The 56,470-nt window shown below is 71.9% G+C and carries 52 protein-coding genes (1 of these 52 cut by a window edge); 18 read left to right on the top strand and 34 right to left on the bottom strand.

Going from position 1 to position 56,470, the window contains the following annotated elements; genetic code table 11:
• On the top strand, window positions 1-636 hold the 3' end of the coding sequence (locus ACIPKM_RS11315) for an acyltransferase family protein (protein ID WP_175496051.1). Its footprint begins 1,494 nt before the window's first position; 636 of the gene's 2,130 nt are visible here — the last part of the coding sequence; its start codon lies beyond the left edge, outside the window; the stop codon is at window positions 634-636.
• Window positions 637-761: 125 nt separating this feature from the next.
• Here ACIPKM_RS11315 and ACIPKM_RS11310 read toward each other — a convergent pair whose 3' ends face one another.
• Complete coding sequence (locus ACIPKM_RS11310) at window positions 762-1,940, bottom strand: glycosyltransferase family 4 protein (RefSeq protein ID WP_070418468.1); 1,179 nt, start codon at window positions 1,938-1,940, stop codon at window positions 762-764.
• Window positions 1,941-1,969: 29 nt separating this feature from the next.
• Between ACIPKM_RS11310 and ACIPKM_RS11305 the strand changes: the two genes are divergently transcribed.
• Complete coding sequence (locus tag ACIPKM_RS11305) at window positions 1,970-3,025, top strand: YbhN family protein (protein ID WP_083295289.1); 1,056 nt, start codon at window positions 1,970-1,972, stop codon at window positions 3,023-3,025.
• Window positions 3,026-3,082: 57 nt separating this feature from the next.
• Window positions 3,083-4,225: a glycosyltransferase family 4 protein gene (locus tag ACIPKM_RS11300; RefSeq protein WP_402736745.1), complete on the top strand. Its 1,143-nt coding sequence runs from the start codon at window positions 3,083-3,085 to the stop codon at window positions 4,223-4,225.
• Window positions 4,226-4,256: 31 nt separating this feature from the next.
• On the opposite strand, the gene purE is transcribed toward ACIPKM_RS11300, so the two are convergent.
• The 4 genes from purE to ACIPKM_RS11280 all read right to left on the bottom strand — a co-directional run bounded on the left by purE (window position 4,257) and on the right by ACIPKM_RS11280 (window position 8,568).
• Entirely contained in the window at window positions 4,257-4,769 is a 513-nt protein-coding gene (purE, locus tag ACIPKM_RS11295) for a 5-(carboxyamino)imidazole ribonucleotide mutase (protein ID WP_071295772.1), read from the bottom strand.
• 9 nt (window positions 4,770-4,778) lie between these two features.
• Window positions 4,779-5,891: a hypothetical protein gene (locus tag ACIPKM_RS11290; RefSeq protein WP_402736744.1), complete on the bottom strand. Its 1,113-nt coding sequence runs from the start codon at window positions 5,889-5,891 to the stop codon at window positions 4,779-4,781.
• Window positions 5,892-5,919: 28 nt separating this feature from the next.
• Entirely contained in the window at window positions 5,920-7,284 is a 1,365-nt protein-coding gene (locus ACIPKM_RS11285; protein ID WP_402736743.1) for a glycoside hydrolase family 6 protein, read from the bottom strand.
• Window positions 7,285-7,431: 147 nt separating this feature from the next.
• Window positions 7,432-8,568: a 5-(carboxyamino)imidazole ribonucleotide synthase gene (locus ACIPKM_RS11280; protein ID WP_402736742.1), complete on the bottom strand. Its 1,137-nt coding sequence runs from the start codon at window positions 8,566-8,568 to the stop codon at window positions 7,432-7,434.
• Window positions 8,569-8,721: 153 nt separating this feature from the next.
• On the opposite strand from ACIPKM_RS11280, the gene ACIPKM_RS11275 reads away from it, so the two are divergent.
• Both ACIPKM_RS11275 and ACIPKM_RS11270 read left to right on the top strand, forming a co-directional pair.
• Entirely contained in the window at window positions 8,722-9,204 is a 483-nt protein-coding gene (locus ACIPKM_RS11275; protein WP_254789528.1) for a GtrA family protein, read from the top strand.
• Between the two features lie 52 nt (window positions 9,205-9,256).
• A complete protein-coding gene (locus ACIPKM_RS11270; protein WP_402736741.1) occupies window positions 9,257-10,804 on the top strand; it encodes a DUF2142 domain-containing protein in 1,548 nt (515 codons plus the stop codon).
• Here ACIPKM_RS11270 and ACIPKM_RS11265 read toward each other — a convergent pair.
• The 4 genes from ACIPKM_RS11265 to ACIPKM_RS11250 all read right to left on the bottom strand — a co-directional run bounded on the left by ACIPKM_RS11265 (window position 10,785) and on the right by ACIPKM_RS11250 (window position 15,406).
• The gene (locus ACIPKM_RS11265; protein ID WP_070418459.1) at window positions 10,785-12,662 is read right to left on the bottom strand and encodes a hypothetical protein; all 1,878 of its coding nucleotides are present in this window, start codon (window positions 12,660-12,662) and stop codon (window positions 10,785-10,787) included. The two genes, ACIPKM_RS11270 and ACIPKM_RS11265, sit on opposite strands and share 20 nt — an antisense overlap.
• Window positions 12,663-12,682: 20 nt before the next feature.
• On the bottom strand, window positions 12,683-13,990 hold the full coding sequence (locus ACIPKM_RS11260; protein WP_402736740.1) for a UDP-glucose dehydrogenase family protein: 1,308 nt from the start codon (window positions 13,988-13,990) through the stop codon (window positions 12,683-12,685).
• A 62-nt stretch (window positions 13,991-14,052) separates the two neighbouring features.
• A complete protein-coding gene (locus ACIPKM_RS11255; protein ID WP_402736739.1) occupies window positions 14,053-14,601 on the bottom strand; it encodes a PH domain-containing protein in 549 nt (182 codons plus the stop codon).
• 4 nt (window positions 14,602-14,605) lie between these two features.
• Complete coding sequence (locus tag ACIPKM_RS11250; RefSeq protein ID WP_402736738.1) at window positions 14,606-15,406, bottom strand: biotin--[acetyl-CoA-carboxylase] ligase; 801 nt, start codon at window positions 15,404-15,406, stop codon at window positions 14,606-14,608.
• A 73-nt stretch (window positions 15,407-15,479) separates the two neighbouring features.
• On the opposite strand from ACIPKM_RS11250, the gene ACIPKM_RS11245 reads away from it, so the two are divergent.
• Together ACIPKM_RS11245 and ACIPKM_RS11240 are read left to right on the top strand one after the other, a co-directional pair.
• Complete coding sequence (locus tag ACIPKM_RS11245; RefSeq protein ID WP_070418456.1) at window positions 15,480-17,075, top strand: acyl-CoA carboxylase subunit beta; 1,596 nt, start codon at window positions 15,480-15,482, stop codon at window positions 17,073-17,075.
• A gap of 13 nt (window positions 17,076-17,088) precedes the next feature.
• Window positions 17,089-17,355: an acyl-CoA carboxylase subunit epsilon gene (locus tag ACIPKM_RS11240; RefSeq protein WP_083403379.1), complete on the top strand. Its 267-nt coding sequence runs from the start codon at window positions 17,089-17,091 to the stop codon at window positions 17,353-17,355.
• A 392-nt stretch (window positions 17,356-17,747) separates the two neighbouring features.
• Here the strand turns inward: ACIPKM_RS11240 and ACIPKM_RS11235 are convergent, their stop codons facing one another.
• The 4 genes from ACIPKM_RS11235 to ACIPKM_RS11220 form a co-directional block, all read right to left on the bottom strand.
• Complete coding sequence (locus tag ACIPKM_RS11235) at window positions 17,748-18,797, bottom strand: hypothetical protein (RefSeq protein WP_070418455.1); 1,050 nt, start codon at window positions 18,795-18,797, stop codon at window positions 17,748-17,750.
• Window positions 18,794-20,098, bottom strand: coding sequence for a sensor histidine kinase (locus ACIPKM_RS11230; RefSeq protein ID WP_402736737.1), 1,305 nt, complete (start codon window positions 20,096-20,098; stop codon window positions 18,794-18,796). The genes ACIPKM_RS11235 and ACIPKM_RS11230 overlap by 4 nt, the downstream gene beginning before the upstream one ends.
• Window positions 20,099-20,103: 5 nt before the next feature.
• A complete protein-coding gene (locus ACIPKM_RS11225) occupies window positions 20,104-20,868 on the bottom strand; it encodes a response regulator (protein ID WP_374115184.1) in 765 nt (254 codons plus the stop codon).
• 172 nt (window positions 20,869-21,040) lie between these two features.
• Window positions 21,041-22,300, bottom strand: coding sequence for a class I SAM-dependent RNA methyltransferase (locus ACIPKM_RS11220; protein WP_402736736.1), 1,260 nt, complete (start codon window positions 22,298-22,300; stop codon window positions 21,041-21,043).
• 14 nt (window positions 22,301-22,314) lie between these two features.
• On the opposite strand from ACIPKM_RS11220, the gene ACIPKM_RS11215 reads away from it, so the two are divergent.
• Window positions 22,315-23,142: a Maf family protein gene (locus ACIPKM_RS11215; RefSeq protein WP_402736735.1), complete on the top strand. Its 828-nt coding sequence runs from the start codon at window positions 22,315-22,317 to the stop codon at window positions 23,140-23,142.
• Window positions 23,143-23,221: 79 nt separating this feature from the next.
• Window positions 23,222-25,000: an acetyl/propionyl/methylcrotonyl-CoA carboxylase subunit alpha gene (locus ACIPKM_RS11210; protein ID WP_402736734.1), complete on the top strand. Its 1,779-nt coding sequence runs from the start codon at window positions 23,222-23,224 to the stop codon at window positions 24,998-25,000.
• A gap of 101 nt (window positions 25,001-25,101) precedes the next feature.
• Here the strand turns inward: ACIPKM_RS11210 and ACIPKM_RS11205 are convergent, their stop codons facing one another.
• From ACIPKM_RS11205 to ACIPKM_RS11145, 13 genes are all read right to left on the bottom strand, one after another.
• A complete protein-coding gene (locus ACIPKM_RS11205; RefSeq protein WP_402736733.1) occupies window positions 25,102-26,037 on the bottom strand; it encodes a hypothetical protein in 936 nt (311 codons plus the stop codon).
• Window positions 26,038-26,249: 212 nt separating this feature from the next.
• Complete coding sequence (locus ACIPKM_RS11200; protein WP_402736732.1) at window positions 26,250-27,914, bottom strand: phospho-sugar mutase; 1,665 nt, start codon at window positions 27,912-27,914, stop codon at window positions 26,250-26,252.
• Window positions 27,911-28,750 carry a purine-nucleoside phosphorylase gene (locus ACIPKM_RS11195; RefSeq protein WP_070418448.1) on the bottom strand — a complete coding sequence of 280 codons (840 nt, stop codon included), beginning with the start codon at window positions 28,748-28,750 and terminating at the stop codon, window positions 27,911-27,913. The genes ACIPKM_RS11200 and ACIPKM_RS11195 overlap by 4 nt, the downstream gene beginning before the upstream one ends.
• A 30-nt stretch (window positions 28,751-28,780) precedes the next feature.
• Window positions 28,781-29,059 (bottom strand): PTS sugar transporter subunit IIB, encoded by a 279-nt coding sequence (locus tag ACIPKM_RS11190; RefSeq protein WP_070418447.1) that lies wholly within the window; start codon window positions 29,057-29,059, stop codon window positions 28,781-28,783.
• Window positions 29,056-29,502, bottom strand: a complete 447-nt coding sequence (locus ACIPKM_RS11185; protein WP_070418446.1) for a PTS sugar transporter subunit IIA — start codon at window positions 29,500-29,502, stop codon at window positions 29,056-29,058. Before ACIPKM_RS11185 ends, ACIPKM_RS11190 begins: the two co-directional genes overlap by 4 nt.
• 3 nt (window positions 29,503-29,505) lie before the next feature.
• Window positions 29,506-30,621, bottom strand: coding sequence for an adenosine deaminase (locus tag ACIPKM_RS11180; RefSeq protein WP_071295787.1), 1,116 nt, complete (start codon window positions 30,619-30,621; stop codon window positions 29,506-29,508).
• 132 nt (window positions 30,622-30,753) lie between these two features.
• A complete protein-coding gene (locus ACIPKM_RS11175) occupies window positions 30,754-32,043 on the bottom strand; it encodes a thymidine phosphorylase (protein ID WP_071295788.1) in 1,290 nt (429 codons plus the stop codon).
• Window positions 32,044-32,048: 5 nt separating this feature from the next.
• Complete coding sequence (locus ACIPKM_RS11170; protein WP_070419511.1) at window positions 32,049-32,447, bottom strand: cytidine deaminase; 399 nt, start codon at window positions 32,445-32,447, stop codon at window positions 32,049-32,051.
• 163 nt (window positions 32,448-32,610) lie between these two features.
• Window positions 32,611-33,894, bottom strand: a complete 1,284-nt coding sequence (locus ACIPKM_RS11165) for an ABC transporter permease (protein ID WP_071295798.1) — start codon at window positions 33,892-33,894, stop codon at window positions 32,611-32,613.
• 5 nt (window positions 33,895-33,899) lie between these two features.
• Entirely contained in the window at window positions 33,900-35,258 is a 1,359-nt protein-coding gene (locus tag ACIPKM_RS11160) for an ABC transporter permease (RefSeq protein ID WP_374115163.1), read from the bottom strand.
• A gap of 49 nt (window positions 35,259-35,307) precedes the next feature.
• Window positions 35,308-36,828 carry an ABC transporter ATP-binding protein gene (locus tag ACIPKM_RS11155; RefSeq protein WP_402736731.1) on the bottom strand — a complete coding sequence of 507 codons (1,521 nt, stop codon included), beginning with the start codon at window positions 36,826-36,828 and terminating at the stop codon, window positions 35,308-35,310.
• A gap of 75 nt (window positions 36,829-36,903) precedes the next feature.
• Window positions 36,904-37,980 (bottom strand): BMP family protein, encoded by a 1,077-nt coding sequence (locus tag ACIPKM_RS11150; RefSeq protein WP_070418441.1) that lies wholly within the window; start codon window positions 37,978-37,980, stop codon window positions 36,904-36,906.
• 209 nt (window positions 37,981-38,189) lie between these two features.
• Complete coding sequence (locus tag ACIPKM_RS11145) at window positions 38,190-39,305, bottom strand: mannose-1-phosphate guanylyltransferase (protein WP_070418440.1); 1,116 nt, start codon at window positions 39,303-39,305, stop codon at window positions 38,190-38,192.
• A 256-nt stretch (window positions 39,306-39,561) separates the two neighbouring features.
• On the opposite strand from ACIPKM_RS11145, the gene ACIPKM_RS11140 reads away from it, so the two are divergent.
• The 6 genes from ACIPKM_RS11140 (at window position 39,562) to ACIPKM_RS11115 (ending at window position 45,145) form a co-directional block, all read left to right on the top strand.
• Window positions 39,562-40,800: a glycosyltransferase family 1 protein gene (locus tag ACIPKM_RS11140; RefSeq protein ID WP_229086419.1), complete on the top strand. Its 1,239-nt coding sequence runs from the start codon at window positions 39,562-39,564 to the stop codon at window positions 40,798-40,800.
• A 78-nt stretch (window positions 40,801-40,878) separates the two neighbouring features.
• A complete protein-coding gene (gene sdhC, locus ACIPKM_RS11135; RefSeq protein ID WP_402736730.1) occupies window positions 40,879-41,328 on the top strand; it encodes a succinate dehydrogenase, cytochrome b556 subunit in 450 nt (149 codons plus the stop codon).
• 11 nt (window positions 41,329-41,339) lie between these two features.
• Window positions 41,340-41,786 (top strand): succinate dehydrogenase, hydrophobic membrane anchor protein, encoded by a 447-nt coding sequence (gene sdhD, locus ACIPKM_RS11130; protein ID WP_070418438.1) that lies wholly within the window; start codon window positions 41,340-41,342, stop codon window positions 41,784-41,786.
• 70 nt (window positions 41,787-41,856) lie between these two features.
• On the top strand, window positions 41,857-43,650 hold the full coding sequence (gene sdhA, locus ACIPKM_RS11125) for a succinate dehydrogenase flavoprotein subunit (protein ID WP_070418437.1): 1,794 nt from the start codon (window positions 41,857-41,859) through the stop codon (window positions 43,648-43,650).
• A gap of 1 nt (window position 43,651) precedes the next feature.
• Entirely contained in the window at window positions 43,652-44,425 is a 774-nt protein-coding gene (locus ACIPKM_RS11120; protein ID WP_402736729.1) for a succinate dehydrogenase iron-sulfur subunit, read from the top strand.
• A gap of 75 nt (window positions 44,426-44,500) precedes the next feature.
• Window positions 44,501-45,145 (top strand): TNT domain-containing protein, encoded by a 645-nt coding sequence (locus ACIPKM_RS11115; protein WP_070418435.1) that lies wholly within the window; start codon window positions 44,501-44,503, stop codon window positions 45,143-45,145.
• 74 nt (window positions 45,146-45,219) lie between these two features.
• Here the strand turns inward: ACIPKM_RS11115 and ACIPKM_RS11110 are convergent, their stop codons facing one another.
• The 4 genes from ACIPKM_RS11110 to ACIPKM_RS11095 form a co-directional block, all read right to left on the bottom strand.
• Window positions 45,220-45,885, bottom strand: coding sequence for a DUF805 domain-containing protein (locus ACIPKM_RS11110; protein ID WP_306577305.1), 666 nt, complete (start codon window positions 45,883-45,885; stop codon window positions 45,220-45,222).
• Window positions 45,882-46,406 (bottom strand): DUF805 domain-containing protein, encoded by a 525-nt coding sequence (locus ACIPKM_RS11105; protein ID WP_070418434.1) that lies wholly within the window; start codon window positions 46,404-46,406, stop codon window positions 45,882-45,884. The genes ACIPKM_RS11110 and ACIPKM_RS11105 overlap by 4 nt, the downstream gene beginning before the upstream one ends.
• Before the next feature lie 72 nt (window positions 46,407-46,478).
• A complete protein-coding gene (locus ACIPKM_RS11100; protein WP_402736728.1) occupies window positions 46,479-47,423 on the bottom strand; it encodes a zinc-binding alcohol dehydrogenase family protein in 945 nt (314 codons plus the stop codon).
• Window positions 47,424-47,433: 10 nt separating this feature from the next.
• On the bottom strand, window positions 47,434-48,696 hold the full coding sequence (locus ACIPKM_RS11095) for an ice-binding family protein (protein WP_402736727.1): 1,263 nt from the start codon (window positions 48,694-48,696) through the stop codon (window positions 47,434-47,436).
• Window positions 48,697-48,882: 186 nt separating this feature from the next.
• On the opposite strand from ACIPKM_RS11095, the gene ACIPKM_RS11090 reads away from it, so the two are divergent.
• Window positions 48,883-49,881, top strand: a complete 999-nt coding sequence (locus ACIPKM_RS11090) for a diacylglycerol kinase family protein (protein ID WP_083414139.1) — start codon at window positions 48,883-48,885, stop codon at window positions 49,879-49,881.
• Window positions 49,882-49,973: 92 nt separating this feature from the next.
• Here ACIPKM_RS11090 and ACIPKM_RS11085 read toward each other — a convergent pair whose 3' ends face one another.
• The 4 genes from ACIPKM_RS11085 to ptsP all read right to left on the bottom strand — a co-directional run bounded on the left by ACIPKM_RS11085 (window position 49,974) and on the right by ptsP (window position 54,928).
• Complete coding sequence (locus tag ACIPKM_RS11085; protein WP_071294737.1) at window positions 49,974-51,131, bottom strand: mannitol-1-phosphate 5-dehydrogenase; 1,158 nt, start codon at window positions 51,129-51,131, stop codon at window positions 49,974-49,976.
• Entirely contained in the window at window positions 51,128-51,565 is a 438-nt protein-coding gene (locus tag ACIPKM_RS11080) for a PTS sugar transporter subunit IIA (RefSeq protein WP_022907882.1), read from the bottom strand. The genes ACIPKM_RS11085 and ACIPKM_RS11080 overlap by 4 nt, the downstream gene beginning before the upstream one ends.
• Before the next feature lie 85 nt (window positions 51,566-51,650).
• A complete protein-coding gene (locus ACIPKM_RS11075) occupies window positions 51,651-53,207 on the bottom strand; it encodes a PTS mannitol transporter subunit IICB (RefSeq protein WP_336698474.1) in 1,557 nt (518 codons plus the stop codon).
• A 65-nt stretch (window positions 53,208-53,272) separates the two neighbouring features.
• Window positions 53,273-54,928, bottom strand: coding sequence for a phosphoenolpyruvate--protein phosphotransferase (ptsP, locus tag ACIPKM_RS11070; protein WP_083403184.1), 1,656 nt, complete (start codon window positions 54,926-54,928; stop codon window positions 53,273-53,275).
• 266 nt (window positions 54,929-55,194) lie between these two features.
• Here ptsP and ACIPKM_RS11065 point away from each other — a divergent pair, with 266 nt between their 5' ends.
• Entirely contained in the window at window positions 55,195-55,965 is a 771-nt protein-coding gene (locus ACIPKM_RS11065; RefSeq protein ID WP_070419505.1) for a DeoR/GlpR family DNA-binding transcription regulator, read from the top strand.
• A gap of 76 nt (window positions 55,966-56,041) precedes the next feature.
• The gene (locus tag ACIPKM_RS11060) at window positions 56,042-56,314 is read left to right on the top strand and encodes an HPr family phosphocarrier protein (protein WP_070418429.1); all 273 of its coding nucleotides are present in this window, start codon (window positions 56,042-56,044) and stop codon (window positions 56,312-56,314) included.
• Window positions 56,315-56,470 lie beyond the last annotated feature (156 nt).

Here is a 56,470-nt window from a genome sequence, read left to right as displayed (position 1 = left end):
TACCGCGACCTGGCCGCGAAGAATGGCTGGCGGATCGACCTCGCCGGCATCGGCGGGTGCTACCTGACGACCGCGCACCAGCAGTCCCTGAGCCCGGCCTCGGGTCGCGGCTGCGACCGCTGGAAGCAGCAGGCGATCGCGTTCGTCGAGCAGCACCGGGACGCCGACGCCCTGATCGTCGCGCACTCGACGACCCAGATGCCGGTGGACGCCCCCGAGGGCCAGCAGCGCGACGACGCCACCCGCGCGGGTCTCCTCGACGCCTGGCAGCAGGCTGCGGGCGACGACCTCCCCGTGATCGCGGTCCGCGACAACCCGGTCCCCCGACGCGACGTCGTCGCGTGCGTGAGCCGGATGACCGGCCCGACCGACTCGTCCTGCGACAACCCGCGGTCCGTGGCCCTCGCCCAGACCGACTCGTCGGCCGAGGCGATGGCGGCGTTCACCGCCGCCGGAGGCACGGGCAGCGTGCTCGACCTGACGAAGTACTACTGCACGGACACCACCTGCCCGGCCGTGATCGGTGGCGTGCTCGTCTACCGCGACACGAGCCACATCACGGGTACCTGGGCGAAGTCGCTGGAGCCGTACATCGACCAGCAGCTCAAGCAGAAGCTCGCGTCGTTCTCTCGGTGACCTGATGCGGTCCAGGAGGCGCGGTGCGGGCCCGCACCGTCCCTCCAGACACGGCCGTCACCCCGCTGGCGCGGTGCGCCGGTACCGGCTGGTGGGGCCCGCCTCCTGATCCGCAGGGACGCGCGTCAGCGGCGCGCGGCCGCCAGCAGTTCGCGGTACCGGTCGCCGACGGCGTCCACGGTGTGCGCGGCCGCGGTCTCGGCCGCGGCACGGCCGAGCCGCTCGGCGAGCTCGGGGTCGGCGAGCAGGCGGTCCACGGCAGCAGCGAGCGCCGCGGCGTCGCCGGGCTCGACGAGCAGGCCGTTCACGCCGTCCTCGATGACGTCGACGATGCCGGGCACGGCCGACGCGACGATCGCGCACCCGGCGGACATCGCCTCGAGCAGGGCGACGGGCAGGCCGTCGCGGTCGCCGTTCGCGGCGGGGACGGACGGGTAGAGTGCGATGCGGGCCTTGGCGTACTCGGACGCGAGGTCCTCCTTGCCGCGGGCACCGAGGAACGTGACGGCGGACCCGGCCCGGGCCTCGAGCTGCGCGCGGAGCGGACCGTCGCCGACGACGGCGACCTCGGCCGGCTGCTCGGCCATCCGGTCGAGGGCATCGAGCAGGACGATCGCGCCCTTCTTCTCGACGAGGCGGCCGACGAAGAGCACCCGGCCGGGGACGCGGGTCTCGCGCGCCACCGCGCGGGTGATCGGCTCGAGGTCGACGCCCATCGGCACGACGTGCACCTGGTCGTCGCGGGCGCCGAGCTTGCCGAGTTCACGCGCCATGTCCGTGCTCATGCAGGTGACCGACGCGGCGCTGCGGATCACGGAGCGCTTGACCCGCTGGAGGACCGGGTTGCGCAGGGCGTACAGGTCGCCGCCCAGCGTGGTCACCACGCGCGGCAGGTCACCGAGCACGAGCTGGCCGACGGCACCCTGCGGGATGATCCAGTGCAGCAGGGCGACGTCGGGCTGCGAGCGCCGGCGTTCCCGGCGGAGCGCGGCGGCCATCGAGCCGAAGAAGAACGGGACCTGGAGCCAGCGGGACTTCTTCGCCTTGAGGTTGTCGACGATCGCGCCGTCCGCCAGGTCGCGCCACCGGGCCGGGAAGTACCCGTACCGACGGACCTCGACGTCACCGATCCGCTGGTGCGCGCGGGCGCCCTTCGTCATCGGGGCGACGACGACGACGCGGTACTCGTCCGAGAGGGCGGTCGCGAGGTCGAGGACGAAGCCGGGCGTGCCGTCGCCGGCCTCGGCCGGGAAGGTCGACGCGGCGACGAGGAGGGTCGGACGGGGATCCGGATCGGGTCGCATCCAGCGCGCTCCCTTAGAGTTGTCGGTCGATGGACGCACAACAGCCTACGGGGTCGGCCGCAGGGTCACCGGACCCGCTCGACACCTCCTCCGACGTCGCCACGGGCGCGGTGCCGACGACCGGTCGGCGCGCTCGCGTGCTGACCGTCGTGAAGTGGGCTGCAGCGGTCGTGGCCGTCGTGTTCCTGGTCTGGAGCATCGCGAAGCAGTGGGACGACATCGCCCGTGACTTCGTGCGGCTCGACGCCCTCACGGTGGTCGTCGGCATCGTCTTCACCATCGTCGCCCTCGTCGCGAACATGCTGTCCTGGCGCGCGATGATGGCCGCCAGCGGGTACCGGGTGCGCCTGGCCGCGGCGTCCTCGATCTTCTTCGTCGGGCAGCTCGGCAAGTACATCCCCGGCGGCGTGTGGTCGATCGCCGCCCAGGCCGAGCTCGGGCGTGCGCACGGGCTGCAGCGCACCGGCAGCGCGGTCGCGGCGCTGGCCTCGATGCTCGTCAGCATGGTCACGGCCGCGGTCGTCGGGATCGTCGCCGTCCTGCTCGCCTCGTCGACCGGGTTCGCGACCTTCTGGTGGCTCATCCCGGTGATCGTCGTCGGCCTGGTGTGCCTCACCCCGCCCGTGCTCGGTCGGCTCATCGCGATCGCCTTCCGGGTGCTCCGCCGCCCGCCGCAGGACACCACCCTGACCTGGTCCGGCACGGTCATGTCGCTCGTCTGGTCGCTCGTCATGTGGATCGCGTACGGCGTGCAGGCCACGGTCGTGCTCCGGGTCTTCGGCGCCGACTCCCCGACCCTGTTCCCGGTGGCCGTGGGTGCGTACGCCGTCGCCTGGCTCGTCGGCTTCATCGTGGTGATCGCCCCCGCCGGCATCGGCCCCCGCGAGGGCATCCTCGTGCTCCTGCTCGGCAGCGTCGCCGGGGGTTCCGCCCCGCTCGCGCTCGCCGTCATCAGCCGGGTGTTCATGACGATCGGCGACGTCGTGCTCGCCGGTGTCGGGGCCGCCCTCGCCGCCCGGCACCGCCGCGTGACCGCCGCCGCCACACCGCGATCCGGCGCCCCGGTCCCTCCCCGCGCGGACTGATATGGTCGGCTTCCGGCCGCGCAGTGCGCACCACAGCACCACGAGGAGGCGCACCGCATGACAACACTCCACGTCGTCGTGGACCAGATCGTCGCCCCCGTCCCCGGCGGCATCGGTCGGTACGCCGAAGAACTGACACGGCACCTCATCGCGGGTGCCCCGGAGGGTGCGGACGTCGCCGGCATCGTCTCGGCGGTCGGCAAGGACGAGCTCGCGCACATCCGCACGCTGCTCCCCGGTCTCGGCGACCTCGACCGCCTGGCGCTCCCCCGCCGTGAGCTCTCGCTCGCGTGGCAGGGCGGCTTCGTCGGCGGCATTGGACGCGGCATGGTCCATTCCCCGAGCGTGCTCGCGCCCCTCGTCAAGCACGACCGGTTCAGCGATCCGGGCCGGCAGACGGTGGTCACCGTGCACGACACCGTGCCGTGGACCCACCCCGAGACCCTCACGCCGCGCGGCGTCCACTTCCACCGGGCGATGGTGAAGCGCGCGTGGAAGCACGCCGACGCCGTCGTCGTGCCGACCCACGCGGTCGCGGCGACGCTGAACGGCATCCACCGCTTCGACGAACGGCTCCGGGTCATCGGCGGCGCGCCGAGCGGGCGACTGCGGACCCCCGTCGACGCCGACCTCCGTGCCGAGCGGCTCGGCCTGCCGGAGCGCTACGTGCTCGCGGTCGGCACGCTCGAGCCCCGGAAGGGCCTGCAGTACCTGATCGAGGCGATGGCCCACCCGGACGCCCCCGCCGACGTCCCGCTCGTGATCGCCGGCCCGGACGGCTGGGGCGACGTCGACGTGTACGGCACCGCGGAGCGCGCAGGACTGTCCCGCGACCGCGTGAAGGTGCTCGGACGGATCGACGACCAGGACCTCGCCGTGGCGTACGACCGGGCGACGGTGTTCGTGTTCCCGAGCCTCGCCGAGGGGTTCGGGCTCCCGGTGATCGAGGCGATGAGCTTCGGCACGCCGGTCGTGCACTCGGACGACGACGCCGTGCGCGAGGTCGCCTCGGACGCCGGTGTGACGGTCGCCCGCGATCCCCGCGACTCCTACCCCGAACGCCTGGCGCAGGCGGTCTACCAGGTCGTCAACGACCCGCTGCTCGCCGGGCAGCTGGCCGTTGCGGGTCCGGACCGGGCGCGCATGTACGACTGGAAGGACTCGGCGGCCGAGACCTGGCAGCTGCACGCCGACCTCTAGCGGTCGGTCCCTGCGGCCGGGGTGCCGCCGACTAGAGCGAGTCGCGCAGGCGCTGCGCCTTCTCCTCGACGAGCTGCTCGAGCCCCTCGGCGTACTCGCCGAGGCGCGCCGCGATCGCGGGGTCGGCCGAGCCGATGATGCGCGCGGCGAGGAGCCCGGCGTTCGCCGCTCCGTTGATCGCCATCGTCGCCACCGGGATGCCGGCGGGCATCTGCACGATGGACAGCAGCGAGTCGAGTCCGTCGAGGCGCGCGAGCTGCACGGGCACGCCGATCACCGGGAGCGTCGTCATCGAGGCCACCATGCCCGGCAGGTGCGCCGCCCCACCGGCGCCGGCGATGACCACGCGGATGCCCCGGGCAGCGGCGCCGCGGGCGAACCGCGTCATCTTGTCGGGGGTGCGGTGGGCCGACACGACGTCGGCCTCGAACGGGATGCCGAGCTCGGTCAGCATGTCCGCCGCGGCGCGCATCGTCGGCCAGTCGGAGTCCGACCCCATGATGATCGAGACGAGCGGCTGGACGGGGGCTGCGGTGTCGGTCACGCGACGAGCCTAGTCGAGCAGGGCGGACCGCCAGGCGTCCCCGTCGTCGCCGATCGTCCGTTCGTCGCGGACCCAGCGGGCGGCCACGGCGTCGGCGGACCCGGAGGCGACGGCGCTGCGGACCGCGTCGCGCCAGGCACCGACGTCGTCCGGCACGGCCACGACGCCGTGCCCGCGCGCGTCCCGGTAGGACGGCCGGTCGGAGACGACCGCGGGGAGCCCGAGCGCGGTGTACTCGAGCGCCTTGAGGTCGCTCTTCGCCCGGTTGAACTCCTCGTCCCGCAGCGGAGCGACGCCTGCGCGCCAGCGCTGCCGGTGGTCGACGAGCCAGCGGGCGAACGCCGGGTAGTGGCCGTCCGGCACCTCGACGCGGCGGTACCAGCCGGGATCGTCGGCGTCCTCGGTCACGCCGATCACCTCGAGGCGGATCGGCGAGCCGTCGGGTGCGGTCAGGTCGGTGAAGACGTCCCGGAGCAGCTCGAGGTCGGCGCCGTGCGTGAGCGTCCCCATGTAGAGCACCCGGTGCTCGTCGGCGGGGCGAACGTCGTCGGCGGCCGGCTCGCCCGGGGTCCAGATCGTCGGGTCCAGGGCGTTCCGGACCACCACGACCCGGTGCGCGAGCGGCCGCACGAGCGCTGCGAGCTCCTCGGTGCTGACGACCACGAGGTCGGCGCCGCGCACGAGGGCGTCGATCGAGGCCAGCCGGTCCGGGTCGTACTCGGCCCGGGCCAGACGGTCGCGGCCGGAGTCCGTGAAGAAGTCGTCGTCGACCTCGGCGGCGGTCCGGGTCCCCCGCTCGGCGGCTGCGGCCAGGAAGGGTGCCACGAGGTCCCGCGGCAGGGCGTCCCGCTGCACGAGGACGGCCCGGTAGTCGGTCGTGTCGGTCCCGTCGACGAACGCGGCGGGGTCGACCTGCCGGACCTCGGCCGCACCGGTGCGCGCGAGGTGCTCGGTGCGGCGGACGACCCGCACGTGCGCCGAGGCGGGGTGCGCCCCACCGCCCCCGGCCACGACGTAGCCGAGGACCGGCAGGCGCACGGGTTCCGTGGCCGGGGCCGACCGCGCCCCGGTCAGGGAGCGACGGAGTCGACGGGCGGCACGGCGGACGAGATCACGCGGCATGCGCCCATCCTCCCGCGATCCGGTGGCGTCAGCGGACCGTGACGGTCGTGCACCCCATCGAGGTGTCCCCACCCCGGCCGATCCCGACCGCCGTCAGGCACACGCTCCGCTTCCCGCTCGACACCGCCACGGTCGCCCGGAACCCGTGGTTCCGCCCGACCCGGTGCACGCGGTCGACGTCCGGCCGCGAGGCGTCCGCCGTGGCGGTCCCCACCACCTTCCCGCCGACCGTGACGCGCACGGTGACCGGCTTCGTGAGGTCGTCGCGGTCGAACGTCCACCCCGACACCGTCACGCGCCGCTTCGCGGCCGACACGACCGAGTCCCGGTGCGCGGTCGGCGCGACGGACGGGGCCTTCCGGGCGGGAGCGGCCGTGGCGACCGGCGTCCCGAGCCGTGCGTTCGCCACGAGGGACTTCGCGAAGGACGACCACCACTTCCCCGCCGCCGGCCCGCCGTTGCACGTGCCGTCGCTCGCACCGGGGGTCTTCACCCAGAGCAGCGCATCGAGGGCCGAACCGTCCGACACCACCCGCGGTGAGGTGCCGAGCCCGGAGCCCGGGCCGTTGCACCAGGTGCCGCGCCAGCCCTGGCCGTTCCGGGAGGTGTCGATCACGTAGTGGGACCCGCCCGTGGCCGCGGAGACCTTCTCGGCGTAGGCCTGCTCCTGCGCGGTCGGGTAGTAGTTCGCGACGTTCGTGAAGAAGCCCCGCGCGCGCTGGACCCCGGCGCTGTTCAGCCGGGACGCCATCACCGCCGGCGGGACCCAGTTCGAGTTCCCCGCGTCGAGGTAGGCCGGCACGCCGGCCGTCGTGAAGGCAGCGACCTCGCGGGCGAGGATGCGGTACCGCTGGGCGTCGAGGGTCTCGCTGCACGCGCTGTTGCTGAGCATCGCGAGGGAGTCCGGCTCGACGATCACGGCCGCTCGGTGCCCGGCGACGCGGGCGACGATCTGGTCGACCCACGCGTCGTACGTCGCCTCGTCGAAGCCGCCGGCGGAGTACCCGCCGCAGTCACGCTGCGGGATGGCGTAGGTCACGAAGACCGCGGTCGTGCCGGTGCGCTCGGCACCCGCGATCGCGGCGTCGATCGTCCGCGTCAGGGTCGCCCCCTGCGTCCAGTCCCCGAGCCAGATCGCGACCGGGTACTGCGCGATCGTCTTCGCCGCGGCCGCGCCGCTCGGGTCGCTCGTCGCGAGGGCGGTCGCCTGCTTCGCCGCCTCGCTCGTGTCGGAACGGTAGGGACCGGAGGCGTAGAGGGACGACGCAGCGGCCGCACGGATCGTGGCGGCGCTCGTCGCCGCGACGGCGGTGGTCGGCGTGAGCGCTCCCGCGGCGAGCGCCACGAAGGCGCTCACCGCTCCCGTGGTGGCGAACACACTGGCGCGGCGCATGACGTACTCCCTGTGGACGGTGGACCCTGTCCCGTCCATGGGAGCACGCCGACGCGCGGGGGTACACACGCCAGATCGGGTGCCACCCGAGCGGGTGTCCGCCCTTCTGCGGACCGTCCGAGCGCACCGTCCGCGCGGACCGCAGCCTCAGTCGTCGAAGTGGGCCGCTGCGGACCGGGCGCGGTACGTGACGTCGTCGAGGTCGTCGCCGATGACGGTCACGTGCCCGATCTTGCGACCCGGCCGGGGAGCCTTGCCGTAGAAGTGGTACTTGGCCTCGGGGAACGCCTCGAGCGCACCCGGGTACCGCGCCGCGAGGTCGCCGTCCGCCGGACCGCCGAGCACGTTGATCATGACCGCGGCCGGGGCGAACGACCCGGTAGCACCGAGCGGCAGGTCGAGCACGGCACGCAGGTGCTGCTCGAACTGGCTCGTCGTGGCGCCGTCGATCGTCCAGTGGCCGGTGTTGTGCGGGCGCATGGCGAGTTCGTTGATCAGGATGCGCTCGTCGTCGGTCTGGAACAGCTCCACCGCGAGGACACCCGTGACGCCGAGCTCCGTCGCGATCCGCACGGCGATGTCCTCGGCCATGTCGGCGATGCGTCCGGCGCTGTCGGGGGCGGGGGCGAAGACCTCGGCGCAGACGCCGTCGCGCTGCACGGTCTCGACGAGCGGCCAGGCGACGACCTCGCCGGAGGGGCGTCGGGCGACGGACTGCGCGAGCTCGCGGGTGAACGGCACGAGTTCCTCGACGAGCAGCGCCTGCTCGCCGCCGGCCTCGGCGACGGCGATGAACCAGTCGGCGACGTCGGCCGGGTCGTTGACCACCCGGACGCCCTTGCCGTCGTACCCGCCACGGGCGGTCTTCACGACGGCACGTCCACCGTGGTCGTCGAGGAACGCCTGCAGCTCGTCGGGGTCGTGCACGGCGGCCCAGTCCGGCACCGGCAGCCCGAGCTCGGACAGGCGCGTGCGCATGGTGATCTTGTCCTGCGCGACGGCGAGCGGCTCCGGGCCGGGGTGCACGGCGACGCCGGCGTCGACGAGGGCACGGAGGACGTCCTGCGGCACGTGCTCGTGGTCGAAGGTGACGACGTCGACGTCCCGCGCGAAGGCGAGCACGGTCGCGGCGTCGTGGTAGTCCCCCTCTGCGGTGGCCGCGATGGCCGCCGACATGCCCGGGCCCTCGGCCAGCACCCGGATGTCGAGACCGAGCTCGACCGCGGCCGGCACCATCATCCGTGCCAGCTGTCCCCCACCGATGACCCCGACGCGCAACGCCATGCTGTGTGTTCCTTCCGTCGTTCACACCGTCCGGCGAGAACGCGCTGTCTAGAATCGCTGTTCGGGTCGCCGTCCTGTGCGACCTGCGGGTCGGCCCTCGTGAGCACGACCAGCGACAACTCTACGGACCCGGGAGAGACCGTGCGGCGACTGGTGGCCCAACTGGCACGCTTCGGCGTCGTCGGCGCGGTGGGGTTCGTCGTCGACACCGGCATCTTCAACGTGCTGCGGGCGACGGTGCTCAGCCCGGACGAGGTCCACTCCGGGCCGTTCTGGGCGAAGGTCGTCTCGACGATCGTGGCCATCTTCGTCAACTGGATGGGCAACCGCTACTGGACCTTCCGCGAGCAGCGGCGGGCGGTGGCCACGCGTGAGGGCATCGAGTTCGTCGTCGTGTCGCTCGGCGGCATGGTCATCTCGCTCGGCTGCCTGGGCATCTCGCACTACGTGCTCGGGCTGACCTCGGCGTTGGCGGACAACATCTCGGGCAACGTGATCGGACTCGTGCTCGGCACGGTGTTCCGCTTCTGGCTCTACAAGGTGTGGGTGTACCACCCCGAGCGCGGACACGACAGGGCCGTCCCCGCCGCCGAGACGACTGGTTCCACCGCGGGTTCCGAGGTCGTGGGCCAGTAGGCTCGACGCGCCACCGACACGGGTGGCGTCGCCGACCCCGGGAGTCCGCTCGATGCAGTCCGAACCGCACCCCGTCGTCTCGCGGAGCGAGGGGCTGTGGGTCGCCGTCCTGACGGCGGTGTTCGGGCTCTGGCTGGTGCTCTGGGCGATCGTCGTGCCGGCGTTCCAGGCGCCGGACGAGCCCGCGCACCTCGACGCCGCCGTGCACGTCGCCACCGGTTCCGGTTGGCCGGCACCGGGGACGTTGCACGTGTCGAACGCCGTGCAGGCCGCGCAACGGGAACAGGTCGCCGGGGACTCCTCGACGTGGTCGACCGTGAGCGAGCTGCTCGCGGCGCACCCCGGCGACTCCACGACGGTCGACCAGATGACGCAGCACCCGCCGACGGCCTACGTGGTGGACGCCGTCGTGCTCCGCGTGCTGCACTACGGCTCGCTCCGCTGGGACCACGCCCTCGTCGCGCTCCGACTGGTGGACGCGCTGCTCGTGACGCCGCTCGCGCTCCTCGCATGGGCTTCGGTCCGGCGGGTCACCCGGTCGCCGCGGGCGGGCCTGATGGGCGCACTCGCGCTGTTCGCGACGCCGCAGCTGGCGACGATCGGGGCCTCCGTGACGAACGACGCCCTGACGTTCCTGCTCGGCGGCGTCGTGGTGTGGCTCGCGACGCGGCTCCTCACCGGGGACCTGCGGCGCCGGACGCTCGTCGGGCTCGGGGTCGCGCTCGGGCTGCTCGTCTGGACGAAGGGCACGGGGCTGCCGGCGGTGCCGTTCGTCGCGGTCGTGGTCCTCGTCGCCGGTGCGGGTGTCGTCCCGTTCCGCCGTCGCGTCCTCCGGGCCGCCGTCGCCCTCGGCGTCGCCACGGTGATCGGCGCCTGGTGGTGGCTGCGCAACCTCTGGCTGTTCCGCACCCTGCAGCCGGACGGCTACGCCGCGATCCGACCGGACCGCCCGTTCCCCGACGGCCAGGGGCCCTCGGTGTGGCACTTCCTCGACGTCAGCTGGGGCACCCTCGCCCGGACCTTCTGGGGCTCCCCGGGGCAGCGCGCGCAGGTGAGCATCGGCGACCTCCTCACGGCGGTCCTGACGCTCGTCGCGCTCGTCGTGCTCGTCGGCTGGGCGTTCCGCCGTGGCCGGACCCGGCGCACCGCCTGGACACTCGCGGTGTTCCCCGCGCTCCTGCTGCTCCTGCAGACCGCGAGCAGCGCGAAGGCGTACCTCGACACGACCGAGGTCGCGGGCACACAGGGCCGCTACCTGTTCCCGGCGCTGCTCTGCCTCGTCGTGCTGAGCGCCGTGGCGTGGCGGCGGCTGCCCCTGCCCGGACGTGGGACGGCTGTGCTGCCCCGGGTGCTGGCGGTGGCGCTCCCGGCCATCGGGCTCTGGGGCCTCGCGGTCGCCGCCGGGTGGTTCTGGAACGCCGCGACCGGACCGCTCTCGGCCGCGAGCATCGCCCGCTACGAGTCGCGGGGCCCGGTGCCGTTCGCCGTGGTCGCCGTCGTCGCGGTGCTCGTCGCGGTCGGGCTGACCGGCGGCGTGCTGCGGGTGTGGGTCACCCCGACCCGCAGCACGCCGACCGAGGTCAGTTCCCCGACACCTTGACGACGTCGACCCGGCAGGCCTGGACCGGCGCGGACCGGATGTCCTGGCACGTCTGCTGGACGGTGAAGCTGTCCTCGAGGGTGCCGATCGCCGAGTAGTCCCGGTCCTTCGGGATGAGGGCGTTCGTGTAGTTCAGGAAGTACTGCACGCCCGACTTCTTGAGCAGTGCGACGAACGACGGGTCCTGGTAGTCGTACTCCTGGCCCGGTTCGCCGTACATCTGCGTGCCGGTGCGGAACGCGACGAGCGTGGCGTCCCGGGTGTTCGTCCCGAGGATCGTGCTGCCGGCGGGCAGCGTGTGGTTGGCCAGCAGCAGGTCCGAGAGCGGTTCGTCCGGGGTGATGACCCCGCCGAACACCTGCCCGACGGGGATGCCCGACGGGCGCGTGCCCATCGTCGAGAAGGGCGCCTTCACGCCGTTGACGTTCTGGCTGTACGCAGCGACCACCAGGACGGCGCACGCGGCCACGGCGACGACCTGCCGCACACGACGTCCCCGACGAGCCGCCCGCCAGAACGCGGGCAGGAGTGCCCCGGCGATCAGGACCGACCCGATGAAGAGCGGGAGGTAGTAGCGCGCGTTGCCGCCCTGCGTGTCCACCGTCGCGATCCCAGCGTACCCGAGCAGGTACACCCCGGAGAAGATGCCGACGATGCTCGCGAAGACGAACCGGCGGTAGTGCACGACGCCCGCCACGACCGCGCCGACGAAGACGACGCCGATCGCGAGCGCGAACGGTGCGAACGACCCGATGCGGTTGAAGTAGTAGGGCAACGCCTCGAGTCGCTGCTCGACGTAGTACCGCACCTTGCCGACGAGGGTCGTGGTGTGACTCTCGGTCGGAGCGGCCTCGGCGCCCGGCTGCGGCACCGCTGGCAGCGTGCGCTCGGCCTCGAGGATCCCGGCGTCGTAGATCGACGGCGTCCGGTCCTCGTTCGGCGACACCGCGCGGGCGTTCGGCGGCGTCGCGATGCGGTACTCGTCGCCGTCGGTGCTCGACGTGTCGCTGAACTTGCCGGAGACGTTCACGGTCAGCGACGAACCGACCTCGATGCCGCCGAACTTCACCGACAGGGCGATGACCCACGGCGCGGAGACGAGGACCACGGCGACGAGGGCGACGACGGGCAGCAGGACGGACCGGCGCTCACGGGCCTCGGGGCGGTCCTGGAACCAGCGGACGACCGCCCACACCGGCACCACCACGAGGAACACCGGGACGAGGAACGCCTTCGTGAAGTACCCGAACGCGCACACGGCGCCGAGCAGCACCGCGGTGAGCACGATCCGTCGCACCGAGCCGTGCCAGGCGCGGTCGGCCGCGAGCAGTGCCCAGAGGAACCCGAGGCACCACACGAGCACGAGGGTGTCCGGGGTCTGCAGGCTGACGTTCGCCATGAGGAGCGGAGCCGTCGCGGCGATCGACCACGCGGCGGTCCAGCCGTTGCCGGTCGTCCGGAGCAGCAGCCACGCCCCCATCGCCATCACGGCGACGCAGGACAGCGTGTTCACGATCGCGAAGGCCGTGGTCTGCCCGACGCCGACGGCGATGAACGGCGCCATCAGCCAGGACACCATCGGCGACCAGTAGCCGTTCACGGCGTCCGCCCAGTGCCACTCGGCGTACTGCTTCGCGATCGACATGTACGAGATGCCGTCGATGTTCGTCATCTCGAGCCGCGTGCGGAACGCGATCACGGCGACGAGCAGCGAGGCGACGAGGAGCAGTGCACCGTTCGCGAGCAGGGACACCCGCGACGGGCGCCGTCCCTCGTGGAAGGCCCCGAAGCGGCGTCGGTGCTCCACGGGAGCGTCGACGACCGGGTCCTCGGTCGTCACGGCGTCGTCGATCGTCATGCTGCTCCCCCGCGCGGTGTTCAGCGGCCCATGCCGCGGTAGGTGAAGCCGGCAGCCGTCCAGGCGTCGCGGTCGAGGCAGTTGCGCCCGTCGATCACGACGGGCGTCGCCACGAGCGAGGCGGCCACGGCCGGGTCGAGCTCGCGGAACTCGGTCCACTCGGTGAGGACGAGCACGAGGTCGGCGTCACGCAGGGCATCGGTCGCGCTCTCGGTGTAGTCGAGCTCGGGGTGCACGCGGCGCGCCGTGACGACGGCTTCCGGGTCGTACGCGGCGACCGAGGCACCGAGGCCCAGCAGCCGGGCGGCGATGTCGAGTGCCGGCGAGTCACGGACGTCGTCGGAGTTCGGCTTGAAGGCCAGGCCGAGCACGGCGACACGCTTGCCCGTGACGACTCCGCCGAGGAGCTCCTGCGCGAGCTCGACGACGTGCGCGCGACGACGGAGGTTCGTGGCGTCGACGTCGGCCAGGAACGCCAGGGACTCCCCGACGCCGAGCTCGTCCGCCCGCGCCTGGAACGCCCGGATGTCCTTCGGCAGGCACCCGCCGCCGAAGCCGAGGCCGGCGTTGAGGAACTTGCGGCCGATGCGGGCGTCGTGGCCGATCGCGTCGGCGAGCGCCGTGACGTCGGCACCGGCGACCTCGGCGATCTCGGCCATCGAGTTGATGAACGAGATCTTCGTCGCGAGGAACGCGTTCGCGCTGATCTTCACGAGCTCGGCCGTGGGCAGGTTGACCACGAGCCGGGGCGTGCCGCTCGCCAGGGCCTCGGCGTAGACCTCGTCGAGGGCCTCGACCGCGGCTTGTCCGGCGTCGCCGTCGGGCACGCCGTAGACGAAGCGGTCCGGGCTGATCGTGTCCTGCACCGCGAAGCCCTCGCGGAGGAACTCGGGGTTCCAGACGAGCGTCGCACCGGGGACCGCCTCGGACACCTCGGCAGCGAGGCGCGCGGCCGTGCCGACGGGGACCGTCGACTTGCCGACGACGAACTCGCCGGCGGCGAGGTGCGGCGTGAGCGCGGCGACGGCGGCGTCGACGTACGTGAGGTCTGCGGCGCCGGTCGGCCCCTGCGGCGTGCCGACGGCGAGGAAGTGCACGCGCGCACCGGCGACCTCGGCCATGTCGGTGGTGAATCGGATGCGGCCGGAGGCCAGCGCCGACCGCAGGATCTCGGGGAGACCGGGCTCGAAGAAGGGAGCCTCACCCGCGGCGAGCCGCTCGATCTTGACCGGGTCGACGTCGACTGCGACGACTTCGTGCCCGAGCTTGGCCATGGAGGCGGCGTGCACGGCACCGAGGTAACCGCAGCCGATGACAGAGATACGCACGGGAAGACGGTACCGGAACCTCGGCGCAGTTCTCGTCCGCACCGCCCGCTGTCGAGACATCGTCAGGGTCTGACGTCGCCCCATCGGGGTCGATCCGCCCCGCCGACGATCTCGTCCCAGTCAGGTTCGCGGTGCCGTCGCCGGGCCTCGTGCGCCTCGACGAGATCGTGCAGGACCGCCACGACGAGGTCCGCGTGCGGCACGTCGCCGAGCACCAGGGCCGGCTCGTCGCCGGGGAACACGAGGACGTCGCCGGACCGGAAGACCCCCTGCAAGCCGCGGCGACGCACCGTCACGTCGTAGCCCCGCGAGTGCAGGAGCTCCCGCCGGGTGCGCGTGCCGAGTCCGTGCACGACGACGAGGCGCCTGGTGGTCACCACGTAGCGCTCCGACAGCCAGCGGAACAGCGGCATCGCGCCGCCGAGGAACACGAGGAGCACCACGAGACCGGCGACGACGGCGTTCAGCCAGGCGAGCTGCGCCCGGAACACCCCGAAGCCGAACCCGCCGGCGAGCATGACGAGCACCACGAACACCGCGGGGCGCACGAGCCGGCGAGCGTGCGGGCGCAGCCGCGCGACCACGCGTTCGGGCGGCGGCTCGTCGGTCATGCCGTCATGCATACCGCAGGTGGGTGACGTCCCCCACGGCGACGCCCCTGGAGACGCCCGCTCGATCCCGGATCGTGATCCGGCCGTCGTCGTCGATGCCGGTCGCGTCCCCCTCCGAGGTGGTGCCGTCCGGCAGCTCGAGGCGGACCCGCTGCCCGATCGTGCCGCAGGCCGACCGGACGTGGGTCCGGACCCCGTCCGCGGCCGCACCGCCGGCGACCAGGGCGACCACGGCCTCCTGGACCGCGCGGAGGAACGCGGACAGCACACGGTCGGCGAGGTCCGGTGCCGAGCCCGTCGCGCCCACGACCGCGAGCGAGGTCGCCGTCGGCGTCGGGAGCCGGTCGGCGGGGATGGTCAGGTTCACGCCGGCGCCGACGACGACACTGCCGTCGGCGGCGACCTGGCAGAGGATGCCGCAGACCTTGCGGCCGTCGATCTGGACGTCGTTGGGCCACTTCACCGCGACACGCTCCGGACCGTGGAGCACGGCGACGATCGCGTCGCGCATCGCGGCGCCGGCGACGAGCGGCAGCCACCCGCGGTCGCGGTCGTCGAGGTCCGCGCGGACGAGCACGCTCGCCGCGAGCGTCTGGCCGGCGGGCGCCGACCAGGTCCGGTCGAGGCGGCCGCGACCCGCGGTCTGGTCGAGCGTCGCCACGACGCTGCCGTGCGGCTGCGTCGTCGCGAGGGCGAGCAGGTCGGCGTTCGTCGACCCGGTCGTCACCGGCTCGGTGAGCACCGCGCCCGCGGCCTCGACGACGGTTCGGCTCAGCGGGAACGTCGACGACGCAGGTGTGGACATGCAGCAAATCTACGGGCAGGAACCGTGGGGGTCCTCCAACCGACCCCGCCGTCGCCGCCGGTAGGGTGAGCGGGTGACCCCAGGAGACACCCCCGATCTCTCGACGACGGCCGGCCGGCTCGCCGACCTCCGCGAGCGGTACCACGAAGCAGTGACCGCCGCGGGCGAGGCCGCCATCGCGAAGCAGCACGCCAAGGGCAAGACCACGGCGCGCGAACGCATCGAGCAGCTGCTCGACGAGAACTCCTTCGTGGAGCTCGACGAGTTCGTCCGCCACCGCACCCACGCCTTCGGCATGGAGTCGAAGCGGCCCTACGGCGACGCGGTCGTCACCGGCTTCGGCACCATCCACGGCCGCAACGTCGCCGTGTACGCGCAGGACTTCACCGTCTTCGGCGGCTCCCTCGGCGAAGTCGCCGGCGAGAAGATCATCAAGGTGATGGAGCACGCGCTGAAGACCGGCGTGCCGATCATCGGCATCCTCGACTCCGGCGGCGCCCGCATCCAGGAAGGCGTCGTCGCCCTCGGCAAGTACGGCGAGATCTTCCGCCTCAACACCCAGGCCTCCGGCGTCATCCCGCAGATCTCGATCGTGATGGGCCCGGCAGCGGGCGGTGCGGTGTACTCCCCCGCCCTCACGGACTTCGTGATCATGGTCGACAAGACCAGCCACATGTTCGTCACCGGCCCCGACGTCATCAAGACCGTCACCGGCGAGGACGTCGGCTTCGAGGAGCTCGGCGGCGCGCAGACGCACAACGCGATCTCCGGCGTCGCGCACTACCTCGCCGAGGACGAGTCCGACGCGCTCGACTACGCCCGCTCGCTCATCGGCTTCCTGCCGGACAACAACCTGTCCGACGCGCCGGCCTACGACGTCGCGCCCGAGCTCGAGACGACCGACGCGGACCGCGAGCTCGACGTGGTCATCCCGGACTCCACGAACCAGCCGTACGACGTGACGACGATCATCGAGCACATCGTCGACGACGGCGAGTTCCTCGAGGTCCAGCCGCTCTTCGCGCCGAACATCCTCATCGGCTTCGGTCGGGTCGAGGGCCGCACGGTCGGCATCATCGCGAACCAGCCGCAGGCGATGGCCGGCACGCTGAACATCGACGCCGGCGAGAAGGCCGCGCGCTTCGTCCGGTTCTGCGACGCGTTCGGCATCCCGATCCTCACCCTCGTCGACGTGCCCGGCTACCTGCCCGGCACCGACCAGGAGTGGACCGGTGTCATCCGCCGCGGCGCCAAGCTCCTGTACGCCTACGCCGAGGCCACCGTGCCGCTCGTCACCGTCATCACCCGCAAGGCGTACGGCGGCGCGTACATCGTCATGGGCTCGAAGCAGCTCGGTGCCGACATCAACCTCGCGTGGCCGACCGCCGAGATCGCCGTGATGGGTGGCCAGGGTGCCGTCAACATCCTGTACCGCGCCGAGATCAAGCGCGCCGAGGAGTCCGGCGAGGACGTGGCGGCCGTCCGTGCGAAGCTCGCGAACGAGTACACGTACAACGTCGCGTCCCCGTACCTCGCCGCCGAGCGCGGCGAACTCGACGGGATCATCCAGCCGCACGCGACGCGCGTCTCGGTCGTCAAGGCGCTCCGGGCCCTCCGGGGCAAGCGCGCGACCCTGCCGCCCAAGAAGCACGGGAACATCCCGCTGTGACGGGCGCACGCTGATGGGCCGCCACGCAGCCGTGGTCCCCGCGGTCCCCGTCGACCAGGCGGTCGCGGCGGCCGCCGACGTCCGTGTCGTCTCCGGCGAGCCCACGCCGGAGGAGCTCGCCGCCGTCATCGCCGTCCTGCAGCGTCAGGCGGACGAAGCAGCGTCGCTCGGTCGTCCCGAGGTCACCGTGTCGCCGCGCTCGGGGTGGGACGTGTCCGCCCGGGGCCTCCGTCGGCCGCTCGAGCACGGTGCCGGCGCCTGGAGCCGATCGCTCCGCTGAGCCGCTCCGGGGGCTTGCGCGTGCCGCACGGTGCGGGCGACCATGTACCCCTGGGTACCGGGCGGTCTCGGTGCCCCGACCGCAGGATTCCCGGTCGGTCTCCCCGCAGACGGGGGACAGCAGGGGCCGAGGGCGGCGGAAATGGCCGATTTTGTCCCCCATAATGACGACTGACAGAGCGTTCGGCTGCGGGCATAGTAGTTCGTGTTCGGTGTCCTTCAACGAAGAACATCGCAGGTCGGTGGCCGACTAGGGTACGAAGCCACCTACCAGCTACGAGTCAGGGCGATATTCGGGTTGTCGCTCAGACTCGGGTCGTGAACGGGCCGGTCGGTATCCGACCGGCCCGTTCCCCGTTTCCGGGCGCTGACGACGTTCGGTGTCGGTCCGCCTCAGACGGTCTCGTGCCGCGGGATCTCGAGCCACACGACGACCGACTCGTCCTCGTCGCCGTCCTCGTCGTCCATCCCCGCCCCGAGCGCCGCCGACTCGCTCGCCGCGAGGTCGAGCCGCAGCCCCACGACGGTCACGGCGGACTCGGACCCCTCGGGGACGGTCCGGATGATCACGTTGTCGGCCTCCCGCGCCTGGCGCAGGGCCTCGGCGATGCGAGCGTGCACGCGGCGCAGGTCGTCGATCTCGAGGTCGTCGAGACCGCCGTCGTCGTGCAGCTGCACCGTGGCGCCACGACGACGGAGGCGCATGACCTCGTCGCGGACGTCCTCCGAGAGCAGCGACCGGCCCCGGATCTCGTCGCGGATGGCCTGTTCGAGGTGCAGGCACTCGGCACGCTCGGCGTCGTCCAGGTCACCACCGGTCTCGATGATCCGCTGGAGCATCGGCAGCGCCATGCGCGTCGTCTGGCTGAGCCGGAACTGCCGCTCGAAGACGTGGGCGTCCTGCGCCGCCTGCCAGTCGGCGGTCTCCTGCTCGGCGCGGACGAAGTCGCGGGTGACACGGGTGGCCCGGCTCATCGCGGCCGTGAGGCCGGTGGCGATCACCACCCAGACCACACTGCCGAGCACGCCGAGCGACCCGAGCGCCCCGAGTCCGGCCCAGGCGACGGCGTGCACCGTGAGGAACCCGACACCGACCCAGGCGAACGCGACGCGCGCGCGCACGACGAGGACGACCATCAGCGTGCCGACCGCGGCGATCCACCACGTGCCGTTCCCCGGGCCGGCGGTCAGGTCGACCGTGGGCGAGGCGACGACGGGCAGCACCACGGCCGTCGCGAGCGCGAAGCACGTCGCCCAGACCGGGAGTGGCCGACCGGGCACGAACACCGCGACGCCGGTCGCCGCAGCGTAGAGGACCATGCACGCGACGACCGGCCCGATCTGGGCGGCTCCGGGGAGCGTCGTCGCCGCGAGGACGAGGTGGTACACGGAGAAGAGCGTCGCGAGCCCGATCGCGACCCCGGCCGGGAGCGAGGCCTTCACCGGTGCTCCCCCGCTGCCGGCGCCCAGTCGAGGAGCACACGGGTGCCCGCTCCGGGCGCGGTGACGATCTCGGCGGTGCCCCCAGCGGCGACCACCCGCTCCACGATGGAACGACGGACGCCGAGTCGCTCGGCGGGGATCCCCGCGATGTCGAAGCCAGCACCGTCGTCCCCGACCTCGACGTGGACGCCGGCGCCGCGCTGCTCGACGACGATCCACCGGTCGACCTCGGCCGGACCGGCGTGCTGCACGCTGTTCACCGCTGCCTGGACGGCCGCCGAGGCGACGGCGTCCGCGACGATCGCGGGCACCCGGATCGACCCGACGTGCCCGTGGTCGACCCGCACCGGCGACGCGAGCGCACCGACGGCGTCGGAGATGCGGGTCCGCAGGTCCACGAGGGAGACCGGGGGTGCGTCCCCGGGGCCGTCCGCCGCCGCGGCCTCGAGGTGGTCGATGGCGTTCCGGGCCATCCGCGCGGCGAGCATCTCGGCGTCGCGGGTGTCGGCCCGGGCGGCGGAGAGGAGCGTCGTGAGCACGCTGTCGTGGACGATCGCGTCAACCTGGACCCGCTCGACCTCGGTGGCGTGCTCGCGGATCGCGTGCGAGTACCGCCGGACGGCCGTGGCCTGTGCGGCGTCGACGGCTGCTGCTGCACGGCGGAGCACGATCACGATGATGAGGGCGGCCCCGCTGAGGATCGCCGTGTAGAAGCCGTTGAGCAACGCCCCGACACCCGCGTCGCCGCCCAGCGGGGTGAACCGGATGGCCACGTACACGGCCGGCACGAGCGCGGTGTAGACGGACGCCCGCCACGGGGCGAAGCCCATCGCGGCCGCGGTCGACCCCACGGTGCAGAGCCACCAGGGCCACGGTGCCTGGTCGGACGGGATCGGCTCCTGCACGGTCAACGGCCAGGTGACGAGGGCGACGAGGAACACCAGGGCGCACACGATCTGCGCGATCTGCGCCAGGCGCCTCGCGAAGACGGATGCCCCGACGAAGAGGAACGACGCGGCGAGCGCCAACGCGACGACCGGACCCCACACCGGGTCGAGGTACGGCAGCTGCGACAGCACCGCGGGCACGGTCGTCGCGCCGAAGCCGAGTGCGGCCACGGCGAGGAGGATCGCGAACGCGCGCTCGACGGACGCCTGGGTGATGGACGCGCGGACGCTCCGCGCGGGATCCGCCCCGAACGGCGCGGGTTCGATCCGCCCGGCCGCGGTCCGGGCGGCCGCAGCCCCGGCCCCGGCCCCGGCCCCGGCCCCGGCCCCGGGCGCAGCGTCAGCCGCCGTCATGCTGCTCAGCGGCCGTCGCCGTCGGGGTCGATGCCCGAGTCGAGCCCCGGCAGGATGCCGTCCTCGACCGCACGGCGGAGGAGGTCGACCTTCGTCGGTGCCGGTCGACCGACCTCGACGTACTTCACACGGATGCGGTCGAGGTACTCGCGGGCGGTGGAGTACCCGATGCCGAGCTGCTGCGCGGCGAGCTTGAGCGGCAGGCCCGAGGCGTAGAGGTGCAGGATCTCGCGTTCGCGGCGTCCGAGCTGCGCCTTCGCGAAGTCCCGGTCGGCGTCGATCGCGCTGGCCCACTCGAGGTTGTTGAGCACGTCCCCGCGGGCGACGGTGGCGACGGCGGCCATCACGGTCTTCGTCGCCGAGGACTTCGGGATGACGCCGGCCGCCCCTGCGGCCAGTGCCTCGCGGACGTTCGCGACGCGGTCGGCGATCGAGTGCACGAGCACGGCGGAACCGGTGCCCTGCACGCCCTTCACGTTCGCGGTCACGGTCGAGCCGTCGCCGAGGGACAGGTCGAGGACGACGACGTCGACCTCACGCCCACCGAGGTTCTCGATGTACTCGGGCACGCTCGCGGCGGTCAGCACCACCTCGAACCCCTCGTTCTGGCAGGCTGCCTGGATCCCGAGCCGCACGGACTCGTGGTCGTCGACGATCGCGACACGGACGGGCTTGGTCGCCAGTCCGGTCGTTCCGGTGGTGGTCGTGTCTGTTGCCACGGTGGCCTCTCTGGTCGATGCGCTCCCCGGCCCCTGAAACCGGTTCGCCATCAACGACCAAGGATACCCAGGTCGGACTCAGGCAGCGGCGCGACGCGGTCGTGACACGGCCGGTCGTCGTGCGCTCGGACACGCGTCGCGCAAATCGGCCAGGTCGGCGCGGCGCCCGCGCGACCGCCGTCGAGCGCGCGCCCGCCGCCCTGGAGGTGACCCGCGGTCGACGTCAGGCGACGGGCACCAGGCGCGCCACGGCCTCGAGGTGGTGGGTGTGAGGGAAGAGGTCGAAGGCGCGCAGTGCCTCCAGGCGGTACCCGAGGTCCGCGAACGTCGCGACGTCGCGCGCCAACGCGACCGGGTCGCAGGCGACGTAGACGACCTGCGCCGGCTGGAGTGCCGCGATCTGCACGACGACCTCGCGGCCGGCACCCGAACGCGGCGGGTCGAGCACGATCGTCCCGGCGCGGTGGCGCTGCCGCTCGCCGGCGGACAGGGTCGAGACGGTGCGCTGCAGCCAGCGGTCGACGCGGCCGGTCTCGGCGCGGGCGCCGATCCACTCGGAGAGGTTCTCCTGCGCGTGCTCGGTGGCACGCTCCGAGCTCTCGACGCTGGTGAGCTTGGCGCGCGGCCCGACGAGGTCGCCGAGCGCGGCGCCGAGCAGGCCGACACCGCCGTAGAGGTCGAGGTGCTGCCCCTCGGGGTCGAGCCGGTCGCGGTCGACGAGGTCCTGCACGGCCGCGGTCAGCACGGCCGGAGCCGCACGGTGGACCTGCCAGAAGCCGTTGTCGTCGACCGAGAACGAACGCTCCCCCACGACCTCGGTCACGACGGTCGGCTTCTGCTCGTCGATCACGAGTCGCGCACCCTCGGAGCCGCTCGGCGCGAGGACGTCGACGACGGACGCGCCGGGCATCGCGCCGCGGCCGAGCGGCGCGCTCTCCTGCACGACCCGGCTCGCGAGCGGGAGGGACGCGACGGGCACGACGGTGTGCGACCGGGCCGCGAAGGGGCCGGCGGTGCCGTCCTCGTCGACGTGCAGGCGGACGCGGGTGCGCCAGCCGGTGCCGTTCGACTCGTCGTCGCCGGGGGCTGCCTCGACCACGACGTCGTGGCCGAGCACGGCAGCGAGGTCCGTGCGGGCGAAGCGCGCGAAGGAGTCGACGAGGACGTCGTGCTTCAGCGGGCGCTGGTGGCCGAGGGCGATGTGCCCGAACTCGGCACCGCCGGCGCGGACGGCCGGGTCGCGGTCGAGGGCGGCCTCGGGCCAGACGTGGTCGACGCGGTGTTCGCTCGGCGTCTCGACCGACACGGTGTCGGCACGCCAGAACGACTTCTTCCGGTCCTCGGTCACGCGGGCGGTCACCCGTTCGCCGGGGATCGCGTCCGACACGAAGACCACCCGCCCCTCGTGCCGTGCCACCGAGATGCCGCCGTGGGCGATCCCGGTGACGTCGAGGTCGAGCAGCGTTCCGACGGATTCACCCATGGTTCGATGTTCCCATGCGTCTGTACCTCGCGAGTACCTCCCCCGCCCGCCGCGCCCTGCTCGCCCAGACCGGGATCGAGCCGGTGCTCGTCGCGCCGGGGGTCGACGAGGACGCCGCGGTCGCCGCGGCCGCCACGTCGCTCGGCCGCGACCTGACCGGACCGGAGCTGGTGGCGATGCTCGCGGTCGCCAAGGCCTCGGCCGTCGCGGACGCCCCGGTCGACGGGGACCCGGTCGACGGCTTCGTGTTCGGCGGGGACTCCGCGTTCGAGGTCGACGGCGTGCTGTACGGCAAGCCCCACGACCCGGAGGTCGCGCGGGAGCGGTGGCGGCAGATGCTCGCCGCCGGCGGCGGCACGCTCTGGAGCGGGCACTGCGTCGTGGACCGGCGCCAGGCCGCGGACGCACCCGACGCCCTGGACGCACCCAACGTCCTGGACGCACCCGATCCGGGGCCTGGAGGCGCGGGTCGGGCCGGCACCGTGCCTCCCGTCCGTACCGTGGACGCGTCGGGCGGCGGGCCGCTCGGCGCTGCTGCCTTCGTCGCGGGCGTCGCGCCCGGCGGGTCGGCGATGGTCGCCGACGGCGACCAGGTGGTGGCGGTCGACAGCGCCGTGCTCACCTTCGCCGACGACATGTCGCCCGTGGAGATCGACGCGTACGTCGCCACCGGCGAACCGCTCGAGGTCGCCGGGGCGTTCACCATCGACGGTCGGGCCGCCGCGTACATCACCCGGATCGACGGCGCACCGTCCGCCGTGGTCGGGCTCTCGCTCCCGGTGCTGCGCTCGATGCTGCTGCGGGGGTTCGGCATCGCGTGGCACGACCTCTGGGCACTGTAGACATCCACACTTCTTCGCGCCGGTTCTTTGTGGGTGCCAGTCAATTCGCGCCCCTGCCGCACGAATACGCTGACTTACCATGCCCCGTATCAGCAAGGTCCTCATCGCGAACCGCGGCGAGATCGCCGTCCGCATCATCCGCGCGGCCCGCGACGCAGGCAAGGCATCGGTCGCGGTCTACGCCGACCAGGACCGTGACGCCCTCCACGCACGCCTCGCCGACGAGGCCTACGCGCTGAACGGCACCACGAGCGCCGACACCTACCTCGTCATCGACAAGATCATCTCGGTCGCCCGACGCTCCGGCGCCGACGCCGTGCACCCGGGTTACGGGTTCCTCGCCGAGAACGCCGACTTCGCCCGCGCCGTCATCGACGCCGGGCTGACCTGGATCGGCCCCTCGCCGGAGTCGATCGAGCGCCTGGGCGACAAGGTCTCCGCTCGGCACGTGGCCGAGAAGGTCGGTGCGCCGCTCGCGCCCGGCACGATCGAGCCCGTGCAGGACGTCTCCGAGGTCTTCGACTTCGTCGACCAGGTCGGGCTGCCCGTCGCGATCAAGGCGGCGTTCGGTGGTGGCGGCCGTGGTCTCAAGGTGGTCCGCTCGCGCGACCAGGTGGAAGAGCTCTTCGAGTCGGCGACGCGCGAGGCCATCGCGGCGTTCGGCCGCGGCGAGTGCTTCGTCGAGAAGTACCTCGACAAGCCGCGCCACGTCGAGACGCAGTGCCTCGCCGACGAGCACGGCAACGTCGTCATCGTCTCGACGCGCGACTGCTCGCTGCAGCGTCGGCACCAGAAGCTCGTCGAGGAGGCGCCCGCGCCGTACCTGACGCCGTCGCAGGAGGAACGGCTGTACGAGTCGTCGAAGGCGATCTTGCGCGAGGTCGGCTACGTCGGTGCCGGCACGTGCGAGTTCCTCATCGGCGCCGACGGCACCGTCTCGTTCCTCGAGGTGAACACCCGCCTGCAGGTCGAACACTGCGTCTCCGAAGAGGTCACCGGCATCGACCTCGTCCGCGAGCAGTTCCGCATCGCCGAGGGCGGCGTGCTCGACTACTCCGACCCGGTCGCGCGGGGGCACTCGTTCGAGTTCCGCATCAACGGCGAGGACCCGGGTCGCAACTTCTTCCCGGCGCCGGGCCCCGTGCACGCGTTCCACGCGCCGTCCGGCCCCGGCGTCCGCGTCGACTCGGGCGTCGTCTCGGGCGACGTCGTCTCCGGCTCGTTCGACTCGATGCTCGCGAAGCTCATCGTCACCGGTGCCACGCGCTCCGAGGCGCTCGAGCGGTCTCGTCGTGCCCTCGCCGAGTTCGAGGTCACCGGCCTGCCGACCGTGCTGCCGTTCCACCGTGCGGTCGTGTCGGACCCGGCGTTCGCGACGCCTGACGAGACCCCGTTCAGCATCTACACGCAGTGGATCGAGACCGACTTCGTCAACGAGATCCCGGCGTGGAGCGGCTCCCCCGAGGAGCTCCCCGCACCGGCAGCCCGCGAGAGCGTGGTCGTCGAGGTGCAGGGCAAGCGCATCGAGGTCACCATGCCGTCGATCGTCGCCGGTGGCGCCGCCGGTGCTGCCGGTCGTCGTCCGGCCGGGCCGTCCGCTCCGCCGAAGCGCCGGTCGTCCGGGGTCCGTGGCGGCCTGGCGTCGTCCGGCTCCGTGACGTCCCCGATGCAGGCCACCGTGGTGAAGCTCGCGGTCGCCGAGGGTGACACCGTGGTGAAGGGCGACCTGCTCGTCGTGCTCGAGGCGATGAAGATGGAGCAGCCCGTCGCTGCCCCGCGTGACGGTGTCGTCACGGGGCTGAACGCCCCCGTCGGCCAGACGATCTCGTCCGGCCACGTGCTGCTCGAGCTCGCGTAGGCGGCGGCGCCGCGCGGCGCCGCTTCGAACCACGAATCCGACATCGAACCACCGCGCCTGGTCGGTTCGATGTCGGATTCGTGGTTCCACGCGGGGGCCGCTCACCATGCGGGCGTCGTTCGGACGCCCCGCCGGACCGGGAGACCTGCCGCCGCCAGCATCGCCGGGAACGCGCCGCCGGGCACGACGTCACGCCAGATCGGCCGGATGACGCGGCGTACGTCGTCCAGCGCGCGCAGCCGATCTTCCCGCACCTTCTCCGCGATGACGACTTCCTCGACGGAGCAGCCGTTGCGCATCCCGACGTCCCGGTACTTCACGAGACCGTCGAACTCGACGATCACGCCCTGGTCCGGGAACCAGAAGTCGACCCTGCCGATGACACCGCGGTCGTCGCGGAACTCGTGCTGTTGGACCGGCGCCGGACACCCGACGTCGCGCATCACGAGCAGAGCGACGCTCTCCCCCGCCGACTCCGAGGCGCCCGCCGCCAACTCCAGCACCGAACGTGCGCGTCGCCCCGCGCGAACCGGGCCGCGTGCCGCCAACTGGTCCTCGATCGCGTCGGGCTGCACGCCACGTCGGAGCGCCGCGTCCGCCACCGCGAGTGCTCGGCCACGGTCGTACCGCAGCGCGATGTCCACGACCGTGTCCACCAAGGTCGTGACGGGCAGCCCTCCGACGACGACCGGCACCACGTGTCGTCCGGCCGCAGCGGCCTTGTCCGCGAACCTCGTGCGCTGCGCGGTCCGACGCACTGGATCGAGCACGGTCACGCGTTCCGGTACGGGCTGTATCCACGGCAGTCCGTGCGCGATCGCGGCGGAGGCATGCGACACGACGGCACGAGGCGTGACGGCGTGCACCGCCGCCGCGCGTGCGAGGTGCTGCTCCCAAGCGGTCGCGCGCTCCCAGTCCTGGCGGTGGACGAAGGCGCCGTGGCCGACGCGGATCAATTGCCCGTCGCGCAACGCTCGCTGCTGCGCGCGGGCCGCGGCCGGGTCGGGGTGCACGGGGACGACGACGGGGACCACCATGGTCCGAGCCTGTCCGGGCTCGGGTCGCGCCCCGTGCCCGACGCTCGATCTGTGGAGAAGTCACGTGCTCACAACTCGCACGCACGCAAACGTCGAACCACGTTTCCGACGTCGAACCAGCGGCACGAGCTGGTTCGATGTCGGAAACGTGGTTCGACGCGCGGTGAGCCGCCAGCGCCGCCGGCGCGGGCGGCGGGCCGGCGCGGCCGCGCCTACGACACGAGGGGGCGGATGTCGGCGGCGAGGGCGTCGACGAGCGACTGCGCCTCGGCGGGGGTCGCCGCGACGGTGTCGATGTAGACCTTCACCTTCGGCTCGGTCCCGCTCGGGCGGACGATCACGCGGGCGTCACCCGTCAGGTCGTAGCGGAGGATGTCCGACGGCGGGAAGCCCTCGACACCCCCGGCGTAGTCCGTCACCGACAGCACCGACAGCCCGCCGAGCGTCGTCGGCGGCGTCGACCGCAGGGACGCCATGATCGAACCGATGCGGGACAGGTCGTCCACCCGGGTCGCCACCTGCCCGGACGCGAACGCCCCGAACTCGGCCGCGAAGGCGTCGAGCTGCCCGGCGATCGACGACCCCGAGGCGGCCAGGTCCGCGGCGAGGGACAGCAGGGACAGCGCCGCCGAGATGCCGTCCTTGTCGCGGACGACCTCCGGGTCGACCAGGTAGCCGAGCGCTTCCTCGTACCCGAACAGCAGCCCGGGGACGCGGGAGACCCACTTGAAGCCGGTGAGGGTGTCGCGGTACTCCAGCCCGTGCCGCGACGCGACCCGTGCGAGCGCCGGCGAGGACACGATCGACGCCGCGAGCGTTCCCTGCACACCGTCGTCGGACGCCCGGGCGGCAGCGCGCCACCCGAGGAGCCAGCCGACCTCGTTGCCCGAGAGCCTGCGGAAGGAACCGTCGCCGTCCGGGATCGCCAGCGCCAGCCGATCGGCGTCCGGGTCGTTCGCGATGACGAGGTCCGCACCGACAGCGACCCCGCGGGCGATCGACAGGTCCATCGCCCCCGGTTCCTCGGGGTTCGGGAACGACACCGTCGGGAACGCCCCGTCCGGCTCGATCTGCTCGGGCACGGTCACCGGCACGGCGAACCCGGCCGCCTCGAACACCGCGCGGGCGGTCTCCCACCCGACGCCGTGCATGGCCGTGTAGACGACCTTCGGCTGCGCGTCCGGAGCGAGCCCGGGCGCTGCCACCGTCGCCGCGGTGGCGGACACGTAGGCGCCGAGCAGCTCGGACGTGGCGACGGTGTAGTCGGTGGCACGGGGCAGGTCCGCGATCGAGCCCGCGGCGACGGCGTCGATCGCGGCGGCGATGTCGGCGTCGACGGGCGGGACGATCTGCGACCCCTCGTCGTCCTCGCCGAGGTAGACCTTGTAGCCGTTGTCCCGCGGCGGGTTGTGGCTCGCGGTCACCATCACCCCGGCACCGACGTCGAGGTGCCGCACGGCGAACGCCAGCACGGGCGTGGGGAGCGCCGACGGCAGCAGGGTGACCTCGAGCCCGAGGCCGCGCATGACCTCGGCGGAGTCGCGGGCGAAGACGTCCGAGTTCACCCGACCGTCGTACCCGATGACGACGCTGCGTCGACGACCGGTGTCGATGAGGAAGCGCGCGAGTCCCGCGGCGGCCTGGGTCACGACGACCCGGTTCATCCGGAGCGGTCCGTACCCGAGCTCGGCGCGGAGGCCTGCGGTGCCGAACGCCAGGCGCCCGGCGAACCGCGCGGCGAGGTCCTGCACCGCGGGATCGTCGCCGGTCGCCGCCGCGTCGATCGCCGCATCGAGCGAGGAACGGGTCTCGGGGTCCGGGTCCTGCGCGCTCCAGGCACGAGCAGCAGCGAGCACGCCGTCGACGTCGAGCTTCACGACGCGGAGCCCAGCGCGGTCACCACGCGGGCGAGCAGGTCGGCGATCACCGGCTCGGCCTCGCGCCCGGCCTCGAGCACCTCGGCGTGCGACAGCGGCGTCTTCTGGATGCCGGCGGCGAGGTTCGTGATGAGCGAGAAGCCGAGGACCTCCATGCCGGCCTGCCGCGCCGCGATGGCCTCGAGCGCGGTGGACATGCCGACGATGTGCCCGCCGATGGTCTTCGCCATCTGGACCTCGGCCGGCGTCTCGTAGTGCGGACCGCGGAACTGGGTGTAGACGCCCTCGTCGAGCGAGGGGTCCACGCCGCGAGCAACCGAGCGGAGCCGCGCCGAGTACAGGTCGGTGAGGTCGACGAACGTCGCACCCTCGAGCGGGCTGTCCGCGGTGAGGTTGATGTGGTCGCTGATGAGGACGGGCGTGCCGGGCGTCCAGTGCTCCTTGATGCCCCCGGCACCGTTCGTCAGGACCATGATCGAGGCGCCGGTCGCCGCCGCGGTCCGGACGCTGTGCACGACCCGACGGACCCCGTGGCCCTCGTAGTAGTGCGTGCGCGCCCCGATGACCAGCGCGTGCCGGCCGTCGGCGAGACGGATCGAGCGGACCGTACCGGAGTGCCCGGGGACGGCCGAAGCGCTGAAGCCGGGGACCTCGGACGCGGGGATCTCGGACACGGTCTCGCCGATGAGGTCCGCGGCCTTCCCCCACCCGGACCCGAGGGTCAGGGCGATGTCGTGGCGCTCGATGCCGGACTTCGAGGCGATGACCTCGGCGGCGTCACGCGCGACCTCGAACGGGTCGGCGGCGGGGTCGTTCAGCGGGTTCTCCGTGCTCATGCCCCAACTCTAGAGGCCACGGAACCGGCGTCAGTGTTCGCCGAGCGCCCGGTCCACCGCGGCCGTGATCTCGGCCTGGTCGAAGTGGTTCCGGATCACGATGACCTCGGCGTAGGTGGACCCGATCGCCTCGACGAACTCCTGGCTGGTGAGGATCACGTTCGCGTCGTCGGACACCTTCTGCACGGACGCGACGTCGGCCGCCACGACGGACGCGGTCAGCCCGAGCGCCGCGAGGGCCTTCTCGGCGTTCACCTTGAGGATCGCGCTGGAACCGATGCCCGCGCCGCAGATGGTGACGATCTTCATGCGGTGACCCCCATGATCGCGCGGACCTCGTCCGCGGTGGCGGCATCGGCGATCCGACCGGTCACCGAGGCGTCGTTGAACAGGTTCGCGATCTCCCCGATCGACTCGAGGTGGGTGCCGACCCCGGCGACCGCGAGCCCGAGGACCACGCGGACCGGATCGTTGTGCGGGTGCCCGAACGACACCGGCGCGTCGAGCGTCACGACGGACAGCCCGTCACGCAGCACCGCGGGCCCCGGCCGGGCGTGCGCGAACGCCAGCCCGGGCGAGATGACGATGTACGGCCCGTGTTCCTCGACCAGGCCGATCATGGCGTCGGTGTACGGCTCGGTGGCCGCTCCCGACGACACGAGGGCACCGCCGGCCAGCCGGAGCGCGTCGCGCCACGAGGACGCGGTCGCCCCGAGCACGACGGCGGAGTCCGGCAGCGGCGGCAGTGGCATGCGTCAGGCCTCCTGGTGGCCGGCCGTGATGGTGGCGATGATCTCTTCGCGGTCCTCGAGCGGCAGGAACGAGCCGAGCGCCGCGTTGATCTGGAACGCCGCGAGGTCGTCGAGGTCGTAGCCGAACGTGCCCGCGAGCAGTGCGAGCTCCTTCGAGAGCGAGGTGTCGCTCATCAGGCGGTTGTCGGTGTTCACCGTGACCCGGAAGCCGAGCTGGTAGAGCACGTCGAAGGGGTGGTCGGCGAGGTCGTCGCCCCACGCCGCGACGGCCCCGGTCTGCAGGTTCGACGACGGCGAGACCTCGAGCGGGATCTCACGGTCGCGCACCCACGAGGCGACCTCGCCGAGGGAGGCGAGCGTCGAGCCGTCACCGGCGTCGGACAGGACGACGTCCTCGAAGATGCGGACGCCGTGGCCGAGGCGCAGTGCCCGCCCGTCGACGAGCGCGGAGCGGATCGAGGCGAGCCCGTCGGCCTCGCCCGCGTGCACCGTCACGGGGAAGAGCTCGGAGGCGAGGTAGTCGAACGCAGCACGGTGGTTCGAGGGCGGGAACCCGGCCTCGGCCCCGGCGATGTCGAAGCCGACGACGCCGGCGTCGCGGTGCCGGACGGCGAGCTCGGCGATCTCGAGGGCGCGGTCGGCGTGGCGCATCGCCGTGACGAGCTGGCCGACGCGGATGCTGCCGCCGGCGGCGGCGTCGACCGCTTCCTCGATGCCGGCCTGCACGGCCTCGACCGCCTGGTCGAGCGTGAGCCCGCCCTGCAGGTGCTGCTCGGGCGCCCAGCGGACCTCGCCGTAGACGACGCCGTCGGCGACCAGGTCCTCGACGAACTCCTTCGCGATGCGGTGCAGCTGCGGCGCCGTCTGCATCACCGAGATCGTGACGTCGAAGGTCTTCAGGTACTCGACGAGCGAGCCGGAGTTCGACTGGTCGGCGAACCACTGCCCGAGCTCGGCCGGGTCGGTGGTCGGCAGGGTGACGCCCGCGGCACCGGCGAGCTCGACGATCGTCGCCGGGCGCAGGCCACCGTCGAGGTGGTCGTGCAGCGAGACCTTCGGCAGGTCGTTGATGACCGCTCCGGCGTCGGGCAGGCGGTAGGTCGTGGCGTCGGAGCTCATGCACCCAGGCTATCGGTGGTCACCGACCCCGCGCAGGCACCTGTGCACAACAGACGACGGGACCCACTGGAGGCTCTCCACAGCCGGGCAGGCAGCCGCAGCCCGGCCGGTGGCCGGTCCCACGGCCGGGGTTCAGCCCGCGATGCGCTCGCGCACGATCGGCCCACGCAGAGGCGCCTCGGTGCCGATCGACCACGCACCCTCGAGCGACTCGAGCGCCCGCGGGATCCTCGACGCGTCGTCGGTGTGCAGCGTCCAGAGCGGCTGCCCCGCGGCGACGGTGTCACCGGGCTTGACGTGCAGCTCGATGCCCGCCCCGGCCTGCACCGGGTCCTGCGCGCGCGCACGGCCGGCACCCAGGCGCCAGGCCGAGACGCCGAACGGCAGGGCGTCCTGCTGCGCGAGCACGCCCGACGACGGCGCGGTGACGACGTGCTGCTCGCGGGCGACCGGCAACGCGGCTGCGGGGTCCCCGCCCTGCGCCTGGATCATCCGCCGCCAGGTGTCCATCGCTCGGCCGTCGGCCAGTGCGGCGGCAGGGTCGGCGTCCGGCAGCCCGGCCAGCGTGAGCATCTCGGTCGCCAGCGCCACGGTCAGCGCGACGACGTCGGCTGGACCCCCGCCCGCCAACACGTCGACCGACTCCCGCACCTCGAGCGCGTTGCCGATCGTCAGCCCGAGCGGGACCTCCATGTCGGTCAGCAGCGCCGAGGTCTTCACCCCGGCGTCGTTCCCGAGGTCGACCATGGTCTGCGCGAGCTCGCGCGACGCCTCGTACGAGGGCATGAACGCCCCTGACCCGAACTTCACGTCGAGCACGAGCGCACCCGTGCCCTCGGCGATCTTCTTCGACATGATGCTCGACGCGATGAGCGGGATGCTCTCGACGGTGCCGGTGATGTCCCGCAGGGCGTAGAGCTTCTTGTCGGCCGGCGCCAGGCCGGTACCGGCGGCGCAGATGACCGCGCCCACGTCGGTCAGCACCTCGAGGAGACGGTCGTTCGACAGCGCCGCCTGCCACCCGGGGATCGACTCGAGCTTGTCGAGCGTCCCGCCGGTGTGCCCGAGCCCGCGGCCCGACAGCTGGGGTACCGCGACCCCGAACGACGCCACGAGGGGCGCCAACGGCAGCGTGATCTTGTCGCCGACGCCACCGGTCGAGTGCTTGTCGACCGTCGTCTTGCCGAGCGACGAGAACGACATCCGCTCCCCCGACGCGATCATCGCGAGCGTGAGGTCCTTGATCTCGCGCCGCTCCATCCCGTTCAGGAAGATCGCCATCGCCATCGCCGCCATCTGCGGGTCCTCGACGTAGCCGCGCGTGTAGGCATCGACGAGCCAGTCGACCTCGGCGGTGCTCAGGGCGCCCCCGGAGCGCTTCGTGCGGATGAGGTCGACGGTGTCGAACGGCTCGACGGCCATGTGGATCAGTGCTCCTGCTGGTAGGTGGCGAGGGTCCGCGGCCCGAAGGCGTCCGGCAGGACCTCGTCGATGGTGCGGATGCCGGAGACGGTCTCGAGCAGCATGCCCTCGGTGGAGTGCTCGAAGAGCAGCTGGCGGCACCGGCCGCACGGCATCAGGGTCGCCCCGTCGCCGTCGACGCACGTGAACGCCACGAGCTTGCCGCCGCCGGTCATGTGCAGCTGCGAGACGAGCGAGCACTCCGCGCAGAGCGTCACCCCGTAGGACGCGTTCTCGACGTTGCAGCCGGACACGATCCGGCCGTCGTCGGTGAGCGCCGCGGCTCCCACGGGGAACGACGAGTACGGCGCGTAGGCGTGCCCCATCGCAGCCGTCGCGGCGGTCCGCAGGGCGGTCCAGTCCACGTCGGACGGGAGGCGCGGCTCGGCCCCCGTCCCGTCGGCGGCGGTCCGGCCGCCGCGCCCGTCCAGGGCCGTGGCCGGGTCCGCCCAGGCGGTCGCGTCGGTGGACGCGACCCGGTCGTCGCCCGAAGCGTGCGTGTCGGTCATGTGCCGTGCCTCCTGGCCGTCAGCTCTTGATGTACGGCTTGCCGGCCGCCGCGGGACCGCGCACCTGCCCGACCAGGCCGGCGACCGCGAGGATCGTCACCACGTACGGGAGCATGAGCAGGAACTCGCTCGGGACGGGCGAACCCTGGACGACGCTGAGCGCGTTCTGCAGGTTGGACGCGAACCCGAACAGCAGGGCCGCGAGCATCGCACGGATCGGGTCCCAGCGACCGAAGATCACGGCGGCGAGCGCGATGTAGCCAGCGCCGGCGGTCATGTCCTTCGTGAAACCGCCGACCGCGTCGAGCGTGAAGTACGCACCGCCGAGACCGGCGATGGCGCCCGCGAGCGAGACGTTCCAGAACCTGGTGCGGTTCACGTTGATACCGACCGTGTCCGCGGCCTGCGGATGCTCGCCGACGGAGCGGAGGCGCAGGCCCCACCGGGTCTTGAAGAGCCCGAACGTGACCACCGCCACCGCCACGTACGCCAGGTACACCACGACGGTCTGCTCGAAGAAGATCGGGCCGATGATCGGGATCTGGTGCAGCAGCGGGATCTCGAGCTTCGGGAAGCGCAGGCCCACGTTGAGCGTCGACGCGTTCGGCGAGAGCACCTGCGAGTACAGGAAGCCGGTCAGCCCGGAGACGAAGGCGTTGATGACGACACCGACGATCACCTGGTCGACGAGGTACTTGATGCTGAACGCCGCGAGGATGAACGACACCAGGACACCGGCGACGACGGCACCGACGAGGCCGGCCCACGGTGTACCCGTGACCGACGCGACGAGCGCCGAGGTGAACGCACCGGCGAGGAACTGGCCCTCGATGGCGATGTTCACGACGCCGACACGCTCCGAGATCACGCCGCCGAGGGCGCCGAACACGAGCGGGACGCTCAGACCGAGCGCGCCCACGAGCATGCCCGGAATCGTGATCGAGTCACCCGCGACGGCCCAGGCGAGGAAGCCCACGACGAACACGATCGCGAACAGCGCGGTCACCCACAGGCGGACCCGACGGAACGCGCGCGTCTCGACGACCGCATAGACGGTGGCGAGTGCGAGGAGCACGATGACGACGACGCCCGTAGCCGTGGACGGCAGTGGGAGGTTCGGCAGAGCGAAGAAGTCGCCCTTGGAGGACAGGCGGAACGTGGCCGTGCCCGGTCGGTGTGCGACGCCGAAGAGCAGCAGCGCGATCACGGTGAAGACGCCGTACCCGATCGCGGCCTTCCAGCTGCGGGTCGTCTCGAGGCCGCGGCCTTGCGCGGGGAGCGCGGGGACCGCGGTGGGGGTCATGGTGCTCACGCGGCGACCGCCTTCTTGCTCTGCTTGTTGCGGGTTCGGCGACGGGCGCCCGGCTGCGGGATCCGGAAGATCGCGCGGACGAGCGGCGGCGCCGCGATGAAGAGGACGATGAGGGCCTGGATGACGCCCACGATGTCGATCGGGATGCCGTTCGCGGCCTGCATGGCGTAGCCGCCGTTCTTCAGGACGCCGAACAGGATCGCGGCCCAGAACACGCCCCACGGCTTCGACCGGCCGAGCAGCGCCACGGTGATGGCGTCGAACCCGATGCCGGCGTCGATGCCGGAGGTGAACCCGGTCGTGACCGCGCCCTGCACCTGGTACGCGCCGGCGATGCCGACGAGGGCACCGGAGATGACGAGGACCCAGATGGTCAGGGACGGCACGCTCATGCCCGCCACGCGAGCGGCACGCGGGTTCTCACCGATGGTGCGGAAGCGGAAGCCGAGCGAGGACTTGTTCACGAGCCACCACACGACGACGACCGCGATGATCGCCACGACGAAGCCGAGGTCCACGCCGTAGCGCACCCCGAACAGCGGCGGGAGCACCGCGCTGTCCTTCGTCGCGGGCGAGATCGGGTTCGGGCTGCCCGGCGCCTGCAGCAGGCCCGGCGTGCGGAGCAGGTAGCTCACGAGGTACAGCGCGACGTAGTTGAGCATGATGGTGAGGACGACCTCGTTGGCACCGGTCCGCGCCTTGAGGACGCCGACGATCCCGGCCCACACCGCACCGCCGACGATGCCGGCGACGATCGTGAGCGGGATGTGGATCGCCGCGGGGCCGTCGAACGAGAAGCCGACCCAGCCGGCCGCCGCGGCGCCCATCAGGATCTGGCCCTGGCCGCCGATGTTGAACAGGCCGGCGCGGAACGACAGCGCGATGCCGAGACCGGCCGCGATGAGCGGCACGGCGTAGTCGATCGAGCGGGTCAGCGGGACGATGGCCTGCTGGAAGCTCGACGCGCCGAAGTTGACGACGGACCCCTCGAACAGCGACGCGTACGCCCCGCCGACCGCGGTGCCGATCGCCCGGAAGGTGTCGGCCGGACGGGCGAAGAAGTACCCGGCGGCCGAGCGGACGTTCTCGTCGGTGATGGCGATGAGGATGCCGCACGCGACGAGGGCGAGCACGACGGCGAGGACCGTGACGAGCGCGGAGCCGTTGACGATGCCCTGCAGTGCGGCCTGCCAGCGGTCGCCGCCCTGGCGTCGCTCGGTGTCCTCGGCGGAGTCCGTCATGAGGTGCGGGGTGGACTCGACGTCCTGCAGGCGGTCGTCGGTCAGCGGTGCGTCCGGCTGCGTGTCGGCCGTCGGCTGGGCATCCGGCTGCGTGTTGTCTGGCGTGTTGCTCACGCTGCCAGCTCCGTTCCGGTCGTGGTGGGCTCTGTGAGTTCCCCGGCCATCATGCGACCTGTTCCGTTCCTTCTGGGAGTTCCCCGGCCATCATCAGGCCGAGGACGTCGCGCGGGGTGTCCGCAGGGACGATGCCGACGATCCCGCCGCGGTACATCACGGCGATCCGGTCGGCGAGTGCCACGACCTCGTCGAGCTCCGTGGAGACGACGATGACCGGGACACCGGTGTCGCGGGTGGCGACGATGCGCTTGTGCACGAACTCGATCGACCCGACGTCGATGCCGCGGGTCGGCTGTGCCGCGACGAAGAGGCGCAGGTCGCGGCTCAGCTCGCGGGCGAGGACGATCTTCTGCTGGTTGCCGCCGGACAGCCGGCCGGCCGCGGTGGTGCGGCCCGGCGTGCGGATGTCGAACTCGGCGATCTTCTCGTCGGCGAACGCGTCGCGCTCCGCCGATCGGATCGTGCCGGCGCGGACGAACTCGGCGTGGTCGGCACGGTCGAGCATGAGGTTCTCGGCGATGGTGAACTCGCCGACGAGCCCGTCTTCCTTCCGGTCCTCCGGGACGAAGCCGACGCCGGCGTCGAGGATCTGCTTGACGGTGCGGCCGGTGAGCTCGCGCCCGTCGAGCGTGACGTGGCCGGCGTGCACCGGCTCGAGGCCGAGGATCGCCTCGGTCAGCTCGGTCTGCCCGTTGCCCTGCACCCCGGCGATGGCGAGGACCTCGCCGCGCCGGACCGTGAACGAGACGTCGTCGACGAGGACGATGCCGGACGGGTCGGTGACGGTCAGCCCGTCGACGACGAGGGCGTCCTCACCACCGGTGGCCGGTGCCTTGTCGACGACGAGGGAGACGGCACGGCCGACCATGAGCGCCGCGAGCTCGTTGTTCGTCGCGGTGGGCGATGCCTCGCCGACGACCTTGCCGAGGCGGATCACGGTGATGCGGTCGGCGACCTCGCGGACCTCGCGCAGCTTGTGGGTGATGAACACGATCGCGGTGCCGGCCGCACGGAGCTGCCGCATGATGCCCATCAGCTCGTCGGTCTCCTGCGGGGTGAGGACGGCCGTCGGCTCGTCGAACACCAGGACCGAGGCGTCGCGGGACAGCGCCTTGATGATCTCGACCCGCTGCTGGACACCGACGGGGAGGTCCTCGACCTTGGCGTCCGGGTCGACGTCGAACCCGAAGCGCTCGGAGATCTCCCGCACGCGCTTGCGGGCGCCGGCGAGGTCGAGCCGGCCGCCGAACGCGGTCTGCTCCTGGCCGAGCATGACGTTCTCGGCGACGGTGAAGACGGGGACGAGCATGAAGTGCTGGTGCACCATGCCGATGCCGGAACGCATGGCGTCACCGGGTCCGTCGAAGTCCTGGACGACGTCGTCGAGGAGGATCTCGCCCTCGTCCGCCTGGTACAGGCCGTACAGGACGTTCATCAGGGTCGACTTGCCGGCGCCGTTCTCCCCGAGGAGACAGTGGACCTCACCGGGCTCGACGGTGAGCGAGATGTGGTCGTTGGCGACGAGGGGGCCGAACCGCTTCGTGATGCCGCGGAGTTCGAGCTTCATGTTCTCTGGGTCTGTTTCTGTGATCGACGCACGGAAACGCGGGCGAGGGAGGTTCCCCCGCCCGCGTTCACCGGACTACTTGACGGTCGCCTTGGTCTCGACCTTGATCGAGCCGTCGATGATGCCCGACTTGATGGTGTCGAGCTCCTTCTCGAGGCCGCTGTCGACCTTGTCGGCGTAGTCGTGGAACGGCGCGATGCCGACGCCGTCGTTCTTCAGCGTGCCGACGTACGGCTCGTTGGAGTACTTCTTGTCGGCGGCCTGCTCGACGACGTCCTTGACGGCGGGGCGCATGCCCTTCTCGACGGACGTGAACGCGATGTCCTTGTAGCGCGGGTCGGCCTCGTAGAGGTCGCTGTCCGCACCGATCAGCACGGAGCCGTTGTTCGCGTCCTTGATGGCCTCGGCTGCCGACTGGTAGATCGGGCCACCGACGGGCAGGATCACGTCGGCGTCCTGGTCGATCAGGGTCTGCGCGACGGCCTTGGCCTGCGTGCCGGCCTCGAAGCCGCCCGTGAAGGAGCCCTTCTGGCTGTCGACGTCCCAGCCGACGACCTTGACGTCCTTCGACTTCTGCTCGTTGTAGTACTTCACGCCGTCCGCGAAGCCGTCCATGAAGATGGTGACGGTCGGGATCTGCATGCCACCGAAGGTGCCGACGACGCCGCTCTTCGAGTACGAGGCGGCCGCGTAGCCGGCGAGGAACGCCGCCTGCGAGGTGTCGAACGTGATCGGCTTGACGTTCTTCGCGTCGATCGAGTTGTCGTCGATGATCGCGAAGTCGGTGTCGGGGTTCGCCGCGGCCTGCTTCTTCGTGGCGTCGGCGAGGTTGAAGCCGACGGTGACGATGAGGTTGCAGTTCTGGCCGATGAGCTGCTCGATGTTCGAGTCGTAGACGGTGGCGTCCTTGGACTCGGCCGACTTGTAGGTGGCACCGAGGTCGGACGCGGCGTCCTTCATGCCCTCGAACCCGAGCTGGTTGAACGACTTGTCGTCGAAGCCACCGGCGTCGGAGACCATGCAGGGGCGGAAGCTGGTCTTGTTGTCGCCGGACGCGGTGTCGGACGGGGCGGCCGAGCAACCGGCGAGGACGGCGACGGTACCGGCGAGCGCGAGGGAGCTCAGCAGGACCTGACGGGTACGAGATGTCACGGGTGGGTTCCTCCGGGGAGCGTGCCCGGACCACGTGCGTTCCGGGCGATCGTGGCGACAGTACACGACCGCCCGGCCGGTACAGAACGCCCCTGAGGGACTCCTGGGATCAGTTACGGGATCGCGACCGCGCCGAAACGCGCCCGTAACGCGAAGTCACGGTTCTGCCCCCAGTTCGGGGGACGTCAAGCGCTTTTCGTGATGGAGCGCTACAGGACGTCGCCGCGGCCGCTGATCTTCAGTGCATCCACCACACCCTTGACGCGCTGCGCGTTCGCACTGGTGGTCACGAGCAGGGCGTCGGGGGTGTCCACGACGACGATGTCCTCGACGCCGATGAGCGAGATGAGCCGCTGGCTGTGCGAGACGACGATGCCGCTCGACGAATCCGCGAGGATGCGAGCGCCGTCCCCGAGCACCGCGAGGTTGTTCGCACGGCCGCCGGACTGCAGCTTCGCGAGCGAGGCGAAGTCGCCGACGTCGTCCCAGTCGAAGTCGCCGGGGATGACCGCCATGCGCCCAGCGGCGGCGGCGGGCTCGGCGACCGTGTAGTCGATGGCGATCTTCTCGAGGTTCGGCCACACCGCGTCCACGACGGCACCACGGGCCGAGGTGTCCCACGCGTCGGCGAGCTCCTCGATGCCGGCGAGCAGCTCGGGCTTCGTCCGGCCGATCTCGGCGAGCAGCACGTCGGCGCGGGCGATGAACATGCCCGCGTTCCAGAGGTAGGTGCCCTGCTCGACGTACGAGCGCGCGGTGTCGAGGTCGGGCTTCTCAACGAAGGAGCGCACCGCGTGGGCGGTCGGGGCGCCCTCGATGCCGATCGGGTCGTCGTGCGCGTGGATGTACCCGAAGCCGATCGCCGGCTCGGTCGGCGTGATGCCGATCGTCGTGATGTAGCCGGCGCGTGCGGCGACGACCGCTTCGCGGACCGACCGGCGGAAACCCCGGGCGTCACCGATGACGTGATCGGCCGCGAAGGAGCCGATGACGACGTCCGGCTCGCGGCGGCGCAGGATCGCCGCGGCCAGGCCGATGGCCGCCGTGGAGTCCTTCGGCTCGCTCTCGAGCACCACGTTGTGGTCCTCGACGCCGGGGAGCTGCGACTCGACGGCGACGCGGTGCGCACGGCCGGTGACGACCATGATCCGCTGCTCGCCGGCCAGGGGCGCGAGACGGTCCCACGTCTGCCGGAGCAGCGAGGTGCCGGACCCGGTCAGGTCGTGCAGGAACTTGGGCGCGTCCGCACGCGACAACGGCCAGAGCCGCGATCCGATGCCCCCGGCGGGGATGATCGCGTAGAAGTCCTCGAGTGCGTCTGCCACGTGCTCACCGTACCGGTGCGGCCGGGCGCGACCTGGGTGGTTCCCGCACGCTTCCCGCACGCACGCGGTGCGGGAGTCCGCACACGGCCCCCGCAGCCGGCCCGCCGGTCGTGCGCCGCGCCTCCAGTCCGTTCGTCCACCACCCGCGGACGCGACCGTTCGCCACCCGCCGACGCGGCTGTTCACCGCCTGCGTGCCGGGCGTTCACGTCGACGGCCCCGCGGGGACACGCCGCGCGCGGACCATGGACACCGCCATGAACGCACGCAGCGTGGAGCGCGGCACGTCCCAACGGACCGTCGCCGTCGTGACCGAGAGCTTCCTGCCCACCCTCAACGGCGTCACCACCAGCGTCCTCGCGGTGCTGGACCACCTGGAACGCCGCGGTCACCGCGCGGTCGTCATCGCGCCGGACACCCCCGGCATCGCGCAGTTCCGCTCGCGGACCGCGGTGGAGCGGTACCGCTCCTTCGACGTCCACCGGGTCCCGGCCGTCGCGTACCGCCAGTTCCCGGTCGCGCTCCCCCACCCGGTGCTCGACACGATCCTCGCCGCCTCCGGCGCCGACGTGCTCCACGCCGCGAGTCCGTTCCTGCTGGGCGGGCGCGCGATCACGGCGGCCGGGAGGCTCGGCATCCCCTCCGTCGCCGTCTTCCAGACCGACGTGGCCGGGTTCGCCCGCCGCAACGGCCTGACCGCGACCGTCCCGTTGGTGCGGAAGATCCTCGGACGCATCCACGCCGGCGCCTCGCTGACGCTCGCGCCGTCGAGCGCGACCGCGGCGATGCTCGCCGAGGACGGCGTCCCCCGCGTCGCGCGCTGGGGCCGCGGCGTCGACACCGAGCTGTTCCACCCCGCGCGCCGCTCGTCGGCGCACGTGCGGGCGCTCCGGCGGCGGATCGCCCCGCGCGGCGAGACCATCGTCGGGTACGTCGGGCGGCTCGCGCCCGAGAAGGAGGTCGAGCGGCTCGCCGAGCTCGGCGGCATCCCCGGGATCCGGATCGTGGTCGCGGGCGGTGGTCCCTCCCGGGCCGCGCTCGAACGGCGCCTCCGCCACCTGGACGTCACGTTCACCGGTCCGCTCCGCGGGGACGCGCTCGCGGACGCCTACGCGGCCCTGGACCTGTTCGTCCACACGGGACCGGCGGAGACATTCGGCCAGACCCTGCAGGAGGCGCACGCCAGCGGGCTGCCGGTCGTCGCGCCGAGCGCCGGCGGGCCGCTCGACCTCGTCGCGCCGGGACTCGACGGCGAGTTGTACGACCCGGACGAGCCACAGGCCCTGCGCCGAGCCGTCCTCGCCCTGCACCACGACCGCGCCCTGGCCGAGCGGATGGGCTCCGCCGGGCGCCTCCGGGTCGAGGGGACGACGTGGGAGGCGATCGGCGACGAACTGCTCGACCACCACGACACGGCCCGCACGATCGGCGCGCCGCCCGCCACGACGCGGGGTGCCCGGACCGGTTGGCACGAGAAGGTCAGCGCACGCGCATAGGATGGGTCGTGTTCCACACGAACACGAACGGCAAGGGCTCGCCGATCGGGCGAGCCCGTCCTATGGGAGGACGAGCTCATGGCCGAGCAGACCGCAGGGGGTACGGCGACCGCCGCACCCCAGGTGACGATCGAGGCGCCGCGCGCTTCTCGGACACCGCAGGGGACGCTCTACCGGGGGTCCACCGGCATGTGGTCCTGGGTCCTGCACCGCATCACCGGTGTGGCGATCTACTTCTTCCTGCTCGTGCACATCCTCGACACCGCCCTCGTGCGGCTCTCCCCCGAGGCGTACAACGCGGTCATCGGCACGTACAAGACGCCGATCATGAACCTCGGTGAGATCGCGCTCGTGATGGCCATCGTCTTCCACGCGTTCAACGGGCTCCGGATCATCCTCATCGACTTCTGGTCGAAGGGCCCGAAGTACCAGCGGTCCATGTTCTGGATCGTGATCGTCCTCTGGGCCATCGCCATCGCCGGCTTCCTGCCGCGCCAGCTCATGAACCTCGTCGCGGACTTCAACTAGGGGGCATCCGGATGACCACGCAGACCATCGAGCCCCCGCGCTCGGCAGCAGCAGCCCGCCGCTCCACCAACTGGGAGAAGTGGGGCTGGATCTACATGCGCGGCTCGGGCGTCCTGCTCGTCGTGCTGATCTTCGGGCACCTCTTCGTCAACATGGTGGCGGGCGAAGGCGTCAAGCAGATCGACTTCGCGTTCGTCGCCGGCAAGTGGGCGTCGCCGTTCTGGCAGGTGTGGGATTCGCTCATGCTCGTCCTCGCGCTGATCCACGGTTCGAACGGCATGCGGACGATCGTCAACGACTACGTCTCGAAGCCGGGCATCCGCAAGACCCTGCTCGTCGCGATCCTCATCGCCTGCGTCGTGCTCATCGTGCTCGGCCTGCTCGTGTGCTGGACGTTCGACCCGTGCCCCGCCGGCGCAGCCGCCGCGGACCTGCCGTCGTTCTGCCCGGCCCAGTAGCCGCAGCACGCGTCCTCGACCTCGCCGCCGCACGCCCCTGCCGGCACGGCACCACTCCTGAAAGGCCCCAGTGACCGAGACCACCGTTCACCACCACCAGTTCGACATCGTCATCATCGGCGCGGGCGGTGCCGGCATGCGTGCCGCCATCGAGGCCGGCCCGAAGGCGAAGACGGCCGTCATCTCGAAGCTGTACCCGACGCGTTCGCACACCGGTGCGGCGCAGGGCGGGATGGCCGCGGCGCTCGCCAACGTCGAAGAGGACTCGTGGGAGTGGCACACCTTCGACACGATCAAGGGCGGCGACTACCTGGTCGACCAGGACGCCGCCGAGATCCTCGCAAAGGAAGCCATCGACGCGGTCATCGACCTCGAGAACATGGGCCTGCCGTTCAACCGCACGCCCGAGGGCAAGATCGACCAGCGGCGCTTCGGCGGTCACACCCGCGACCACGGCAAGTCCCCCGTCCGCCGGGCCTGCTACGCCGCGGACCGCACGGGCCACATGATCCTGCAGACGCTGTTCCAGAACTGCGTGAAGCTCGGCGTGAACTTCTTCAACGAGTTCTACGCGCTCGACCTCATCATGGTCGACGTCGTCGGCGAGGACGGCGTCACCCGCAAGCAGCCCGCCGGTGTCGTGGCGTACGAGCTCGCGACCGGTGACCTCCACGTCTTCCACGCCAAGGCGATGATCTTCGCGACCGGTGGCTTCGGCAAGATGTACAAGACCACCTCGAACGCACACACCCTGACCGGCGACGGCGTCGGCATCGTCTGGCGCACCGGCCTCCCGCTCGAGGACATGGAGTTCTTCCAGTTCCACCCGACCGGACTCGCCGGCCTCGGCATCCTCCTCACCGAGGGCGCCCGCGGCGAGGGCGCGATCCTCCGCAACGCCTCGGGCGAGCGGTTCATGGAGCGCTACGCCCCCACCATCAAGGACCTCGCCCCGCGTGACATCGTCGCCCGGTGCATGGTGCAAGAGGTCGCCGAGGGCCGTGGCGCCGGGCCGAACAAGGACTACGTGCTGCTCGACTGCACGCACCTCGGGGCCGAGGTGCTCGAGACCAAGCTCCCCGACATCACCGAGTTCGCGCGCACCTACCTCGGTGTCGACCCGGTCGTCGAGCCGGTGCCCGTCATGCCGACGGCGCACTACGCGATGGGCGGCATCCCGACCAACACCGACGCCGAGGTCCTGTACGACAACACCACGGTCGTCCCCGGGCTCTACGCCGCCGGTGAGTGCGCCTGCGTGTCCGTCCACGGCTCGAACCGCCTCGGCACCAACTCGCTGCTCGACATCAACGTCTTCGGCAAGCGCTCGGGCAACAACGCGGCCGAGTGGGTCAAGACCGCCGAGTTCCTCCCCCTGCCCGAGGACCCGGCCGCCGGCGTCCGCGACATGCTCGCCCAGCTCCGTGCCTCGACCGGCACCGAGCGCATCGCCGTGCTCCGCAAGGAACTGCAGGACGAGATGGACAAGAACGCGCAGGTGTTCCGCACCGACGAGTCGCTCGCCCGCGTCACCGAGACCATCCACACGCTCCGGAACCGCTTCCTGCAGGTCTCCGTGCAGGACAAGGGCAAGCGGTTCAACACCGACCTGCTCGAGGCCGTCGAGCTCGGGTTCCTGCTCGACCTCGCCGAGGTCGTCGTGTACTCCGCGCGGAACCGCAAGGAGTCCCGCGGCGGCCACATGCGTGACGACTACCCGAAGCGCGACGACGAGAACTACATGCAGCACACCATGGCGTACCTGACGGGCGACCCGCACTCGTCACTCGCCGACGACCACATCACCCTCGACTGGAAGCCAGTCGTCGTGACGCGGTACCAGCCGATGGAGAGGAAGTACTGAGATGACCGACACCCTGGTCTCCGACGCACCCCGCACCGACACCGTGCAGGACGCCCCTCCCGGATCGTTCCCGGTGACGCTCATCATCCGCCGGTTCGACCCGGACGTCGACGACGAGCCGCGCTGGCAGGACTTCGACGTCATGATGCTGCCGACCGATCGCATCCTCGACGCACTCCACAAGATCAAGTGGGACCAGGACGGCTCCCTGACCTTCCGGCGCTCCTGCGCGCACGGTGTCTGCGGCTCCGACGCCATGCGCATCAACGGGCGCAACCGGCTGGCGTGCAAGACGCTGATCAAGGACCTCGACGTGTCGAAGCCGATCTACGTCGAGGCGATCAAGGGCCTGCCGCTCGAGAAGGACCTCGTCGTCGACATGGAGCCGTTCTTCAAGTCCTTCCGAGAGGTCCAGCCGTTCCTGCAGCCCGCGGCCGCCCCCACCCCGGGCAAGGAGCGCATCCAGTCGGTGGCCGACCGTGCGCGCTTCGACGACACCACGAAGTGCATCCTCTGCGCCGCGTGCACGTCGTCCTGCCCGGTGTTCTGGACGGACGGCCAGTACTTCGGCCCCGCCGCCATCGTGAACGCGCACCGGTTCATCTTCGACTCGCGCGACGACGCGGCCGACGTCCGGCTCGACATCCTCAACGACAAGGAGGGCGTGTGGCGCTGCCGCACGACCTTCAACTGCACCGACGCCTGCCCGCGTGGCATCCAGGTCACGAAGGCGATCTCCGAGGTCAAGCAGGCCGTCATGCGGGGCCGAGCCTGACGACGTCGCCGGGACGGGGCCGACGCTCGGCTCCGTCCAAGGCACGTCAGGGGCACCACCGATAGGCTCCGCTCCATGACCTTCGCGGACACCCGCCCCATCCTCGACCAGCTCGGCTACACGATCCGCTACGTGCAGCTCCCAGGAGAGACCCTGCACGAGCCCCCGGTCGAGGGCGCGCTGCGCGTCGTCGCGGTCGAGGGCACGGGCGACTTCGCGCTCGAGGTCGTCGACTACGGCACCGCGCGGCGTCTCGCGACCGCCCGGGGCGAAGCGGACGCGGTCGAGATGCTCCGTCGCTTCCTCAACCGGCCGTTCCCGGCGCCGAAGGACATCCCCCGGTACGAGCTCGACGGGCTCCGCGACCGGGCGGCGTCGACGTACCCGCAGCTCGCGCAGCAGGTGGCGCAGGCGGGCGAGCAGGGCCTCACGATCCAGGTGCCGGCCGGCGTGCCGGTGGACCGCGTCGGTGGCCCGGACGGCTACCTGCTGCACCCGCTCGACACCCCGCTGCCGCAGCGCTCACTGCCGCCGCACGTCGCGTCGGCACCCGAGACGCACCGCTACCTGGTCGAACGGCCGTTCCTGGTGACGGTCCGGTTCGTCCAGCCCTGGTTCGACCAGCCCGGAGGCGCGTTGCGCTTCCAGACGGCGGATCCGTCCGTCACGGTGCGCGACCTGGTCGTGGACGGTTCGCTCTCGCGGCTCCGGGTGGTCTGACCCGCGCCCCGACCGCACCACGACGAAGCGGCCCGCCCCCTGCCGGGGCGGGCCGCTTCGTCGTGGTGGTCGCGCTACCCGAGGTCGGGGCGGTCGTACTGCGCACCGGCCGGGTTCGACTCGAGGGCGCCGAAGACGATCCCGGCGATCCCGACGAACAGCGCGATGAGCCAGAACGGTCCGGCCAGGTTCGCGTCGTGCACCCGGCGCCACCCCAGGGCCAGGCTCGGCACGATCGTCGCGAGCCACCAGAGCCCCCAGACCCCGCCGATCAGCAGCGCGACGACGGGCGGCCCCACGGCGTCGGACCGTGCCACGCCGTACGCGTCGGTCGAGGTGTTCGCCGCGATCCAGGAGAACAGCGCGACGAGGTAGGCGCCGAGGAAGACGAGGTTGACCAGCCCGTTGGCGAGCGCCCAGAACCAGAACTCGCTCCGGCTGGCGCGCCCGTCGAACCGCGCGTACTTCTTGAAGAACCGCGTGGCGGCGTCGAGGAAGCCGATGCCGTACCAGGGTGCCCAGAGCGGGGGCGTGCCGTCCGGCCCGACCGGGATCGGGGGCTGGAGCTGCGCGTACGGCTGACCGTAGGGCGGGAACGTCTGGCCGTACTGCTGGCCGTTCTGCTGCCCGTACGGCGCCGAGTGTTGGCCGTACGGCGCGGAGGGCTGGCCGTTCGGCTGCCCGGCCGGCGGCTGCTGCCCGTCCGGCTGTCCCCACCCGGGTTCGCCGCCGGTCGTCATCGCGAACCGGTCGGTCGGTCGAACCGGGCGCCCTGCGGGTTCGACGGCAGGAACATCATGATGAACACCGCGACCGCACCGAGGAACGGGATGAGCAGCAGCAGCGCGAAGAGCCCGCTGATGTTCGCGTCGTGGAGGCGTCGCACGATGAGCGCCAGCGTCGGGATGATGAGCGCGAGTCCGACGATCCAGAAGGCCGTCCCGGCGAGCGGGTTGGTCGACATCGTCGAGAAGCCCACGTACGTCGACGAGGTCGTGGTGGTCGTCGTGCCGGTGGCCGCCGTCAGGATGCCCGTGATGATCGACGCCACCGTGCCGATGATGGCGCTCCAGAGGTACCACCACCAGTACTCGCTGCGGCTCGCGCGGCCGCTGAACGTCGCGTACTTCTTGAAGAAGCGCGAGAACGCCTTGCCGAACGAGATGCCGTACCAGGGCGCCCAGATCGGCGGTTCGCCCCCGGGCCCGGTCGGTGCGGGCTGCTGGCCGTACGGGTTCTGCGGCGGGTACTGGTCGGTCATGGGTCCCCCTCGGGTGTTGGCTGAAGTACGAGTGCGATTCAACCAGAACGCCCCGGCCACGTCCGCGCCGGATCAGGGGACGAGCGCGAGCTTCCCGCCGGGGTGCTGCGACTCGAGCACCTCGGCCGCGGACTTCGCCTCGGCCAGCGGGAACGTCCGCGCGACGGGGACGGCGAGCTGCCCGTCGCCCGCGAGGTCGATGAGTCGCTGCCGCACCGAGTCGCGGAACGCCTTGCTCTCCGGCTGGGCTCCGCCGATCGCCCGGATGCCGTCGGCTCCCGCTCGACCGAACGCGGCGATCGTGACGATGCGCGACCGGTCCGCGACGAGCGCGAGCGAGACGTCGACGGCCTCGTCGGTCCCGACGCAGTCGAGCGCGACGTCGACGCCCTCACCCGTGCCGTCGGCCACGAGTGCCCGGACCCGGTCCTCGAGTCCGTCGCCGTAGGCGATCCACTCCCCGCCGAAGGCCGCGACGGTGTCGGCGTTGCGCTCGGAGGCGGTGCCGATGACCCGCGCTCCGAGGAGCCGCAGCTGCTGCAGGAGGCTGACCCCGACGGCGCCGGCGGCCCCGTGCACGAGCACCGTGTCGTTCCCGGACGCCCGGGTCACCCGCAGCATGTCGGCGGCGGTGGTGCCGGCGAGCAGGAGGTTCGCGGCTTCGGGGAAGCCGAGCGTCGCGGGCTTGGCGAACACGTCCCGCGCCGGCACCGTGAGGCGCTCCGCCCACCCGCCCTCGACACGGAACGCGAGGACCTCGTCACCGACCGCTCCCCCGCCGGACGCGATCTCGGTGTCCGGACCGACGGCGCTCAGGACGCCCGCGACCTCGTAGCCGATCGCGATCGGCAGGTCCGACGGGTCGCCCTGTCGGGTGTGCTTCGTGTCGGCGGGGTTCATGCCCGCAGCGCGGACGTCGATCGTCACCTCGCCGGGCCCCGGGGCCGGCACCTCGGTCTCGACGTACTCGAGGACTTCGCTGCCGCCGAACCGCGGGGCCACCCAGTGTTTCGTCATGCTCCCGACGCTACGCGCGCGGTGCCGGACGTCGTCGGGCACGCAGGGTACGAGCCCGCAGCACGAGCAGCGCGGAGCCGGCGACGAGGAGTGCTCCGGCGATCGTGAGCGGCACCGTCGGGTCGCTGCCGGTGAAGGCGAGTTCCGCCGGGGAGTTCCCGGAACCACCGCTGCCCGAGCCCGCAGCGACCGGCACGGCCGGAGCGCTCGACGTCGGTGCCGACGGAGTGGGGGTCGGCGTGGGGACCACCGCGGGAGCGCGGACGGTGAGGACGTACGTCTCGGTGTCGGCCGGGGCCGTGCCGTTGTCCGCCGTGATCGTCACCGTCGTGGTGCCGGGCGTCGTCGGGGTGCCGGAGATGACCCCGGTCGTCGGGTTGATCGTGAGCCCGGGCGGCAGGGTCCCGCCGTCCGAGTACGTGGGCGCGGGCGTTCCCGTCGCCGTCACCGGGAACGAGTAGGGCGTGCCGGCGGTCGCGGCCGTGGGGGTGCCGGACGTGATGGTCGGAGCCACCGTCTCGGAGGGGGTGCCGGGGGCCGGGCACCCGGTCGGCGCGGTGATCGTGTTCGTGTCGAGCGTGACGGCCGCGGTGCGCGCGAGCAGACGCCCGACGACGGTCGCACCCGTGGTGGCCGTGACGGACTGGTCCGCGAGGACCGTGCCCTGGAACTGCGCGGCGCTGCCGATCGTCGCCGAACTGCCGACCTGCCAGAAGACGTTGCAGGAGCTCGCGCCACCCGTGGTGAGGATGCGCGTGCCCGATCCGATCGTCAGCGTCGACGCGGCCTGGAACACCCACACGGAGTCGGCGCTGCCCGCGAGCGTCAGCGTCCCGGTGTCCGCGAGTCGCAGTGCGTCGCCGGTGTAGACGCCGGGCGACAGGCTGAGGCCGTTCAGCTCCGAGATGCCGGTCTGCGTCGGGGTCAGCGACGCCGCGACGTCGTACGCGGTCGTGGTGTCGGCCTGGGCCTGGGTCGCTGCCGCGTCGGTCTGGTGCACCGTGCCGTTCACGATCCCGTTGCCGGGTCCGCCGAACCCGGTGATCGAGGTCCCCGGGGAGAGGCCGAGGTCGCCCTGGACGGTGGTGGGCCCGGTGTTCGTGACGGTCGAGGCGCCGAGGACGCCGTACGTCGCGGCCGTGCCGAGCCCGATCGGACCGTCGATGACGGTCGCGGCCGAGGCGGGACCGGAGGACGCGAGCGCCAGCGCTGCCGCCAGTCCGATCCCGGTGCCGATGAGGGTGAGTGAGCGGACGATGGGCGTGCTGGCCATGACGGCCCCTGCCTGTTCAGGAGAGGTACCGCACAGGTGTCGAAGTCACCCGGCACTCGCCGTGCCGCGAGTCTCGCTCGCTCACCTGTGCGCGAGGGTCCCGATTGCCAGGTTCGGCGGATCCGCGGGGATCGGACACACCGGTCCGCGGCGCGATCGCCTCGCGTCCGGCGGTACCGTCGACTGGTGCCCTCCACTCCCGCAGCCCCCGACCGCACGCACCGGACGGCCGGCCCGCAGCACGCGGCCGTCGTCGTGAACCCCTCCGCGGTCGACCTCGCCGCCCTCCGCTCGGCGGTCGCCACCGAGCAGGGGTCGCTCGGCTGGGCGGACACCGCCTGGTTCGAGACCGCGGCCGACGACGACGGCCGCGCCGCCGCACGCGCCGCTCGTGACAGCGCACCCGACGTCGTGCTGGTCGTCGGTGGCGACGGCACGCTGCGGGTCGCAGCCGAGGTGCTGCACGGGTCCGGCATCCCGATCGCCCTGCTCCCGACGGGCACCGGCAACCTCTACGCACGGAACCTCGGCATCCCGATCGGTGACGTCACCGCGGCCGTCCGGTCGGCGTTCCACGGCGCTGACCGTGCCGTCGACGTCGCCTTCGCCGCGCTCACCACCGCGGACGGGGACACGACCGAGCACGCGTTCCTCGTGATGGCGGGGATCGGGCTCGACGCCCGGATGGCCGCGGACACGAACGCCGGCCTGAAGAAGCGCTTCGGCTGGCTCGCTTACTCCGACCCGATCATGCGGTCCGTGGTCGGCAACCGCCAGGTCGACCTCCGGTACCGCCTCGACGAGGGCGACGAGCACAGCATGCGGGCGCACACCGTCATCGTGGGCAACTGCGGGACCCTCACGGCGGGCCTGCTGCTCCTCCCCGAAGCGCAGCCGGACGACGGACTCCTCGACGCGGTGGCGTTCCGCCCGCGTGGCGCCTTCGGCTGGACGAAGATCGGCTACGGCCTGTCGCTCAACCGCTTCTACCACCGGACGCGCTTCGGACGGCTGCTCGCGCGCTTCCTGCCGCGGTCGCGGACACTCGGCTACACGACGGCGCGGCGACTCGACCTCGTGCTCGACGAGCCCGAACAGCTGCAGTTGGACGGTGATCCGTTCGGCCTGGTGGCCGCTGCCAGCCTGCGCGTCGAGCACGGCGGTCTCGTGCTGCGGACGGCCTGACACGGCGGTCCGACGTGGGTGCGTAACGGACGGGAGGCGCGGTGCCAGCCGGCACCGCGCCTCCAGTCCGTCAGGTGGATGCGTCGAGGACGCTAGGCGCGCGCGGACCGCACCCGGTCCGCGAACGCGGCGTGCAACGGGTGCTGCTCGTCGAGCCCGGTGATCTCGGTCACGACCTCGGCGTCGCTCCGGTCCGAGCGCAGCAGCGCCTGGAGCTCGACGCTCTGCTCGTCGTCCGGCACGTCGAAACGCAGCGCGGCGCCCATGGCGTCGAGCAGCGCCGTCGGCTCCGTGCCGTCCTCGGCGAGGGCGGCGGCGGGCGACACGAAGCGCTCGTCGCGGGAGAGCTTGCGCAGCGGCTGTCGGCCGACGCGCGTCACGGTGTCGGGCAGGTGCGGGTTCTCGAAGCGCCCGATGATGGCCTGCACGTACGCACGGTGCACCTCGGGGTCGAGCTCGTGGCGGCGGACGAGCAGGTCGCTCGTCTCGGCGAGCACGGACTCGAGCTCGGACCGGACCGCGGGGATCGCGATGGCGTCCGAGATCTTGTCCGCCCCGGCGAGGAAGCCGTGGTACGCGACGGTCGCGTGCCCGGTGTTCACCGTGAAGAGCTTGCGCTCGATCGACGCAGCGAGGCCGTCGACGTAGTGGGCGCCGGGGATCTCCGGCTCGTTCCCGCCGAACGGCGTGCGGTCGATGGCCCACTCGAAGTAGGTCTCGACGGTGACGTCCAGGCCGGCGCCCTCGGGCTGCGCCGGGACGATGCGGTCGACCGCGGTGTTCGCGAAGACGGCCTTGGCGAGGGCCTGGTCGCGGACGTCGGCGGGGAGCGCCTCGACGATGAACTCGCGCAGGCGGTCGGTGGCGTTGAGGGCGTTCTCGCACGCCATCACGGCGATCGGCGCGGCGTCCGCGTCGCGCTGCTGGAGCGCCTTCGCGATGACCGGTGCGATGAACTTCAGGACGTTCGGTCCGACGGCGCAGGTGACGATGGACGCCGTGGCGATCTCGGCGACGACGGCCGATTCGTCCTGGGCGCTGTTCAGGGCGCGGAAGTTCGTGACCTCGTGGTCGCGCGCGTTCTGACCGACCTCGTGCACGGTGTACGAGTCGGCTGCGGCGAGTGCGTCGATGAGGGGCGCGGCGACGTCGGCGAAGACGACCTCGTAGCCGGCCTCGTGCAGGAGCAGTCCGACGAAGCCGCGGCCGATGTTGCCCGCGCCGAAGTGGACGGCGGTGGGGGTGCTCACTCGTTGACCTCGCCGAGGATCGACAGGATCGCGGCGGTGTCCGGTGCGTCGGTCAGCTTCTGGACCTCGTCCTCGTCGCTGAACACGATCGCGATCTTGGACAGGATGTCGAGGTGCTCGTTGTTGACGCCCGCGATGCCGACGACGAAGCGGACGGGGTTGCCGTCCCAGTCGATCGGGGTCGCGTAGCGGATGAACGACAGCGCCGAGGACTTGATGGCGTCCTTCGCGTCGTTCGTGCCGTGCGGGATGGCGAGGAAGTTCCCCATGTAGGTCGAGACACTCTTCTCGCGCTCGAGCATCGCCGGGTAGTAGTCCGCCGTGACCGCGCCTGCAGCCTCGAGGATCTCGGCAGCCTCCTTCATCGCCTCCGACTTGGTCGGTGCGGTGTCCTCGGTGTGGATCCGGATCTGGCTCTCCTGCAGGACGGGCATCGGGGTTCTCCTTGCTTCGTGACGTGGCGTCGTGGACGTGTGGAGGGGACGAGCCGTGGCCCGTCCCCTCCGATACTGCACTTCGTTACTGGTTCTTGAGCTGTTCGACGACCTGGTCGTACTGCGGCGCGTTCATGAAGTTGCCGACCGACACGTGCTGTGCGTTCGGGTTCTTCTGCTTCGCGCGCTCCGTCAGCTCCTCCTGCGTGATGATCAGGTCCTCGTCACCGGAGAGGTTCGCGATCGCCTTGTTGGAGACCGTGACCCCTTCGATGCCCGCCTTCTTGATCTTGTTGCGGAGGACGCTGGCGCCCATCGCGCTGGAGCCCATGCCGGCGTCGCAGGCGAACACGAGGTTCTGGACGCGGGTCGCGGTCGCGGTGGTCGCCGAACCGACGCCACCGAGCGAGGCCTCGGCCTCCTCCTCGTTCGCCGGGGAGTTGTTGCCGAGCAGGCCCGAGGTCGCGGCGTTGACGTCGCGGCCCTTGTTCGCCTGGAGCTTCGCCATCGCGGCGCTCATGTCGCCGCCGCCGTTCGCGAGGTCACGCTTGCGGGTCGCGATGAGGAAGAACGACGCGACCGCGAACGACACCGCTGCGGACAGGATGACCGAGAGGATGACGCCGAGGAAGCTGTCCTTCGCCGTCGCACCGAGCACCGCGAAGATCGATCCGGGCGACGCCGGGGCGACGAGACCGGAGTGAAACGCGACGTTGGTCGCGACGCCCGTGGCACCACCGAGGATGACGGCGATGAACAGGACCGGCTTCTGCAGCACGTACGGGAAGTAGATCTCGTGGATGCCGCCGAGGAACTGGATGATGATCGCGCCGGGAGCGGTCGAGCGGGCGATGCCGACACCGAAGAAGGTGAAGGCGAGCAGGATGCCGAGACCCGGGCCGGGGTTCGCCTCGAGCAGGAAGAGGATGCTCTTGCCGGACTCCTGGACCTGCTGCGCGCCGAGCTGGTCGAGCACACCGTGGTTGATGGCGTTGTTGAGGAAGAACACCTTGGCCGGCTCGATGATCACGCTGGCGAGCGGGAGCAGCGAGTGCTGGACGAGGAAGTTCACCGCGTCGCCGAGGCCCTCGGCGATGAGCTTGAACAGCGGCGCGAGCCAGAAGAACCCGGCCATGGCCAGCCCGAAGCCGAGGATGCCGGCCGCGTAGTTGTTCACGAGCATCTCGAAGCCCGGCCGGATCTTGCCGTCCCAGAGCTTGTCGATCTGCTTGATGAGGTACGCGCCGAGCGGCCCGCAGATCATCGCGCCGAGGATCATCGTCGTGCCGTTGGCGCCGATGATGACACCCATGGTCATGATCGAACCGACCACCGCACCACGGGTCTCGTAGACCATCCGGCCACCCTGGATCGCGATCGCGAGCGGGATGAGGTAGGTCAGGATCGGGCCGACGAGGCCGACGTTCGCGACGCCGCCCGTCTCACCGAAGCCGCCGAGGATGCCCACGGGCGTCCAGCCGGTCTCGATGAAGAAGGCGGTGATGATGCCCCACGCGATGAAGATCGCGATGTTGGGCATGACCATGCCGGAGAGGAACGTGCCGAACTTCTGAACGGCGACGCGTGCGCCGCCCCGCGACTTCGCGGGAGCGTCGGGCGCTGCAACGGACGACGTTGTCATGTGCGGTGACTTTCTGTGAGGTGCTGCTGCTGCGTGTGGAGGGGAGGTGGTGCTGGGGGTTCGGATCAGGCGGCGTGCGTCGCGGCCGCGGCGGACTTGGCGGCCGCCGCCGTGCTCGCGGCGAGTGCCGCCTGGGCCATCTCGCGGGCCTGGTCGAGGGTGTGCTTGCCGAGTTCGGCGCGCACGTCGGCCAGGGCCGCGGGGGTCATGGAGAGGGTCGTGGCGCCGAGACCGACGAGCACGACCGCGAGCAGCGGGTCGGCCGCTGCCTCGCCGCAGATGCCGACGGGCTTGCCGGCGTCCGCACCCGCTGCGCCGAGCTGCGCGACGAGGCGGAGCACGGCGGGGTGCCACGGGTCCTGGTAGGACGCAACGGTGCCGAGCATGCGGTCGGCGGCCATCGTGTACTGGGTCAGGTCGTTCGTGCCGATCGACACGAAGTCGGCGGAGGTGAACACCTGCTCGGCCATCAGCGCGAGCGAGGGGACCTCGGCCATCACACCGGCGGTGCGGATCCCGAGCTCGCGGGCGAGGTCGACGAAGTACTCGGTCTCCTCGGCGTCGGCGACCATCGGGGCCATCACCCAGAGGTCGGCCTCGGTCTCGGCGTCGGCCTGGGCGAGCGCGGTGAGCTGGTCGCGGAGCACCTCGGGGTGGTTCCGGAGCGCCCGGAGACCGCGTCGACCGAGGGCCGGGTTCTCCTCGTCCTTGTCGGTGAGGAACGGCAGGGGCTTGTCGGCACCCGCGTCGAGCGCCCGGACGACGACCTTCTTGCCCGGGAAGGCCTCGAGCAGCTGCTTGTAGGAGTCCTTCTGCTCGTCGACGGTCGGCGCCTTCGGCGAGTCGAGGAAGAGGAACTCGGTGCGGAAGAGCCCCACGCCCTCCGCACCGAGAGCAACGGCGCCCGCGGCGTCGGCCGGGCTGCCGAGGTTCGCGAGCAGCGGGACGGTGTGCCCGTCGGCGAGCGCGCCGGCGGTCAGGGGCGCTGCGGCCGCGGCGAGGCGGTCGGCGATGCGCTGCTCGACGTCGGCGACGAGTTCGGCCGACGGGTCGGTCACGACGGTGCCGGCGGCGGCGTCCACGACGACGACCGTGCCGTCGGCCAGGTCGTCCGCGCCGGTCACGCCGACGATCGCGGTGATGCCCTTGGCACGGGCGAGGATCGCCGTGTGCGAGGTCGGGCCGCCGTCACGCGTGACGAGGGCGAGGACCTTGTCGAGGTCGAGGAGTGCGGTGTCGGCCGGCGCGAGGTCACGGGCGACGAGCACGAAGGGGGTGTCCGACTCGGGCACACCCGGGGCGTGGACGCCGCGGAGCTTGGCGATGATGCGCTGGGCGACGTCGTCGAGGTCGGCCGCACGCTCCCCCATGTACCCGCCCATCGAGACGAGCAGGTCGCGGAACTGGCCGAACGCCTCGAACACGGCGCGCTCGGCGTTGGTGCCGCCGTCGATGCGGGCGTGCACGTCGTCGAGGAGGGTCGGGTCCTGCGCCATGAGCGCCTGCGCCTCGAGCACGGCCTGGGCGTCCCCGCCGGCGAGCTGCCCCCGCTTGTTGAGGTCCTCCGCCACCGCTGCGATCGCGGCGGCCACGGCCTGCTTCGCGTCGTCCGCCGAACCGGTCAGGGCGTCCTTCGACGGTTCGCCGAGCGGGTCGGCCATGCGGAGCACGGGGCCGTGGGCGACGCCACGGCCGACGCCGGTGCCGAGCAGTTCGGACATTCGAGACTCCTTCATCTCACGCGCGCTTGCGGTGGGGTGGTTCGTTCGGTGCGCGCAGCGCGGAGACGGGACCCCGCCGGTGCGGCTGAGCAGCACCATACCCCGATCCACGTTGACAAACAAACACATCCGGGGATAAAAATGCAGAAACAGATGCCCGTTTGCGTCTGGTGGCCGATCCGTTCGGGTCGCTGTCGCCGGAGACGTGCCCGGTCGTGTCCGTTCCGTTCCGACTCCCCCACCGCTTCCGAGACGACGAGGCCCCGATGTACGCACCAGAGCGCCACCAGCGCATCGTCGAACAGGCGCGTGCGCAGGGCCGGGTCGACGTCAAGGACCTCGCCGAGCTGCTCGAGGTGACCCCGGAGACGATCCGCCGCGACCTCACCTCGCTCGAGCGGCGCGGGCTGGTCCGACGTGCGCACGGTGGCGCGATCCCCGTCGAGCGCATCACCCTGCACCCGGGGGTCGGCGACCGTGGCGGCATCAACCAGGCCGAGAAGATGGTCATCGCCGAGGCCGCGCTCGGCGAGCTGCCCGAGAACGGGTCCGTCATGATCGACGCCGGCACCTCGACGATCTGCCTCGCCGAGCTGCTCCCGACCGACCGCGGCCTCACCGTCGTGACGCACTCCCTGCCCGTGGCGATGGCGGTCGCGAACCGGCCGGGCATCGACCTGCACCTGCTCGGCGGCAACATCCGCAGCGACTCGCTCGCCGGCGTCGGCACGTGGACGCACCAGCTCATCGGGATGGTCAGCGTGGACGTCGCGTTCATCAGCATCAACGGCATCACGCCCGAGCGCGGCCTCACGACGCACAACATGGCCGAGGCCGCCGTGAAGTCCGCGATGATCAAGTCCGCGCGCCGCAGCATCCTGCTCGCCGACCACACCAAGTTCGGTCGCGAGGAGTTCGGCCGCGTCGCGCCGCTCGCCGCGATCGACACGATCATCACCGATCCCGGCGTGAACGCCGACCTCGTCCGCGAGGTCGAGGCCGCCGGCACCGAGGTCTTCTGGCCCGGCCGCGACTGACCCTGCGTCCCGCCCCGGAACCGCCCACCCCGCGCTCGCTACCATGAGCCAACCACCCATCGACAGGAGTACATCGATGTCCGAAGCCACCCGCACCGTCACCGTCGCCAGCGCGTCCGGCCTGCACGCACGCCCGGCCTCCCTCTTCGTCCAGACCGTGACCGCGTCCGGCCACCAGGTCACGATCGCGAAGGGCGACAAGTCCGGGAACGCCGGCAGCATCCTCGCGCTCCTCGGCCTCGGCATCGAGAACGGCGACGAGGTCACCCTCACGGTGAACGGCGACGACGCCGAGACCACCGCGGACAGCCTGGTCGAGTTCCTCAAGACGGACCACGACGCGGCCTGATCACACGACGGACGGGAGGCGCGGGGGCCGCGGGCCCCCCGCCCCCCCGCCCGGGGGGGGGGGGGGGGGGGGCGGGCGGGGCCCCCCGCGCGCTTGGCAACACCCCCCACCCGAGAAACCGCCAGACCCGGCCCCCGCCCGAAAACCCCCCGAAAA

The organism is Curtobacterium sp. NPDC086286 (assembly GCF_044746255.1).
Classification (GTDB): Bacteria; Actinomycetota; Actinomycetes; order Actinomycetales; family Microbacteriaceae; genus Curtobacterium.
Note: the sequence above shows the minus strand (reverse complement) of the source record. Positions and strands in the feature narration are given on the sequence as shown.

What these genes read in the sequence shown, in the direction of transcription:
- ACIPKM_RS11310 (WP_070418468.1), bottom strand. Translation starts at nt 1,940, where the DNA reads ATGCGACCCGATCCGGATCCCCGTCCGACCCTCCTCGTCGCCGCGTCG.
- ACIPKM_RS11305 (WP_083295289.1), top strand. Translation starts at nt 1,970, where the DNA reads ATGGACGCACAACAGCCTACGGGGTCGGCCGCAGGGTCACCGGACCCG.
- ACIPKM_RS11300 (WP_402736745.1), top strand. Translation starts at nt 3,083, where the DNA reads ATGACAACACTCCACGTCGTCGTGGACCAGATCGTCGCCCCCGTCCCC.
- ACIPKM_RS11290 (WP_402736744.1), bottom strand. Translation starts at nt 5,891, where the DNA reads ATGCCGCGTGATCTCGTCCGCCGTGCCGCCCGTCGACTCCGTCGCTCC.
- ACIPKM_RS11285 (WP_402736743.1), bottom strand. Translation starts at nt 7,284, where the DNA reads ATGCGCCGCGCCAGTGTGTTCGCCACCACGGGAGCGGTGAGCGCCTTC.
- ACIPKM_RS11280 (WP_402736742.1), bottom strand. Translation starts at nt 8,568, where the DNA reads ATGGCGTTGCGCGTCGGGGTCATCGGTGGGGGACAGCTGGCACGGATG.
- ACIPKM_RS11270 (WP_402736741.1), top strand. Translation starts at nt 9,257, where the DNA reads ATGCAGTCCGAACCGCACCCCGTCGTCTCGCGGAGCGAGGGGCTGTGG.
- ACIPKM_RS11265 (WP_070418459.1), bottom strand. Translation starts at nt 12,662, where the DNA reads ATGACGATCGACGACGCCGTGACGACCGAGGACCCGGTCGTCGACGCT.
- ACIPKM_RS11255 (WP_402736739.1), bottom strand. Translation starts at nt 14,601, where the DNA reads ATGACCGACGAGCCGCCGCCCGAACGCGTGGTCGCGCGGCTGCGCCCG.
- ACIPKM_RS11250 (WP_402736738.1), bottom strand. Translation starts at nt 15,406, where the DNA reads ATGTCCACACCTGCGTCGTCGACGTTCCCGCTGAGCCGAACCGTCGTC.
- ACIPKM_RS11240 (WP_083403379.1), top strand. Translation starts at nt 17,089, where the DNA reads ATGGGCCGCCACGCAGCCGTGGTCCCCGCGGTCCCCGTCGACCAGGCG.
- ACIPKM_RS11230 (WP_402736737.1), bottom strand. Translation starts at nt 20,098, where the DNA reads ATGACGGCGGCTGACGCTGCGCCCGGGGCCGGGGCCGGGGCCGGGGCC.
- ACIPKM_RS11225 (WP_374115184.1), bottom strand. Translation starts at nt 20,868, where the DNA reads ATGGCGAACCGGTTTCAGGGGCCGGGGAGCGCATCGACCAGAGAGGCC.
- ACIPKM_RS11220 (WP_402736736.1), bottom strand. Translation starts at nt 22,300, where the DNA reads ATGGGTGAATCCGTCGGAACGCTGCTCGACCTCGACGTCACCGGGATC.
- ACIPKM_RS11215 (WP_402736735.1), top strand. Translation starts at nt 22,315, where the DNA reads ATGCGTCTGTACCTCGCGAGTACCTCCCCCGCCCGCCGCGCCCTGCTC.
- ACIPKM_RS11210 (WP_402736734.1), top strand. Translation starts at nt 23,222, where the DNA reads ATGCCCCGTATCAGCAAGGTCCTCATCGCGAACCGCGGCGAGATCGCC.
- ACIPKM_RS11205 (WP_402736733.1), bottom strand. Translation starts at nt 26,037, where the DNA reads ATGGTGGTCCCCGTCGTCGTCCCCGTGCACCCCGACCCGGCCGCGGCC.
- ACIPKM_RS11195 (WP_070418448.1), bottom strand. Translation starts at nt 28,750, where the DNA reads ATGAGCACGGAGAACCCGCTGAACGACCCCGCCGCCGACCCGTTCGAG.
- ACIPKM_RS11190 (WP_070418447.1), bottom strand. Translation starts at nt 29,059, where the DNA reads ATGAAGATCGTCACCATCTGCGGCGCGGGCATCGGTTCCAGCGCGATC.
- ACIPKM_RS11185 (WP_070418446.1), bottom strand. Translation starts at nt 29,502, where the DNA reads ATGCCACTGCCGCCGCTGCCGGACTCCGCCGTCGTGCTCGGGGCGACC.
- ACIPKM_RS11180 (WP_071295787.1), bottom strand. Translation starts at nt 30,621, where the DNA reads ATGAGCTCCGACGCCACGACCTACCGCCTGCCCGACGCCGGAGCGGTC.
- ACIPKM_RS11175 (WP_071295788.1), bottom strand. Translation starts at nt 32,043, where the DNA reads ATGGCCGTCGAGCCGTTCGACACCGTCGACCTCATCCGCACGAAGCGC.
- ACIPKM_RS11165 (WP_071295798.1), bottom strand. Translation starts at nt 33,894, where the DNA reads ATGACCCCCACCGCGGTCCCCGCGCTCCCCGCGCAAGGCCGCGGCCTC.
- ACIPKM_RS11155 (WP_402736731.1), bottom strand. Translation starts at nt 36,828, where the DNA reads ATGAAGCTCGAACTCCGCGGCATCACGAAGCGGTTCGGCCCCCTCGTC.
- ACIPKM_RS11140 (WP_229086419.1), top strand. Translation starts at nt 39,562, where the DNA reads ATGAACGCACGCAGCGTGGAGCGCGGCACGTCCCAACGGACCGTCGCC.
- sdhC (WP_402736730.1), top strand. Translation starts at nt 40,879, where the DNA reads ATGGCCGAGCAGACCGCAGGGGGTACGGCGACCGCCGCACCCCAGGTG.
- sdhD (WP_070418438.1), top strand. Translation starts at nt 41,340, where the DNA reads ATGACCACGCAGACCATCGAGCCCCCGCGCTCGGCAGCAGCAGCCCGC.
- ACIPKM_RS11120 (WP_402736729.1), top strand. Translation starts at nt 43,652, where the DNA reads ATGACCGACACCCTGGTCTCCGACGCACCCCGCACCGACACCGTGCAG.
- ACIPKM_RS11115 (WP_070418435.1), top strand. Translation starts at nt 44,501, where the DNA reads ATGACCTTCGCGGACACCCGCCCCATCCTCGACCAGCTCGGCTACACG.
- ACIPKM_RS11110 (WP_306577305.1), bottom strand. Translation starts at nt 45,885, where the DNA reads ATGACGACCGGCGGCGAACCCGGGTGGGGACAGCCGGACGGGCAGCAG.
- ACIPKM_RS11105 (WP_070418434.1), bottom strand. Translation starts at nt 46,406, where the DNA reads ATGACCGACCAGTACCCGCCGCAGAACCCGTACGGCCAGCAGCCCGCA.
- ACIPKM_RS11100 (WP_402736728.1), bottom strand. Translation starts at nt 47,423, where the DNA reads ATGACGAAACACTGGGTGGCCCCGCGGTTCGGCGGCAGCGAAGTCCTC.
- ACIPKM_RS11095 (WP_402736727.1), bottom strand. Translation starts at nt 48,696, where the DNA reads ATGGCCAGCACGCCCATCGTCCGCTCACTCACCCTCATCGGCACCGGG.
- ACIPKM_RS11080 (WP_022907882.1), bottom strand. Translation starts at nt 51,565, where the DNA reads ATGCCCGTCCTGCAGGAGAGCCAGATCCGGATCCACACCGAGGACACC.
- ACIPKM_RS11075 (WP_336698474.1), bottom strand. Translation starts at nt 53,207, where the DNA reads ATGACAACGTCGTCCGTTGCAGCGCCCGACGCTCCCGCGAAGTCGCGG.
- ptsP (WP_083403184.1), bottom strand. Translation starts at nt 54,928, where the DNA reads ATGTCCGAACTGCTCGGCACCGGCGTCGGCCGTGGCGTCGCCCACGGC.
- ACIPKM_RS11065 (WP_070419505.1), top strand. Translation starts at nt 55,195, where the DNA reads ATGTACGCACCAGAGCGCCACCAGCGCATCGTCGAACAGGCGCGTGCG.
- ACIPKM_RS11060 (WP_070418429.1), top strand. Translation starts at nt 56,042, where the DNA reads ATGTCCGAAGCCACCCGCACCGTCACCGTCGCCAGCGCGTCCGGCCTG.